Below are 57,671 nucleotides of genomic sequence, written 5' to 3' on the forward strand. Positions count from 1 at the left end.
CGATGCGTTGAGCTGACCGGTACTAATGACCCGTGAGGCTTAACCTTACAACGCCAGAAGCGTTCGGGGTGAGTTGAGAGAATTTTTGGCTTGTTGACGGACAGAGAACAGAGTTGTGTTCTGCGCAGAGAAGAGGCGGGACATGACGTAAAGAATTTGCCTGGCGGCAACAGCGCGGTGGTCCCACCTGACCCCATGCCGAACTCAGAAGTGAAACGCCGTAGCGCCGATGGTAGTGTGGGGTCTCCCCATGCGAGAGTAGGGAACTGCCAGGCATCAAACAGAAGAAGAGACCCCGTGCCTGCGCACGGGGTTTTTTTGTGCATCGAAAACCCCCAGCCAGGCTGGGGGTTCCGTTGAGCTTACAGCTTTGAGTAGTCTTTTAAAGCCCTTTTTGATTTGTTAGAAAAACCTTGCGGTCTGGCAACTGCAAAGTTCATTCAAGGAATCGAAAGGGGGTCCCGATGGGGGACGAAAAGAGCTTAGCGCACACGCGGTGGAACTGTAAATATCATGTTGTTTTTGCATCCAAGTACAGAAGACAAGCGTTCTACGGAGAGAAACGCAGAATAATTGGGAGCATATTAAGAAAACTATGTGAATGGAAGAATGTGAACATTCTTGAGGCCGAATGCTGTGTGGATCACATCCATATGCTTCTGGAAATCCCGCCGAAGATGAGTGTTTCAGGCTTCATGGGGTACCTGAAAGGTAAAAGCAGTCTGATGCTCTACGAGCGGTTCGGGGATCTGAAGTTCAACTATCGTAACCGGGAGTTTTGGTGCCGGGGATATTATGTGGATACGGTTGGGAAAAATACAAGGCGTATCCAGGAGTACATAAGGCATCAACTGGGAGAGGATAAATTGGGCGAGCAGTTGTCCATCCCTTATCCGGGTAGCCCGTTTACGGGCCGTAAGTAGAGAAGTCAAATGCAAATGTCAGATCGTATGCGCCTGTTAGGGCGCGGCTTGTAATAGAGCCTTACAGGCGCATATGAAAAACCTCCGGCTATGCCGGAGGATAGTTATTTATGGGCGTCATCCGGGCATGGGATGGAGAAAAGGCAGCAGCGCGGAATTAGCCATCGGCCCTTTCAAGATCTTGCGGTGTATTCATATTGGCAAAGCAACGCTCCTCATCTTCCAGCGTTACAGCATGACCGCCAGCACCGGAAAGAAATCGACTCAGACGACGCTCCCCCTGAGCAAGACTGAACTGAAGCGCAGGGCGTAGTGTGGTATTTAAAAGCGTCAATGCAGGATGATCACGCTCGTGGCTTTTTACCCAGGCGGCCGGTGCAGCTCCTTTTTGCTGCCAAAGTTTATTTATCCAATCAAACGGCAGCCAGGGCATATCGCAAGGTGCAAATGCTACCCAAGGAGTCGGTGATGCTGCCAGTACCGCCAGCATGCCTGCCAGTGGGCCCGGATGGTCAGGTAAGCTATCTGATATAATCGGCAGCCCACTCTGCGCATAGCTATCAAGATTCCGGTTGGCGTTTATCACTACACTGTCTACCTGAAGTTGCAGATTTTGCTGAACATGCTGATAAAGGGGACGGCCCTGAAACAGCAATAAGCCTTTATCTTTTCCACCCATACGGCTACCCAGACCACCAGCTAAAAGTGCGCCAGTGATAGGCAAAATGTCGCTACGCATATATTCTCTTTACAGGTTGATTGCCCGCATTATTAAACAACATATTCCAGGAAAGTATCATGAAAAATCACCGACTCAATGAATTGATTGAACTGCTACATCCAGCTTGGCAAAGTGAGCCAGATCTCAACCTTGTGCAATTTTTACAAAAACTGGCGCAGGAAGCTGGTTTTGATGCGCCATTGGTTGAGCTGAGTGATGACGTATTGATCTACCATTTGAAAATGCGTAATACCGTGAAAGACAGTGTAATCCCTGGGTTACAAAAAGATTATGAGGATGATTTTAAAACGGCCCTATTGCGCGCGCGCGGTATTCTCAAAGAGTAGCTCGGGCACATCGACACTGCTTTGATGCTATGCTGTGCATCGATCAATTCTCTTGACGCTGAACTTGCAGGATGACTGAACCCGCCTTTAACTTTTCCACGCTGGAACCCGACGCTATTCTCGATGCGTTGTGGGACAGCGGTATCCGCGTTGAATCGGGGCTGACCGCGCTGAACAGCTATGAAAATCGCGTCTATCAATTCAGCGATGAAGATAAGCAGCGCTTTGTCGTTAAATTTTACCGCCCACAGCGTTGGAGTGCGGCACAAATTCTGGAGGAACACAGGTTCGCCTGCGATCTCAACAATGATGAGGTACCGGTTGCTGCTCCACTAACGTTAAACAACAATACGTTGTTAACTCATAATGGTTTTATGTTTGCAGTTTTTCCAAGTATGGGAGGACGTCAATATGAAACTGATAACCTTGACCAACTGGAATGGGTTGGACGTTTTTTAGGGCGGCTGCATCAGAGTGCAGGTAAGTCTGCTTTTCAGGAGCGTCCGAAAATTGGCTTGCAAGAGTATATTTATGAGCCACAGCAGCATCTGAAACAGTGTGAGCTTATTCCCAAAAATCTAAGGTTTTCTTTTACTGCAGCTCTTGAGCGGTTGATCGTAACCTTAGAAAAGTGCTGGCATACTCAGTGGCAGCCGTTGCGTTTGCATGGTGATTGCCATCCAGGCAATATTCTCTGGCGGGACGGACCGTTATTTGTCGATTTAGATGATGCTCGAACGGGGCCCGCTATTCAGGATCTCTGGATGCTGGTCAGCGGTGATAAACAGGAGCAGCGTCTCCAGTGGGAGATAATGCTTGAAGCTTATCAGGAGTTTTGTGAGTTCGATGTTCACGAGTTGACACTGATTGAATCTTTACGCGCAATGCGTATGGTTTATTATCTGGCGTGGGTTGCACGCCGTTGGCAGGATCCTGCTTTTCCCGGGAGCTTTCCCTGGATGACTCAGGAGGATTTTTGGCACCGACAAATTGCACTATTTACCGAACAGGAAAGGCTGCTTCGGGAACCACCTGTACGGATGATACCGTGTTTTTAGCGGCTAAATAGTTATTCGATCGGGATAATATGAGGGGACAGTTTTTCAATGAAAAAGATTTTGTTTGCGCTGGCGGGATTGGTTCTGGCTTTTGGCGTATCTGCGGCACCTTACAGCGAAGGTAAACAGTATGTCGCACTGGATAAGCCAGTTGCCGGTGAACCTCAGGTGTTGGAGTTTTTCTCCTTTTTTTGCCCACACTGCTACCAATTTGAACGTATATGGCATGTGAATAGCGCGATTAAGAAAAACTTACCTGATAACGTGAAACTGACTAAGTATCACGTAGATTTCCTGGGCGGTGATCTTGGCCCGATAGCAACCCATGCATGGGCGGTTGCGATGGCTTTAGGTGTGGAAGATAAGGTAACTGCACCTTTGTTTGATGGCATTCAGAAAGATCAAACCATCACTGATGCTCAAAGTCTGAAAGCAGCCTTTATTAAAGCCGCAGGGATCACTTCGGAAGAGTATGATGCTGCGTGGAATAGCTTTGCGGTTAAAGCCTTGGTTGCTCAGCAACAAAAAGCGGCGGCGGATCTCAATTTACGTGGCGTACCGGCTATATTTGTTAACGGTAAATATATGGTTAATAATGGAGGACTGGATACTTCTTCCCAGGAAAACTATGTACAGGATTATGCCAACGTGATTAACTTCTTGTTAAATAAGAAATAGTTTTAATATAACGAGTGGTAATACCATGCTGCGCTCTGAATGTCTGATTCCTGAAAAGTAAGAGCGCAGTATTTCATCTAAGCTGTCAACGTAGCCGTATAGCTACTGAAAATTCCAGATATTATTCAGTATTCAGATGAATACGCGGTGGGTCAGGCAAAGAAAATAATTTATATCCACAAAGATGTTATGAATTTAGCTTGGATAAAAGGATTGCCTTATAAATATAATTTATTGATTAATATGAATTTATAGATTCTGATCTAATTAACCTTTCTTTAGGTTAAATAGATTAGCAATTTTACGCACAAAGTTATCCACAAAAGGATCTTGCGCAGTTCATAGCAAATATATTATCCCTTCAGGGTTAATTAACGTGGTTACGTCGTCTTTAGCAGCAAGCTGTGGCATCCTTAGTGTTAAATCAGACAACTACGCAAGATGCTATAACAATGGCTAAAATCGCAGAAAACCCGCTTATTCTTGTTGACGGTTCATCTTATCTGTACCGTGCCTTCCATGCTTTTCCACCGTTAACGAACAGCGCCGGTGAACCTACCGGCGCGATGTATGGCGTGCTCAATATGTTACGGAGTCTGCTGCTGCAGTATCAGCCTTCGCACGTGGCCGTAGTCTTTGATGCGAAAGGAAAGACTTTCCGCGATGAACTGTTTGAACATTACAAGTCCCATCGTCCTCCTATGCCTGATGATCTTCGTGCGCAGATTCAGCCTTTGCATGACATGGTCAGAGCGATGGGGCTGCCTTTGCTGATGGTAAGCGGCGTTGAGGCGGATGATGTAATTGGTACTCTGGCGCAGCAGGCGGACAAACAGGGGCGCTCGGTGTTAATCAGTACCGGTGATAAAGACATGGCGCAGCTGGTAACACGCAATATTACGCTGATTAATACGATGAACAATGCCATTCTCGGGCCTGAGGAAGTGGTTGAGAAATATGGTATTCCACCAGAGCTAATCATTGATTTTCTCGCCCTGATGGGAGATTCATCTGACAACATTCCTGGTGTTCCGGGGGTTGGTGAAAAGACCGCTCAGGCCCTGCTCAATGGGCTTGGTGGTCTTAATACGTTATATGCAGCTTTGGACAAAGTCGCTGATCTCGGTTTTCGCGGCGCTAAAACAATGGGCGCAAAACTTGAGCAAAATAAAGACGTTGCCTTTCTATCTTATCAGCTGGCGACGATTAAAACCGACGTTGAACTTGATCTGACGCCGGATGAACTTACGGTTAGCTCACCCGATGTGGAAAAGCTTTTAACATTATTTAATCATTATGAGTTTAAACGTTGGCTGAGTGATATTCAGGAGGGCGTCTGGCTAAAGGACAGGAAAAGCAATACGACCAGACAAAAAAAGGGCGTTGAATCGCAAGACGTAGGGATTCCTGAGGAACCTGCCAGCGTGCTCTTATCCGACGGTTACGTCACTATCCTGGATGAAGAGGTTTTTGCTAGCTGGTTGGAAAAATTAAGCAATAGCGAGCTTTTTTCATTCGATCTGGAAACTGACTCGCTTGATACGCTAAGTGCTAAAATTGTTGGTTTGTCTTTTGCCATTGAGCCCGGGGAAGCTGCCTATCTTCCCGTTGCACATGATTACCTTGATGCGCCGCCACAGCTGGCTCTTGATGAGGTGTTAGCGAAACTCAAACCGCTTCTGGAGGGAAAAAAACCGGGTAAAATTGGCCAGAATCTGAAATATGATCGCGGCGTACTGGATAACTATGGCATTCAGCTCTCCGGTATCGAATACGATACTATGCTGGAGTCCTATTTGCTGAACAGCATTGGTGGCAGGCATGATATGGATAGCCTGGCATCACGCTGGTTGAATCATAAAACGGTAAGCTTTGAAGATATCGCCGGTAAAGGTAAAAATCAGCTTACCTTTAATCAAATAGCACTTGAACAAGCAGCGCACTATGCAGCGGAAGATGCTGACGTTACCCTGCAACTGCATAAAAAAATGTGGCCTGTGTTAAAAGAAGAAGTCGGGCCAAAAAATGTTTTTGAAACCATTGAGATGCCGTTACTTGAGGTTCTTTCGCGTATTGAGCGAAACGGTGTACTTATCGATCAGAAGATATTATCGGAGCATTCAAAAGAGCTGGCTAACCGACTGGCTGAGCTTGAGCTGCAGGCCCATGAACTGGCGGGAGAGCCTTTTAACCTTTCCTCACCCAAACAGCTGCAAGTGATTTTGTTTCAAAAGCAGGGTATCAATCCAACGAAAAAAACCCCTGGCGGTGCGCCTTCGACCAGCGAAGAAGTGCTGGCTGAGCTGGCACTCGATCATCCTTTGCCGAAAGTTATTCTGGAGCATCGTGGACTGTCGAAGTTGAAATCTACCTATACCGATAAGCTACCGCAGATGATCAATCCACGGTCAGGCCGCGTACATACTTCATATCATCAGGCTGTTACTGCAACGGGACGGTTATCCTCGACTGACCCTAATTTGCAAAATATTCCAGTGCGTAATGACGAGGGGCGTCGCATTCGTCAGGCATTTATTGCGCCACAGGGGCATCGCATCCTCGCGGCAGACTATTCCCAAATAGAGCTGAGGATAATGGCTCATCTGTCTCAGGACAAAGGATTGCTCAGTGCGTTTGCTGAAGGACAGGATATTCACAGAGCTACGGCATCGGAAGTGTTTGGCGTTGTGCTGGATAAAGTCAGCTCAGAGCAGCGTCGCAGCGCTAAGGCAATAAATTTCGGCTTGATTTACGGAATGAGTGCTTTTGGTCTTTCACGACAACTGAATATAGGCGCCAAAGAGGCGAAAAAGTATATGGACCGTTATTTCGACCGCTATCCCGGCGTGCTGAACTATATGGAAAATACGCGATCTCTTGCAGCAGAGAGGGGCTATGTAGAGACCCTGGAAGGTCGTCGCCTCTATTTACCAGATATAAAATCGGGTAACGCAATACGGCGTAAGGCAGCTGAGCGCGCAGCTATCAATGCCCCGATGCAGGGTACTGCAGCTGATATCATTAAACGCGCAATGATTGCCGTTGATGGTTGGCTGTTGCAGGACAATCCAGAGGTGAAGATGATTATGCAGGTTCATGATGAGCTGATATTTGAAGTTCAGCAGAGCGAAATTGAAGCCGCTTCTGCACAGATTCGCCGGTTGATGGAGTCCAGCATGAATCTTGATGTGCCGCTTCAGGTGGATATCGGTACCGGAAGCAATTGGGATGAAGCCCATTAGCTGATGTTTGACGGAAATGTACGCGCATTGTCGTTTATCAGCGGGCTATCAGATAGATCAGAGCATCAGGTACACTAATTGATTAGTGTAAAGGCACTTTTTTTATAATTTAGCTAGGGTTTCGTCTTAATATTGTGAGTTGAGTATGGTAATTAACTGGAAATAATGGGAGCTGACTACAAAAAATGCTTTGTCGGTCAGGAGATATCGGGTAAAGTTAAACACGTAGGGTACAGAGGTAAGATGTTCTATCTTCAAGACCTTTTACTTCACGTAATCGGATTTGGCTAAATATTAGCCGCCCCAGTTGCTGGTGTAACTGGGGCGTTTTTTATTGGCTAGCAAGCCATACCTCACTGGTTTTGGCTAATTACTCCGCAGCTTCAAACCAGCTATCAAGTTTAACACGCAGTTGATCTACGCCGATTTTCTTTAACGACGAAAACATCTCGATCTGTACATCTCCCATAAAAGCTAGCGCTGCTTCTCTCACCTTATTCAGCTGACTCTTACGCGCCCCTGATGCCAGCTTATCGGCTTTAGTCAGTAAGACCAGCACGGGTATTTTGCTATCCACGGCCCATTCAATCATCTGCTGATCCAGATCTTTCATTGGATGGCGTATGTCCATCAGAACCACCAGTCCTCGCAGGCAGGCTCGTTTTTCCAGGTACTCCCCTAGCGCGCGCTGCCATTTTAGCTTCATCTCTTCAGGAACTTCGGCATAGCCGTATCCTGGCAGATCGACCAGTCGCTTACCTTCAGTCACTTCAAACAAGTTGATAAGCTGAGTGCGCCCCGGCGTTTTACTTGTGCGAGCAAGACTTTTTTGATTGGTCAGAGTATTTAGTGCGCTTGATTTGCCAGCGTTTGATCGACCGGCAAAAGCCACTTCCGTTCCGGTATCGGGAGGTAAGTGACGAATATCCGGTGCACTGGTGACAAATCGGGTGATGTGATAATTCCAGGCTGACACAAATAATACTCCAGATTAGACTTTGGGGTGATTATACCGGGAAAGCCCAGGAAGGTCTTCTCAACTCACTTTGAATAATTTCTTGTGAGACATTTGCCATAAAAGGTGCAAGCTTAAACGGTATCTTTATTAGAATCAGATACCAAAAAAATCCAAAAAAACAATTAAATATAAAAATTCTTTATGATTGAATGAAAATTTCTCAAGTTACTATCTTGAGACTCCGACTGGTTAGGCTACATTTATTGATGTGGTCGGGAAGAACATCATCATGAAGATGTGCTCAGGGAAGCTTCAGGATGATTAAGAGCAATAAAGGGACAAGTTTTCGGAGCAAAACATAAAGGAAAGGATTAGCTCAGGGAAGTGACTGGCAAACGGAAAACCGGGATGTTGTATGCTAACAGGGATGCTGACAAGGTCAGCCCTTCTGCGGAAGGTGAAAAAAAGGCGACAGGGTGACCTGCCGCCTTTTTTCTTTCAGCACTTTCTGCTAGATTCCGCGACACTCCCTTGAGGAAACTTTCGCTGAGACAACTATCATGAAGCAACCTGCTCGCACTTCTTCCGGCAGTAAAACCAAACGTAAGACGCGTGAAATGCTGAACCAGGAAGCGCGCGACCGTAAGCGCGAGAAGAAGCATCGTGGTAATGCTGCGGGTAGCCGCGGCAATCTGCATGCACAGCCACAGAAAAGAGCAAATGGCGGAAAGCCAGAAGATCCACGTATTGGCAGTAAAAAGCCGGTTCCATTAGGCTCCGGTGTTTCGGCAACAAAGAATCATTTAACTGACAAGTCTGCGTCAGTAGACGCGAAAAGAGTCGCTATACCCCCACAGGAAGAGCTGGCGATGCTGGAAAATGACGAGCGGCTGGATACACTGCTCGACCAGCTGGAAAAGGGTGCATCGCTCAGCGCTGAAGATCAGGCCTGGTTGGATCAGACGTTAGATCGTATTGATGCGCTGATGGAGCTGCTGGGTATCGATCTGAACGATGATGTTAAGGAAGAAAACGCTGAAGAAGATTTGTACAGATTGCTAAAAGGTTGACAAGCGTAGTTGTGAAAAGCTGATCTAACGCAAGATAGCAGCGATGTGATTTACGGTGATATCTGATGATTTTTTGGTCTGGATCAAGTGTCGGTATCATTCTGGCATGTTACTTGGGCTGGCTATTAGTTAGACTTTTACGTCTGATGCGCCTGAAAACGCGCCTGCGGCTTCGAGTCTCATCGCAGTCTCGAAGGCAGTGGACAGGCTCGCATTTACGTGAACCATGCCAGAGGAAGAAACGCAATGAGCTCGCCGCAGATAGAATGGGATCAGGCGCTGATCGAAAAATATAACGCTTCTGGGCCGCGTTATACATCTTACCCGACAGCGCTAGATTTTAACGATAGCTGGCGGGAACCCGCTTTTCGTGCGGCGGTGAATCGTTATCCTGAACGGCCGCTATCCCTCTATCTGCATATCCCCTTCTGCCACCGCCTTTGTTATTTTTGCGGCTGCAATAAGCAGGTTACCCGCCATCAACACAAAGCAGAGGTTTATCTTCAAACGCTCTTTATAGAAATTAAAGCGCGCGCAGCGCTGTTCCGTCAGCGCAAGGTAACACAGATGCATTGGGGCGGCGGCACGCCAACCTTTTTAACCGCAGAGCAGATACAACGACTCATATCACTGCTACGCGCCGAGTTTGATTTTTCCCGTGATGCGGAAATTTCTATTGAAATCGATCCGCGCGAAATTCCCCTTGAGATGATTGACCATCTTCGTGAGCAGGGTTTCAATCGCCTTAGTATGGGCGTTCAGGATTTTAATAAGATCGTGCAGGAGCGGGTTAATCGGGTTCAGGATGAGGATTTTATCTTCTCTTTGGTCGAACGAGCTCGCCAGACTGGGTTTAGCTCGACCAGTATCGACTTAATATACGGGTTGCCGATGCAAACGCCGGAGAGCTTTGCTTTTACTCTGCAACGCGTACTGGCCCTGTGTCCGGATCGGCTAAGCGTATTCAACTATGCTCACCTGCCGTCACTATTTGCTGCCCAACGTAAGATCCGTGAGGAGGAGCTACCGTCTGCCAGAAATAAGCTTCTTATTTTACAGCAAACAATTGAAACTCTCTGTGGGGCGGGTTATCAGTTTATCGGTATGGATCATTTTGCATTGCCTGACGATGAGCTGGCTCAGGCGCAGCGTCGCGGTGAGCTGCATCGCAATTTTCAGGGATATACCACTCAGGGTGACTGTGACCTGTTAGGCATGGGCGTTTCCGCTATTAGCATGGTTGGTGAAAGCTACGGTCAGAATGATAAAGAGCTGCGCCAGTGGGCGGAGCTTATCGGGACGCAAGGTAGCGCCATTTGCCGTGGGTTGGATCTTAACGCCGACGATCGCCTTCGCCGTGAGGTGATTAAATCGCTGATTTGTAATTTTTCCCTGGATTTTACTCAGCTTAACCAGCTTTGGGGGATTGATACCGAAAGCTATTTTGCTGAAGAGCTCGCGAAGCTGGCACCGATGGTGGCTGATGGACTGATTGAGCAGTCAACGCTGGGGCTAACAGTAACGGCGAAAGGACGACTGCTGATCCGCAATATTTGCATGTGTTTTGATGGCTGGCTACAGCGTAAATTGCAGCAGCGGCAGTATTCACGGGTAATCTAATCCTTCAGGCAGAATGTAAACGAAACGACCGGCTAGTGAGCCGGGCGTTTTACTTTACGTTTCAGCTAAAAACGCCGAACATTACCGCGCACAGGAGCGCGATAAAAGCCGTCTGCGGTGTATGGGTATGCAGCAATGCTTGTGATAAAAGATGAAAAATAGTTCCAAACATAGTTATGTTCCCGGGAGCCGTCGGGAATAATACTGAAGGTTCCTACTATGTAAAGCGCGAGCTATTCAATACCAAGCTCTTTTAGTTTACGAGTTAAGGTATTTCTTCCCCAGCCAAGTAGTCTTGCTGCTTCCTGTTTATGCCCCTGAGTATGACGTAGCGCGGTGGTCATCAGCGTACGCTCCATCTCTGGCTGCGCTTCTGACAGCAGATTTTGATGACCGGAACGCAATGCTTGCTCGGCCCACTGGGCCAGCAACGTCGCCCAGCTATCAGGTAATGACTTTACCGGATTATCCGGCGCGGTACTTTCAAACAGCTCACCAGGCAAATCCTGAATTAGCACCTCCTGACCGGCAGCCATCACCGTTAGCCAGCGGCAGGTATTTTCCAGCTGACGCACGTTACCAAACCAGTGCAGTCTCGTCAGCGCTTTTTCGGTTTCCGGATGAAGAATTTTGGCTTCAACGCCTAATTCCTGTGCAGCGATTTGTAAAAAGTAGCGCGCCAGGCGAGGAATATCTTCACGGCGCTCACGCAGCGGCGGTAAGTGGACACGGATGACGTTTAAACGGTGAAACAGATCTTCGCGAAACTGTTTTTCCTGAACACGTCGCTCCAGATTCTGGTGTGTTGCGGCGATGATTCGTACGTCTACTTTAACCGGAGCATAGCCACCAACGCGATAAAATTGACCATCGGCCAGCACGCGTAGCAGCCGGGTTTGTACGTCGAGCGGCATATCACCGATTTCATCGAGAAACAACGTCCCCCCGTCCGCTTGTTCAAACCGTCCCTGGCGCACTTGATTGGCACCGGTGAAGGCCCCTTTTTCATGGCCAAACAGTTCGGATTCAATAAGATCTTTGGGAATAGCAGCCATATTCAGTGCGATAAATGGCGATTTGGCGCGCGGGCTGTGGCGATGAAGTGCATGCGCAACCAGTTCTTTACCGGTACCAGACTCACCGTTGATGAGAACGCTGATTGAAGAGCGCGAAAGTCGTCCAATGATGCGAAATACATCCTGCATTGCCGGTGCTTCACCGATGATGTCGGCCGTCGGACCATAATCCGGTAGGTTACGCGGCTGTTGCTGTTCCTGATTATGGCTGATGGCACGTTCAACCAGCGCGACGGCCTCATCAATATCAAAGGGTTTTGGCAGATAATCGAACGCGCCCTGTTGATAGGCGCTCACTGCGGCATCGAGGTCTGAATGTGCGGTCATAATGATGACCGGTAGCATCGAATGACGCTGTTTTATTTGTTTCAGTAGCGCCAGGCCATCAATGCCTGGCATACGAATATCCGACAGTAATACGTCCGGGGTTTTGTTTACGAGGGCATCAAGCACCTCCTTTGCGCTTTCATAGGTCGCGCAGTTTAAACCTGCTCCTGTGAGCGCACGCTCAAGCACCCAGCGGATGGAGCTATCGTCATCGACGATCCAGACTATCCCTCGTTGCATAGCGACCTCTATTTACGAATCGGTAGATAAATGGAGAATTCGGTGTTGCCTGGCCAGCTGTTGAATTCAATTTTTCCTGAGTGTTGGTCGATAAGGTTACGTGCAATGGACAAGCCAAGCCCGGTTCCCCCCTCGCGCCCGCTTACCATCGGATAGAAGAGCGTATCCTGGAGTTGCGTCGGAATTCCCGGACCATCATCCACGACGTCAATTCGGGCGACCAAACGATAGCGTACGCCGTGTAGTGTTAGTTGAAATGCGGTGCGGGTACGCAGCGTGATGGTGCCGCCCGCTGGCTCCAGAGCCTGCGTTGCATTACGTACAATGTTTAAAATTACTTGCTCGATCTGATCCGGGTCATGGGGTAGCTCCGGCAGGCTGGGATCGTAATCGCGTACCAACGTGATAGTGTTGGACAGTTCCATTGAAACCAGGTTAACCACCCGTTCTGCAACCTGATGGATACTCTGGATAACGTGCATTCCCGGCTGCTGCGGTCCAAGTAATCTGTCGACCAGATTTCTCAGTCGATCTGCTTGTTCAATAATGACCTGGGTATATTCAGTGAGCGTTCGATCCGGTAACGCTTTTGCCAGCAGTTGTGCTGCACCGCGCAGCCCGCCAAGCGGGTTTTTAATTTCATGGGCCAGCCCGCGTACCAGGTCGCGAGCGGCAACCAGTTGGGCTTTCTGAAGTTGTTCCTGACTCAGGCGGCGCTGATTATCCATCGGTGCCATTTCCAACAGGATAAGGCCGTCGGGCAGACGCTGGGCTGTTAACGACATAATATGCGCGCGGCTGTCAACAACCAGCGTAACTTCGCTATCTGTGAAGCCGAGGCCAGCGGCCAGGCTTTCAAGCATTACTTTGATATTCAGAGATAAATAATCCGTTAGCTCTGGCAACGGAGTATCAAAGAGTTTGCGCGAGCTTTGCGCCAGTAATTGCTGCGCAGCCGGATTGGCATAATGGATAACCAAATCGTCGTCGAGCAGCAAAATACTGTTAATGAGAGAGTTGAGAATCTGCCCAGCATCGGGCTGCATGCCAGTTGCCATTCAGTCTTCTCCTGCACTGTTTTAGTGCATTATAGCGTTTTACCCAAATATCATCATGCCTGATAATGATTTCGCAGAGAAAAAAACCCATCCGGAGATGGGCTGAAAGTTTCCACGGCAACAAAAATCTTAGATGACCTTCACATCAGTTCGCCGCTGGCGGCCAGTTTATTAATGTGACGACCAGCGGGCCATTGAGGATGACAAACTTTTAAAATCTAAACCGACCAATCAGACGCTGTAATACAGTTCAAACTCAACCGGGTGCGGCGTCATGCGAATGCGATCATTGTCCGCTTTTCGCAGTTCAATATAAGCATCAATGGCATCATCGGTGAACACGCCGCCACGAGTCAGGAACTCGCGATCCTCGTTCAGGCAGTTCAGCGCCTCTTCCAGAGAGCCTGCAACTTTTGGAATTTCAGCCTCTTCTTCCGGTGGCAGATCGTAAAGATTTTTATCCATAGCATCGCCAGGATGAATTTTATTGATAATGCCATCCAGTCCCGCCATCAGCAGCGCGGCGAATGCCAGGTACGGGTTAGCTGCAGGGTCCGGGAACCGCGCTTCAATACGGCGAGATTTCGGACTGGCAACCACGGGAATACGGATAGAGGCCGAGCGATTACGCGCGGAATAAGCCAGCATTACGGGTGCTTCATAACCAGGAACCAGACGTTTGTAAGAGTTAGTGGTCGGATTGGTCAGCGCATTGATAGCTTTTGCATGTTTAATAATACCGCCGATGTAGAACAGCGCGATTTCTGAAAGGCCACCGTATTTGTCGCCGGAAAAAAGGTTGTTGCCATCTTTTGCCAGAGACATATGGCAGTGCATGCCGGAACCGTTATCACCGAACATCGGCTTAGGCATGAAGGTTGCTGTCTTACCGTAAGCATGCGCAACGTTATGCACCACATATTTGTAGATCTGAATTTCGTCTGCTTTTTTCACCATGGTGTTAAAGCGGGTTGCCACTTCGTTCTGGCCGGCTGTGGCAACTTCATGGTGATGAGCTTCAACGACCAGCCCCATTTGCTCCATAGTCAGAGACATGGCTGAACGAATATCCTGAGCTGAGTCGACCGGCGGGACTGGAAAGTAACCGCCTTTTAGCGACGGGCGGTGGCCTTTGTTACCGCCTTCATACTCTTTACCCGTGTTCCAGGCAGCTTCGATATCATCGATGGTAACGTGTGAGCCAGCGGTGCTGCTGCCGAAACGAACGTCATCAAAAATAAAGAATTCAGGTTCTGGCCCGAAAAGTACGGTATCAGCAATGCCAGAAGAGCGCAGGAAATCCTCAGCGCGTTTAGCGATGGAGCGCGGGTCACGGTCGTAACCCTGCATGGTGCCAGGCTCAAGAATGTCGCAGCGGATGATTAAAGTTGAATCTTCAAAGAAGGGATCCAGAACCGCAGTTGTTGCGTCAGGCATCAGAACCATATCGGACTCATTTATGCCTTTCCAGCCACCAATCGATGAACCGTCAAACATTTTTCCTTCTTCAAAGAAGTCGGCGTTCACCTGGTGAGCAGGAATGGTTACGTGCTGCTCTTTACCTTTGGTATCGGTAAAACGCAGGTCGACAAACTTCACTTCGTGCTCGTTCATCATCGACAGAACGTTTTCAGCGGACATACTTATACTCTCCTGGATTTTTCATTGTCGTGGTAAGAGACCCTTTACAGTTTGCATATCGCGTTTCTGTGCTCAACAAAAGAGAGTAAGGATCTCTGACAAGCTATTAATCGTTGTAGAAAAGACGTTTTTGCTTAAAAAAGATAAAGCGAAATCTGTGCCAACTTTTTTTATTTGGTGCAAAAGGCGCTATTATGCATCCTCCCGCAAGTGGCAGGCTGCACCACGGCACCATAACGGTGCGTAGAGGCAGGCTTTGCACTATATTAGTGCGAAAAATGTTGTGGGGTATCGATTTCTGGCCTGCTCCATGGCGCGTCATGGTGCAGGCAGGAATTGTTAGATGTATTTTTGTGATCTCCGTTCAGTATTTCGCTTAATCCGTGTACAATAACGCGCTATTTCTAATGCCTGAGGCAAAGTTGTGATCGAAAAATTGCGTAACATCGCCATTATTGCGCACGTTGACCATGGAAAAACCACTCTGGTCGATAAGTTACTTCAGCAGTCCGGAACGTTTGATGCCCGTACTGAAGCAACCGAACGCGTAATGGACTCCAACGATTTGGAGAAAGAGCGTGGAATTACCATTCTCGCTAAAAATACTGCCATCAAGTGGAATGACTACCGCATCAACATCGTTGATACCCCCGGGCACGCCGACTTTGGTGGTGAGGTTGAACGCGTAATGTCGATGGTTGACTCCGTATTGCTGGTTGTTGATGCAATGGACGGCCCAATGCCGCAGACCCGTTTCGTTACCAAAAAGGCATTTGCCTACGGCCTGAAGCCGATCGTTGTTATCAACAAAGTTGACCGCCCTGGTGCTCGTCCGGATTGGGTGGTTGATCAGGTCTTCGATCTGTTCGTAAATCTTGATGCTACCGACGAGCAGCTGGATTTCCCGATTATTTATGCTTCTGCTTTGCAGGGCATTGCCGGTGTTGATCATACTGATATGGGCAGCGATATGACCGCGCTTTATCAGGCGATTGTTGACCATGTGCCTGCGCCTGACGTCGATCTGGACGGGTCGCTGCAGATGCAGATCTCCCAGCTGGACTACAACAACTACCTGGGCGTTATCGGCATTGGGCGCATCAAACGTGGTAAAGTGAAGCCTAATCAGCAGGTTACAGTTATTGACCGCGAAGGAAAAACCCGTAATGGGAAGGTGGGTAAAGTGCTGGGCCATCTGGGTCTTGAGCGCATTGATACCGATTTAGCTGAAGCAGGTGACATCGTTGCTATTACCGGCCTGGGTGAGCTGAATATTTCCGATACTGTTTGCGATCCGCAGAAGGTTGAAGCGCTAACTGCGTTGAGCGTCGATGAGCCGACCGTTTCCATGTATTTCTGCGTAAATACCTCACCGTTCTGCGGTAAAGAAGGTAAATATGTCACCTCGCGGCAGATCCTTGAGCGTCTGAATAAAGAGCTGGTGCATAACGTTGCGCTGCGCGTAGAAGAAACTGACGATGCAGATGCATTCCGCGTCTCTGGTCGTGGTGAGCTGCACCTTTCAGTGTTGATTGAAAATATGCGCCGTGAAGGCTTTGAGCTGGCGGTTTCACGTCCTAAGGTTATTTTCCGTGAGGTGGATGGCCATAAACAGGAGCCGTTTGAAAACGTCACGCTGGACGTAGAAGAGCAGCATCAGGGCTCGGTAATGCAGGCGTTAGGCGAACGTAAAGGCGACCTTAAGAACATGAATCCGGATGGTAAAGGACGTGTTCGCCTGGACTACGTTATTCCCAGCCGTGGCTTGATCGGTTTCCGTAATGAATTTATGACCATGACCTCCGGTACCGGTCTGCTGTACTCCACTTTCAGCCATTACGACGATGTGCGCGCCGGTGATGTCGGCCAGCGTCTCAACGGTGTGCTGATCTCTAATGGTCAGGGTAAGGCGGTAGCGTTTGCGCTGTTTAGCCTTCAGGATCGCGGTAAGCTATTCTTGGGTCACGGTGCTGAAGTCTATGAAGGCCAGATTATTGGTATTCACAGCCGTTCCAACGATTTGACGGTTAACTGCCTGACTGGTAAAAAACTGACTAACATGCGTGCTTCTGGTACGGATGAGGCCGTTATTCTGGTTCCGCCAGTGAGAATGAGCCTTGAGCAGGCACTGGAATTTATCGATGATGACGAGCTGGTGGAGGTTACCCCTACCTCGATTCGCATTCGTAAGCGCCATCTGACTGAGAACGATCGCAAGCGTGCAATGCGCGGTAATAAAGACGCCTGATTCATTAAAAATCATGCACAGAGGGCCGGTAAAAACCGGCCCTTTTTACATACATCATATTTAACTTTGCGCTCTGTTCAGCCCTCCATTTTACCGTTAAAGTGAATAGTCACAGAAGCGCAGAAGGGTATGACTATGCTGTATATCTTTGATTTAGGTAATGTCATCGTTGATATTGATTTTAACCGCGTGCTGGGAGTCTGGAGTGATCTCGGTCGGGTGCCGCTGGCCTTGCTGCAAAAGCGTTTCACAATGGAGGAGAGCTTTCACCAGCACGAGCGGGGGGAGATCGATGATGAACAGTTTGCCGCCAAACTGTGTCAGCAATTGGGGCTGGCGCTGAGTTTTAAACAGTTTACTGCGGGTTGGCAGGCTATTTTTGTTGGGGTGCGTCCCGGAGTTATCACGTTAATGAATCAGCTTAGACAGAGAGGCGATAGGGTGGTCGTTCTGTCGAATACTAATCAGTTGCACTGTGATTTCTGGCGTACTGAGTATCCGGAAGTGCAGCAGGCTGCAGATAAAATTTATCTTTCACAAGAAATGGGTATGCGAAAACCAGAGATGCGCATTTATCAGCAACTTATTTATGAGGAAGGATTTAAACCTGAGCAGGCGATTTTTTTTGATGATAATGCTGATAATATTGAAGGTGCGCGTAGGCTTGGGATCAACGCGGTACATGTCACCGATGCCAGCGTCATTCCCGATTATATAGCCAGTCGTCTTTGAGTCTATTTTTGCTGGGCACTGTTTTAGCGGGCAGCAAAAGACGATGTTTCAGACTGCTGCGTGACGATTTTTATCATGTTCAACAATTTCTTCTCCGTCATTTAACGTGGAACTGGTGCTCCCGACGTTTTTGCCGTTGCGTTGGTGTCGCTATTTCCGGGGAATTATCTGCTGACTAAAACGCAATTAGCAGGGAAAGTTAACTATGATTGCATTAATCCAACGTACACGCGGTGCTAGCGTGGCGGTTAGTGGTGAGATCATCGGAAGAATAGAATGCGGTTTGCTGATCCTCCTTGGTGTTGAGAAGGGAGACAGTGAACAGAAGGCCGAGCGCCTGTGTGAGCGCGTTCTGGGTTATCGAATCTTCAGCGATGAAAACGACAAAATGAACCTTAACGTGCAGCAAGCCGGCGGGTCGGTGTTGGTAGTCTCTCAGTTCACACTCGCGGCAGACACTCAAAAGGGTATGCGCCCTGGTTTTTCGGGCAGTGCCGAACCGGGCCATGCGGAGCGATTGTATAACTATTTCGTAGCCTGCTGCCGTCAGCGTAATATCGGTACTGAAACTGGACGCTTTGGCACCGATATGCAGGTTGCATTGGTTAATGACGGGCCGGTCACCTTCTGGTTGCAGGTTTGAGGTAATTAGCCGGTGGCCAGGTAAATGTTCTGGCAGGCTCAGACAGAGAGAAACATTTTATGTACCATCTTCGTGTACCTGAAACGGCGGAAGAACTGGAGGCTTATTACCAGTTTCGCTGGGAAATGTTACGCAAGCCATTGCACCAGCCCAGAGGATCAGAACGTGAGGCCTGGGATGCACTGGCGCATCATCAGATGGTGGTTGATGAACATAATGAGCCGGTTGCTATTGGTCGCCTGTATATAAATGGCGACAACGAAGCATCAATTCGCTTTCTCGCTGTACATCCATCGGTACAGGGAAAGGGGCTTGGAACCCTTGTTGCGATGACGCTGGAATCGGTTGCCCGACAGGAAGGCGTTAAACGGGTAACCTGTAGCGCACGTGAAGATGCCGTCGAGTTTTTTGCCAAACTTGACTATATCAATGAGGGAGAGATTACCGCGCCGCAGACGACACCTGTGCGCCATTATTTGATGGTCAAACCGGTGGTTACGCTGGATGATATTCTGCACCGTGGCGACTGGTGCGGGCAGCTACAGCAAGCCTGGTATGACCATATTCCCTTGAGCGAAAAAATGGGCGTTCGTATTCTGCAATACACCGGGCAGAAATTCGTGACCACCATGCCGGAAACTGGCAATCAGAATCCTCACCATACGCTTTTTGCTGGTAGCCTGTTTTCTTTAGCGACGTTGACCGGCTGGGGGTTGATTTGGCTTCTGCTGCGCGAGCGGCATCTTGGCGGAACCATTATTTTGGCTGATGCGCATATCCGTTACAGTAAACCCATCAGCGGACGTCCTGGCGCAATAGCCGATCTCGGTTCGTTAAGTGGCGATCTTGACCGATTGGCTCGTGGGCGCAAAGCCCGGGTGCAGCTGGAGGTTGAGCTATATGGCAATGAAGAGTGCGGGGCGATTTTCGAAGGTGTTTATCTGGTTCTGCCTGCCGATCCTGACGACCCGCTGGAGCCGCCAATTCAGTAACGGCCGTAAGCTGTTGGCAACCTGCCTGATGTCGGGAGAGGATGATTCCAGCGCATCTGTAAGCGTAAACAGGCTTACCAACCGAAGACAGCCCCGTAACGACTAATGACCGTTTATTACACCGTTGCTCATCGTCTGATTAATCACTTTATCGCCCTGAGTGGCCGTCAGAGTGCCGCTGGCGCTCTGCTTTAATGTCGTATCCGCTGCCAGGCTGGCTTTAAAATCGAGATTCAGATTGCCATTGCCCTGCAAAGGAAGCGCCGGCCAGCCCCAGTTGATCAGTTCATCAAGTGGAACGTTACGACCGTTAAGTTGCAGTGAAATTTCTCGTCGGAGCGTCTGGTTTAAAATGGCTTTAGCCTCAAGCAGGCCGTTTTGTGCGAGGGCGCTCATTTCCGTTACGTCAATCTGACTGCTGTTTGCGGTAAGTGCTATTGAGGGGTGACGTAAGTCAACCCGATTAAACGTGGCCTCCGCAGCATTAAAGCCTATTGTGCCGCCCCAAATACCCCACTGACGATCTTTTGCCAGCAGCAGGTTATGACCATTGCCTGCAAGCGACGTCATTTCAAATGGGAAATCCGGATTGATATCAATAATCAGGTTGTTATTAGCCCTAAAGTGGCTGACCTCAACGCTTTCCAACCATGAGGGCAGCTGTTTAATCCAGATATCACGCCAGTTGCCCGGCAGGGTGTATTCCAGTCCGGCAAAAGCGAGATCATTTAGCGTCAGCTTCTTAGCGCGACGATCCCAGTTTCCCGCTGCGCGAATCAGGCCGTTGACCCAACGAGAGCTGAACTGAGTCAGCTCGATGCCCTGTGGTGAAAAAGTCATATTGATGATCGGGTTGTTAAGCAACAATCCTTGTTTCACAAAGCTGCTGGCGTTAATTGACAGTGAGCCAGCATTGCTCTGCCAGTTGCCATCTTGTAGGGTCAGGTCTTTCAATAAAAAATTCAGGTCGCTGACCGCCCAGTCCGGGCCTTGTATGCTGCTTCCGGTGACGTCAAGGCGGCGAATATGTAATGAAGGCAGAGCGAAAAACGGCGTAAAAAAGGCCGTTAAATTTTTATTGGTCTGAAAACGCAAACGGCTCAGTTGCAGACGGGAAACGTTCCAGTTGCCCTGCGCATCGCGCTCGGCGCTGCCAGTAAGGCTACCGCGCGCAAACTCGACGCCGACGTTGCTGAGTATTAGCTTGTTATCTGCCATCTTGCCCTGCACCAGCAGATGGGTGCCATCAAAGCCCGACAGGTTTAGTGAACCCGCACTAAACTGAAAGTTTGCATTATTGCCGACAAAGTTACCGGCCTCAGGTTTCCACGGTGAAATTGCCCCGGTCACTTTTTCAGCTTTGATCGGTAAAACAAACGTTGGGCTGTTTACCGTCATCTGCGTCAGCTGAAGCGTTCCGGCACTCAGTGGTAATACGGCACTTTTTTCATTGATATTAAGCGTCCCCTGATCGAGATGAATTTTTGTGAAGTGCATAGGAGTACTGAACTGAATCAAGCCCAGTCCAATATCGACTTGCTTTGCAACCAGCAGTGGTGCCTGCCCTTTGCGGCCAAAAGTAACGTCGTCGAGCAACAGATGTGAAGGGGAGGAAAAGTTATGCTCAATCTTACTCAGATGTAGCTGATAACTGGAGTTATTGCTGATGGCCCGGCCGATACAGCTTGCGCCCCAGGGCGTCTGTAGCAGGATATATAGCGTCAGCAATATCAGTAAAACAAGTAGCAGCAATGTAAGTAAGGCTTTACCAATGAATTTCATGCACCCTTCCGTTTGAAACTAACAAAATCGATGGTTATGCCGGTTTTTATTATTGCTCGATGACGAACAGTTTGAATCAGGCCTGAGAAAGCACCCTGCCTCAGCATACCTGAACCTGAGCATGAGACAATCCGAACCTTGCAGGCGTTTGGCTGAGTGTTCAATTTGCGCTGCGATTCGCCTCATCTACAGGGCCCTATTTAACGAGTTGAAAATTACTGGTGCTACCGATACCTTTCACGCACATCCCTGTAGACTTCAACGGTAAAATTTGACAGGGTTATCCGCTGTGCACATCCTTTATGAGGGATAGATTTCAGTGAGTTGACCTTCCAGGGAGATGAACGGATGTCTGGCGAATTTTTCAAAAATGAAGAGATAAATAGCAAGATAAAGGAGCATCTGAATCTAAATTTTGAGGGGGAAAAGTTTGCTTATTTCATAATAAATAAAGCAAACTTAAATGAGATAAGTATTATAAACAATAATCAAGAATGGTTTGACTTATATATAAAACAGAAGCATCAAGTAGCAGATCCGGTGGTGACTAAATCGCTGTCAAGGCTGGGTGATTTTACCTGGGATCAATGGGATGAGAGCATCATTTTCACTGCGTAGAAAACCGCATCAAAAGTTATGGTCCATGCTAAAGAATACGGGATATACAGCGGGAAAACATTCGTTTTACACGACTACAGAAATAATCTTGTTTTACTGTCTGTTTTTAATAACAATCTTTTCAATGATTAATCAAACTTAACTTTGAGCAGAGAAAAGTTACTCTTTTTTCTGACAGATACTCACCAGAAGATCCTTTCGTCCTATGATGCCCTTAGACGGGTATCAGGAAAAAATATTCCTCTTTCTGCCAGGGAAAATGAAGTGCTTTATTGGGCGGGTAAAAGGAAAAACGTATAACGAAGTTTCAGTTATCCTTGCTATTAAGGAGCGAACGGTGAAATTTCATATGGGAAATATTGTCATGAAACTCAATGCATCTAATGCTAAACATGCTATCAAAATAGCCTATGATTTAAATATCGTTAACCTGTCTGTGATTTAATATTTATTAGCACTATCGTCTAACTGCTGAAATTAGAAAAACATCTACTTTTAATGAGACAATTTGCGCATGGATAAAAATGCAGCCTTCTGCTCGTGGAAGCCCGGAGCCGAATATTCAGACGCGCCGGGCCTCATTTATGCACCTATTTTTCCTGAGGAAATACCAAATTAAGCACTATTGCCGTGATGCCTCCGGCAGCGATGCCCGATGAAAGCAGGGTTTTCAACCAGTCTGGAGCAAACTGCAAGATCAGTGGCTGCTGAGATACGCCCATGCCGACAGCCAGGGAGAGCGCAATGATCATTATTGCACGGCGATCAAGCGCCTCGCGCGAAACAATGCGCAGGCCGGAAGCGGCAATGGTTCCGAACATCACGATGGTCGCGCCGCCTAATACCGGCTCAGGGATATGCTGTACAAAGCCTGCAACCGCAGGGAATAGCCCAAGGATTATTAGCATCAGCGCTACCACAAACCCAACGTAGCGGCTGGCGACGCCAGTAAGCTGGATCACGCCATTATTCTGGCCAAAGCAGGAGTTAGGGAAGGTGTTGAATAGCGCCGAAACCAGAGAGTTGAGGCCGTTTGCCAGAACGCCCCCTTTCAGGCGTTTCATATAAAGCGGCCCGCTCACCGGTTGTTCAGAAACATCGCTGGTGGCGGTAATGTCGCCAATGGTTTCCAGTGAAGTTACCATAAACACCAGCATTAAGGGGATTAGCAGGCTCCAGTCAATGCTCAGGCCATAGTAAAAGGGGCGCGGCACGGCGATTAGCGCGAGGTCGGCTGGCGCACTCTGCGGCAGCATATTCAAGGCCCAGGCAAGTAGATATCCCACCGTCATGGCAATCACCAGTGAAGCGACGCGCAAGTAGGGATTGCGCTGGCGGTTGAGCAAAATGATAACCAACAGCACCGCGCCCGCCAGCATCAGGTTTTTCGGCGCGCCGAAGCTATGATCGTGGATCGCCGCAAAACCGCCGCCGATGGATGTCAGGCCTACCTGAATCAACGACAGACCGATGATCATTACCACGATGCCGGAGACCAGCGGCGTGATAATACGGCGGGCCAGATGCAGTACACGCGATAATAGTATTTCAGTACAGGAAGCCAGCATCAGGGTGCCAAATAGTGCGGCCATCATGGTCGGTACGTCTGCGCCGCCGTTTTGTAGCGTCATGCCGCCCATAATCAACGGCGTAACGAAGTTGAAGCTGGTACCCTGAATTGACAATAGCCCTGATCCAACGGGCCCCCAGGTTTTGATCTGTAGAATTGATGCTACTCCCGAAGCAAATAGTGACATGCTGATAATGTGGCGGGTATCTTCTGTCGGCAAGCCCAGTGCCTGGCAAATAAGCAGGGCAGGAGTGATTACCGCGACAAACATCGCCAGCAAATGTTGCAACGCTGCGAACAGGGTTTGTGGCAGCGGCGGGCGATCTTCAAGCCGGTAAATCAGTTCGCTGCGTGACAGTGCCGGCGCGTCCTGCACCCGGCTTTCCTCAAAGGTATTGGCGGACATAAAGAGACTCCCATAACAACAAAGTGGCGATTTTAAACCTATCCCAATCAAAAGCAATCGTTTGCTATGGGCCATCTGCGCTTGACTATTCAGAGCGTAAATCAGCGCGGTAGCGACTGTCATCACTTTGCCACGCCTTCTTAACGGACGCGGTCGGCAAGGCACGCTTAAGGCTGTCTGAGGCATAATATTCAACAGATTGCGACGCTGGTCGTTAGCAGAGCCGGGGGCAGATTGCCAATGGCGCTGTACAATAAGGTTTAATGTTGCGGAATGTAGCCGATAACTGTGCAGCACAGACGTCAGGGATTTTAAGCTCAATTGCAATATCGGCCCAGTTCCTCACAACTGACGATTAGGTCCGGTGACGATAACATTTCCTGTGCCAGAGTGGCACGCCATCGCTAAAGCCTGTGTGCCAGTAGCACCATTGATGGGCAGGGGTGAAAATTGATGACTTATCGCGGCGATGCCGCCCGCACGCGGTTGGTGGAGCTGTTTGCCAGAAATTTCCCCCGGCGTAGAGAAGATCAAGCATTACTATAGCGCACAGTTTCCGGAAGCCAGCGCTCAATCAGCGCCTGGGCCTGTTGTGGATAGCGTTGATGGATGTGTCGGGCGATGCGCTGAACCTCAGGAATCATCTCCTGGTCGCGTACCAGGTCGGCGACACGAAATTCAGCGTTGCCAGTCTGGCGGGTACCGAGAAGTTCACCTGGTCCGCGAATTTCCAGATCTCGTTGAGCGATAACGAACCCGTCATTACTGTCGCGCAGTACTTGCAAGCGTTTTTGTGCGGTTTTGCTGAGGGGCGTTTTATAAAGCAGCACGCAGTGTGAAGCGACCGCCCCCCGACCGACGCGCCCACGCAGCTGGTGTAGCTGAGCCAGACCGAGGCGCTCCGGATTTTCAATTATCATCAGGCTGGCATTCGGCACGTCTACGCCCACTTCAATAACCGTTGTTGCGATCAGCAGCTGTAGCTCTCCCTGCTTAAATGCCTGCATTACCGCCTGCTTTTCCAGCGGTTTCATGCGTCCGTGTACCAATCCGATAGTGAGCGTCGGAATGGCTATCTGTAGTTCCTGCCAGGTGGCTTCCGCAGCCTGAGCTTCCAGCAAATCGGACTCTTCAATCAACGTACAGACCCAGTAGGCTTGACGTCCCTCCTGTTGGCAGGCTTTTTGTACCCGTTCGATAATATCGCTCCGACGGGTATCCGGGATAGCCACGGTAGTCACTGGCGTTCTGCCCGGTGGCAGCTCGTCAATTACCGAGGTATCCAGATCTGCATAAGCCGTCATCGCCAAGGTTCGTGGTATTGGCGTTGCGGTCATGATCAACTGATGGGGATGGAAACCTTGCTCTTCGCCCTTTTCCCACAGCGCCAGGCGCTGATGCACGCCAAACCGGTGCTGCTCATCGATAATCACCAGCGCCAGGCCGTTAAATCGGACCTGCTCCTGAAACAGAGCATGGGTGCCAACCACCATCGCGATCTGGCCACTGGCGATCGCCTCCTGTCCGGCGCTACGGGCTTTACCTTTCTGCTTGCCAGCCAGCCAGCCCACATCGATTCCCAGTGGGGCAAACCACTGGCGGAAATTGTTGGCGTGTTGCTCGGCTAGCAGCTCAGTCGGTGCCATTAACGCAACTTGCTTACCGTGGGCAATCACCGCCAGCGCGGCGAGCGCTGCCACCAACGTTTTTCCTGAGCCGACATCGCCCTGCACCAGACGCATCATCGGATAGTTATGAGCAAGATCTGCGTCAATCTCTTGCACCACGCGGCTTTGTGCGGAGGTAGGCTTGAATGGCAGCGCCGACAGTAGTTTCTCGCGAAGTGCGGGAAGAAGAGTCAATGATAATGCCCGGTGACGCTGTGCGCCGGCGCGTACCGCCAGCATGCTGAGGTTGTGCGCCAGCAGTTCTTCCATAACCAGGCGGCGTTGAGCAGGATGGTTACCGCTATCAAGATCACTTAACACCGTGTTCGGCGGCGGTCGATGAAGCATGCGTAGCGCGTCGGGTAGGCTTATCATACCCTGGCTCAGTTCGGGCGGCAGCAGCTCGGGAATCGGACAGGTGTCCAGCAGCTTAAGCGCCTGATCGGAAAGGTTACGCAGTGTGGCCTGACGTACACCCTCGGTGGTGGAGTAAATCGGCGTCAGCGTTTCCTGAAGTATCATGGCACCTTGTCCGCCCTGTACTTTGTATTGCGGATGAATAATTTCTGCACCGCGCTGACCCCGGCGTATTTCTCCGTAGGCAGTCACCCGACTACCGATCGCCAGGCTGTTTTTCATACCGGCATTGAAGTTGAAGAAGCGTAGCGTTAGCACCCCGCTGCCGTCGCTAATCTGACAGGCCAGCATCCTCCGGCGTCCGAAGGTGACCTCGGTGTGAAGCACCTCGCCTTCTACCGTGGCATATACACCGGGTAGCAGGTCGTTAATGGCGTACAAATGCGTGTGATCTTCATAACGTAGCGGTAGATGTAACAGCAGATCCTGTACGTTATACAGGCCGAGTTTGCTCAGCTTTCCAGCCTGACTGGCACCGACTCCGGAAAGCGTACTTAGTGGTATCGCGTCCAGCAGGTGCCCTTTCATTGTGACACCGAAGACTGCATTATGGCCCACCACTCTGGATCGGCAATGACTTCGCCTTCCACACCAATAACGGGTGTGGCCAACCCCTTTTGCCGTGCTACCCGTGCCAGCACCGGATAGCCGCCTTCAAACAACAGGCGCTGCTGCTCGCTGATCTCGAGGGTACTTTGCTGGCGATGATACATCCCGGCAATCTGACGCTGGCGCTGTGCTTCATAAAGGATCAGCGCGCTAGCGACTGAGACATTGAGTGACTGCACCATACCGACCATAGGGATAATAATCTGTCGGTCAGCCAGCGACAGCGCTGTTTCGGTGATGCCGGTCTTTTCTTGTCCCATCAGAATGCAGGTTGGCAGGGTATAGTCTATTTCGCGAAAATCCACCGCCTCATCGGACAGATGCGTGGCCAGAATCTGCATGCCGCAACCTTTAAGATGCTCAACCGCATCGGTAATGGTGCGATGCGTTTTTACCTGAACCCAGCTGTTGCTCCCTGCGGCAGTTGAAACCATCGTTCGCATGCGATTGCCGGGCCATACGGCATGAACTTCATGCACCCCGACGGCGTCAGCAGTACGGATGACCGCCGATACATTATGAGGCTTATGGACCTGCTCCATGCAGACCGTCAAGTCGTGTTGACGGCTGGCGAGCATGGCACGGATACGGGCATGGCGTTGATTGTTCATGCTAATTACGGTTGCGGTGGACCTTGATCACATCCGGCATAACGCGAATTTTTCGCATGATGTTAGCAAGGTGAATGCGATCGCGAGCGGTAAGGCGGATATAGGCGCTGTAGACGCGGCCGTCTTTCTCTTCGGTATTCAGGCTTTGGATGTTCGAACCAGCGGTGTTAATTGCCGCTGTCAGATTGGCAAGTACGCCCTGATGATTGAACATATCCACTTTGATTTCCGCGACAAACTCCTGGTCGGTCACCGTATCCCACTCGACCGCCATAAACTTTTCCGGCTCTTTTTGATAGCCGCGAATATTTCGGCAAGATTCGTGATGCACCACCAGCCCTTTACCAGGACTGACATGCGCTACTATTGGATCGCCGGGGATGGGACGACAGCATTTAGCAAAGGTTATCAGTACGCCGTCTGCGCCTTTAATTGGCAGCTTACTATGCGCGGCGGTGTTTGGTGCCGGAATGGTCGTCTCCCCCGGTTGCAGATTCTTCGCGACAACCACGCTCATAGCGTTGCCGAGGCCAATTTCAGCCAGCAGATCGTCAAGGCTGCTCAGACGCATGCGTTCCAGCTCTTTTTGAATATGCTCAGGCCTTATTTCAGAAAGCTTGCGGCTGCCGCCGAGGGCGTGATTAAGCAGGCGACGACCAAGGTTGACTGAGTCCTCGCGTTTGAGGCTTTTTAACATCTGGCGAATTTTTGATCGTGCGCGTGAGCTGACCACAAAATTGAGCCAGGCGGCATTAGGACGGGCGCCGGGTGCAGTGATAATCTCGATAGTCTGTCCGCTGGTTAGCGGCTGAGATAGTGGATAGGGTTGACGATCGACACGAGCGCCTACGCAGGCGTGTCCTATGTCGGTATGCACGGCATAAGCAAAATCGACAGGCGTGGCATCGGCAGGTAGCTCTACGATCCGCCCTTCCGGAGTAAAAACGTAAATCTCATCCGGGAACAGATCGGATTTTACGCTTTCAATAAATTCAAATGAACTGCCGGCACTCTGCTGCAGCTCCAGCAAGCTCTGCATCCAACGCTGTGCGCGGATCTGCGCTGTCGTGCTGGTTTCACCCTGTTCTTTATAGGCCCAATGCGCTGCAACCCCCATTTCAGCCATCTGATCCATATCTTCAGTACGAATCTGAACCTCAACGGGCACGCCATGCGGGCCAATCATCGAAGTATGCAGCGATTGATATCCGTTAGCTTTAGGAATGGCAATATAGTCTTTAACCCTACCAGGGCGCGGTTTATACAGGCTATGCATTTGACCCATAACGCGATAACAGGTATCAACATCACGCACGATGACGCGAAAAGCGTAAATGTCCATGATGGAGTGAAAGCGCTGCTCTTTAAGGTGCATTTTGCAGTAAATTGAATAGAGATGCTTTTCCCGCCCCGAGACGCGGCAGGCAATGCCTGCTTCTTGCAGACGCCCATCAATTTCCGAAAGGATTTTTTGAATCATCTCCTTGCGGTTGCCACGGGCTGCTTTTACCACCTCTTTAATTACCCGGTAGCGATTGGGATAAAGTGCTTCAAAACCCAGCTCTTCGAGCTCGGTTTTAAGATGATGAATGCCGAGTCGATGGGCCAGCGGACTGTAAATCTCCAGCGTTTCACGCGCGATGCGACGACGTTTATCCGGACGCAGCGCACCCAGCGTACGCATATTATGCGTTCTGTCGGCGAATTTAATTAAAATGACACGGATATCCTGCACCATCGCCATGATCATTTTACGATAGTTTTCCGCCTGCGCTTCTTTCTTATCGCGGAAATTGAGCTTATCGAGTTTGGAAACCCCCTCTACCAGTTCAGCAACGCTTTTACCAAAAAGTTGCTCTATATCCTGATAGGTTGCCGGAGTATCTTCGATAACATCGTGAAGCAGCGCAGCAATCAGCGTTTCATGATCGAGCTTCATCTCGGCCAAAATGCAGGCTACGGCGACAGGATGGGTGATATAGGGTTCACCACTGGTACGTGTCTGTCCCTCGTGAGCATCACGTGCGACCAGATAGGCCTGCTTGAGGCGCTTAATTTGCTCCTCAGGCAGGTATTTTTCAATCAGCTGATTAAGACTTTCAAACAGATACAAGGGTGACCTGCGAAATAATTAACGACGGCCTTCTGCAATCGCGGTAACAGCCTGCAGTTCAGCAGCCTCTTGCTCTTGCTGCTCCTGACGCTCACGCACATCGAGGATGCGACTGGTGATCAAACCCTCTTCAATTTCACGCAGGGCAATGACGGTTGGTTTGTCGTTTTCTTCCGGGACCAGCGGATCTTTACCATACGTCTGCATCTGGCGTGCGCGACGAGCAGCGACCAAAACTAGGTCAAAGCGGTTACCAATTTTCTCTACTGCGTCCTGTACGGTTACGCGTGCCATATATGTGCTACTCCACGGGTGACGAAAAGACTGGGCATCATACTGAAAGTGGCTTCAGTCTGCCAATAATTTGCTGATTAATCCATCATGGCGCGCTTTCTGACGCCCTATCCGCAAGCGTTCTGCACGGATAATGGTTTTCAGATCGGATAATGCCAGATCGAAATCATCGTTCACAATTAAATAATCATACTCAGCGTAGTGATCCATTTCCGCAACGGCTTGTGCCATACGCCTGGAAATGACTTCTTCACTATCCTGTCCACGGCCACGCAGTCGACGGTCCAGCTCTTCGCGTGACGGCGGCAAGACAAAGATACTGCGCGCGTCAGGTAATTTGTGCCGAATCTGTTGAGCGCCTTGCCAGTCAATATCAAGGAAAATATCGACGCCGGTCGCCAGCACCTGCTCAATAGCTTCGCGCGAAGTACCATAATAGTTGCCAAAAACTTCAGCATGTTCAAGGAACGCATCACGCTCGATCATGGCACGGAATTCATCATGGGAAACAAAAAAATAATGCTCCCCGTGCTGTTCGCCCGGCCGCATACACCGGGTGGTATGAGAAATAGAAACTTGGGTATCGTACAGCGGCTGTGTTTTCAGTAGTGCCTGAATCAGGCTGGATTTTCCTGCTCCACTGGGAGCGGAAACGATATAAAGCGTGCCTTGAGCCATGTGTGTTAGTTATATGTCAATTAGCGAAGTCTATTTCGTGCTCAGTATACACGCCTGACGCACTCGATGCAGCGTTTAACGCCGACCGACAACTATTTTCTCTGCCGCCTGAAGCCTCGCCGCAAAATGAACCTCAATCTTAGGTAGTTGCACAATAAGCGTGAGGCCCAGTACGGCCAATGAATATCCGTATGTCGCCGATAAATGATGGGTTGGCTAGAGTTGCCAGACATCTGACAGGGAGACGTGAAATAATGCAATGGAGAGCTGCGGCAATCATCACCCTGATATTTAGCAGCCCGGTTGCGGCACTGTGTCCGTCCTGGCCTGAAGAGCGCGCAGAGCAGGAAATTAGGGCGCTGAGTCACCAACTCAGCATTTGGGATCGCGCCTACTATCGTGACGGAAAAAGCCCGGTAGAGGATTACGAATACGATGCGTTGCGCGAACGGCTGGGGCGTTGGCGTACCTGTTTTAACTCGTACTATTCGATGTCTGAACCGATTGGTGTCGCCCATGGGCGAACTGCACATCCCATCGCGCACATTGGCGTGCGTAAGCTGCCGGGGGAAGCAGCTCTGGAGCGTTGGATGCAGCAATCACGCGGCCCGTACTGGGTACAACCAAAGGTAGACGGTATTGCGGTAACGCTGGTTTATCATCGCGGGAAGCTACAGCGGCTGATAAGCCGTGGGGATGGTATTTATGGTGAGGACTGGACGGCTCAGGCTCACGCTATTGCAGCCATTCCAGCTTCGTTACCTGAACCGCTTAGCCTGGTACTTCAGGGCGAACTGTTTTTACGAATGAAAAATCATCGGCAGGCTGAGCAGGGCAGTGTAAACGCCAGAGCGAAAGTTGCTGGTGCCCTGAGACGCAAGCAACCGAGCCCGCTACTGGCTGATATCGGACTATTCATCTGGGCCTGGCCGGATGGCCCCGCGACGATGCCCGCGCGGCAGAATCTGCTTTCGTCGTTAGGATTTTCCCTGGCGTCAAAGTGGACATACCCTGTCTCTGAGAGCAAAGAGGTTGCTGCCTGGCGACAACGCTGGTATCGAGCTCCCCTGCCGTTTGCCACTGATGGTGTAGTGGTGCATCGGGAACCGACTCTGATCGGGGCGAGCTGGCGGCCGGGCATTGGTGACTGGGCAGTGGCATGGAAATTTCCGCCGCCGCAAACTATCGCAGAAGTGAAAGCGGTTGAGTTTAAACTCGGTCGGACCGGCAAAATCGCCGTCGTGCTCAGGCTTCAGCCGCAAGCTCTGGATGATAAGCAGTTGCGCCACGTTAGTCTGGGTACGCTTCTTCGCTGGCGTAAAGCCGACATCGTACCTGGCGATCAGATCAGCGTATCGCTGGCCGGGTTAGGGATCCCGCGCTTCGACCGCGTTGTCTGGCGTACCCGAACGCGCGTTTACCCCACGCCACCCTATGAAGGTCGCTATAACTCACTTAGCTGTCTGATGTTAACTGATGGATGCGCATCACAGATGCTGGCGCGCCTCGACTGGTTAGCTAGCCGCGAGGTGTTAGATATGAATGGGTTGAGCCGGGGCTACTGGCAGCAGCTTATTCAGGCAGGTGCAATTAAGCATTTGTTTAGCTGGCTTACGCTTAGTGAAGCACAAATTGCTACGCTGCCAGGTATTTCTCCATCTCGTTCAGCCTGGCTTTTGCATCGCTTTAACGTGACGCGCAGACAGCCGTTACAGCGCTGGGTGAAGGCTCTGGGAATACCAGTGCCGGGACCTGCATTGAACGTGTTGCATGAGAGCAGCTGGTCGGCACTGATGGCAAAAACATCAGCAGAGTGGCGTGAATTGCCCGGTGTTGGTCCTGTGCTTGCCGATCGCATTCGACGTTGGTTTGCCAATGAAACTGTCCGGCAGCTGATTACATTCCTCCAGGCTCAGGGCGTGCCTGATCCGGGTAGTTCTGAAAAGCAAGTCAATGGTCGGGGTGCTGATAGTTAAAAACGGGCAAGCCGAGGCGAAAACGCAAAGCGACCAGGCGGGCCAAAAAGCCTGCAAGCAGGGTTATAACCACGACCCATTCATTAGGCAGTTGGGTTTTCAATAGCAGAATATATAGCCAGCCAGAGGCGAAGGCGATACCTGCGTAGAGCTCCTTTTGAAACACTAACGGTATCTGGTTGCAAAACAGATCGCGCAGTACTCCACCAAATACGCCGGTAATGACTGCACTGATTGCGGAAATGAGCGCGGGGTGGCCCATATCAAGTGCTACCTGAGCGCCAATAATAGAAAAAACGACAAGGCCCAGCGCATCCAGCACCAAAAAAACTTTGCGCAGATGGGGCATCAGCGGCGCGGCAAGGGTTGTAATAACCGCAGCGGCCGCAACGACCAGAATATATTGCGGATGTTTGACCCAACCAAGCGGATAATGGCCCAACAGGATATCGCGCACCGATCCGCCGCCAATGGCGGTAACTGAGGCGATAATAATTACACCAAACATATCCATTTTACGGCGTCCTGCAGCCAGTGCGCCAGTCATGGCCTCAGCGGTTATTCCAATAATATATAAAACGGTCAGTAACATAATAACTCCTGCAAACCGGCGTGCAGCGTACTGATTCAACCTGAGGCCGACTACTGAGATTTTTTAATTTATCGTAAATCAGATAACTTTTCCTTATTTCAGAAGGGTGAGTTTAGTTCTGGTAGGTGGGTTTTCTGCCAGAGAAATGGGCCAGCTTATCCTAACTTTATTTATCACTGTCTTTACGAACTGGCTGGGAATTTCTTCCCAGCACTGTTTGCGTTCAGGCGTTCACAGGAACAGTGAATAGGAGATTGCTGTGATCGCAATCAACCCTATCAGCACCACAAAGATGTTGCTGATGTGACCGCTGTATTTGCGCATTGCCGGCACTTTCGCAATAGCATACATCGGCATCAAAAACAGGATTATAGCGATTACCGGGCCTCCCAGAGTTTCAATGATATTCAGGACGTTGGGATTCAGGGTGGCCACCAGCCAGGCGGTGAACAGCATGAATATAGCGGTCAGGCGATTTAGCTTGTTGTGGTCAACGTTTTTCCCACGGCTGCGCAGCATTTTAACCATCATGCCGTTAAACCCTTCACGCGCCCCCAGATAGTGGCCAAGAAAGGATTTTGAGATAGCTATCATGGCAATAATCGGTGCAGCCCAGGCGATGAAAGGTGCATGGAAATGATTCGCCAGGTAGGAAAGGATTGTAATATTCTGCGCTTTGGCCTGCGCTAAGTCGGCCGTTGACAGGCAGAACACGCAGCTAAAAACAAACAGCATAACGGTGAAAACCATCATGATATGGGCAAACATCAAGATGCGGCTACATTTTTGCTCAGCTTCCTTGCCATACTCATTGCGTTTAGCTACCGAAAAAGAGGATATGATCGGTGAATGGTTAAACGAGAACACCATCACAGGAATAGCCAGCCACAGTGTTTTCCACAGCCCGGCTCCCGCCTGCGGCGTTTCAAACGACATGCCCTGCAATCCGCTCAAATTCCAATGGGGGATCAAATAGAGCGCCAGCAGGGTCAGGGTTATTACAAACGGAAACACCAAAAAGCTCATCGCTTTAACGATCATCTGTTCACCCAAGCGTACGATGCTCATCAGACAAACAATCAGAATTAATGCCAGGAGCGCACGAGGAGGTGGGGACATATGCATCTGATAGGTGATAAAACTTTCTACCGTGTTGGTAATGGCTACGCTGTAAGTCAATAAAATTGGGTAGATTGCAAAGAAGTAAAGCAGAGTAATGAGCTTACCTGCACCGTTGCCAAAGTGTTCCTCGACAACTTCGGTAATATCATCGCCAGGATTTTTTCCTGAAAGTACGAAACGAGTCAGCCCACGATGAGAATAGTAAGTCATCGGAAAGGCGATGATCGTCATGACGATAAGCGGGAGCATTCCCCCCATTCCTGCTTGAATTGGCAGAAAAAGCACGCCTGCACCGATCGCGGTGCCATACAGGCCAAGCATCCAGATGGTATCAGTTTTGCGCCATGCTGCCGGGCCAGTACCAGTCACAACCGAATGCGTTTGCATGGTTTCCATTTATATCTCCTGAAATCTATGATAGCCATCATTTTGGATATAAATAATGTCATAGTTAATTAGTACGAAATAATATTTCATTTATTTATGATTGTTTGAATTTTAATCACAAGTGGGCGCAAGGAAGATATCCTGATGTAGGTCAATTGAAAGTGATCGTGATCGCAATATTTTGCCATTAATCCGCTCAATGCGGATTTAATCGAGACTTATTGTGCGAGATCAGACATCGCCACGCTGAAAAGACAATTTTCCGTTTTGTCACTACATTTAAAATCGTTTTGGGGGTGAAGTAAGGTGCCTAATTGAATGTTAAATCGGTTTATTGAGCACATCTGTTAAGCCTTTTTATTAATTGGTTTGTTGATGGTATGTTTTTATTTTGGCTACAAACTGAAAGGGTATGGTCAAATATTGGTCAGTATGCAAAGAGGGAATCTTAGGCGATTTTTCTGGTTATCCCACTTTCGGGTAGCCATGTGCTGTTCCATTCGCCATCCCTGCAGGTCTCTACTAACGTGATGAGAACCAACACCCTTTGATGACCGTAAGCCTCCAGATAGGCGTGTTTTTGGTGAAAATGGTGTTGTCGCTATGGTCAGGCCTGCTGTTTCCTTTAAAATCTTTACGAACAACCAGGTTACCCACAGGCGAACACTGATAGCAAAAAGAAGTTCAGCTTTGTCGTTTTTTTAATATCCCTACGCCCATCAGTTCATCATATAGTGGCGCGGTACCCGGCACCGCACCTATTCGCTGGCAGTTAACTTTAATCTGGCATCCGGGCCAGTTTTATCGCCCTCTTTTAAAAAGATGATCGCAGGGCACTTACTCACAGTCGCTTTCTTCTACGCCGCTCATTGCCTGGGTTGCGCGTACTGCGGTTTCCTGCGCCCAGGCAAGCAGATCATGAGCAAGTTCTTTGCCGTATTCGTCGTTAAACAGGTATTGTGCCGCTTCCAGTACGGCTGCGATTGGTCTTATAGCTTCAGCGGGAGTTGAGTAGGAATTACGCATGACCGATCCCCTGTTTAATCTGCATGCTATTCAGATAACGGGCAGTGCTAGATACCGATGAAGATAGTAAGTCTGTCAGCGCGTTGGTGTCGGCCACAATCAGATTGCCCGGATGAGGAGACATAAGGCGATGAACGATTGCAGCCTGGTGCTCGCCAGTGGCTTCAAGGATAATCTGGCGGAGTCTCTCCTGCCGATCAGCGCGGGACAATGGCACAGAACGATACTGAAACTTGAACGGAAAATGGGCAGGGTGATTAGCCATAACGATGGCCCTACTGTGCTGATTTAGGGTGCTATTATCAGAGTTTTCCCCTGAAAGTTGTCTCACCAGTGCCACCATTGATACGATATGGTTACGAATCGTTGAATTAAGAGGTGCTGAGGTTGCAACACGTGGGGGGGCAGAATCAAGCATATACACCTCCCGTACGTTTAGCGTAATGCCATATCGTACTGATATGTACGCCGGGATAGAGAGCAACGTGATGGGCGCGGGCATTTCCGCTCGGCGGAATAGTAAATTGCAGATACTTCATACAATTATCTCTATTCAGTAAAAAGGTAATCAAAAGAGTACTGTGCAGAGTTCTGGAATATTCTAATGCGCCAGAATATTACAAATGTTCCTCTGTGGGATTACCTGTTATCACACCCGCTTTCTACGTCTGTTCTCTCAATAGCGGGTAAAATCTCAATAAGAATATCTTTCAGGTGCCCCGCCAACGCTTTCCCTCCGGGTGCTTTTATTTCTTTGTTGGCAAAATCTGTTCGTATCAGGCTGGTAGGATCTTCAAGATGTTTTCTCAGATTTTCCGCAACATCTGCCCCATAGTGAATATAAATAAAGGATTTTAAAGTAACGGCCAAATAGTTGATGGTTTTCGCTGATACAGGCTTACCCTCGGCTAAAACCTCGTCGCCTTCAGGATCTGTCAGAAAATGAAATAGTTTCTCTAGCTCCTTACCGGGAATGCAAAGACCGTCCAGACCGTAGGTAAGTGAAAGTATTGCGCATAGCCATTGGCCGTTATCGTCACAAACGGAATATTCAGGTTTCATACTTACATGCAGTTTACGCTCTGTATAGTTATCCTTAGAGCCGTATCTCTTAACGCTGAGTATTGCGTAATCATCCGAGGGAAGGCCGTAATCTACCGACTCCCAGAATACGTGAAAACTGACCGGAGAAACTGAAAGCAAAACCTCTCTGCCGGTGCCCGGTGCCGGGACGTTTTCGCAGGCTATATGGTCAGGTAGCGAAAAACATAACTCGATATGTTTTTCATTCCAAAGCGTCAGCAAATCCTCACTGGTGCAATCTGCCCCGTGAGCGCATAGCATCTGTGCTGCCCTATCCAGAGAATAGCTGGATAGTGGGGCCAGGAATTTACTCATCTGCTACGTACGCCATCCATGTCATCGCCTAAGTGAAAGAAGAAGACGCAGGCGGTAAAGCTTGCCGCTTCTCTGTTCGTCGGAAAGTCTATTAAGGACAATTTTACAACGTAATGGCTTAGAGTGGAAACGTAAAGCTTCCAGCCCCATATGGCAACTGATATAGTTACCGGGCGAAGAAATACAGATTCTTTTATGAGAATCTAACAATGGAATACAACATGTTAATTCGTAAGTTCCTGGGTTGGGAAGAAGCTTCTTTTGATGAATACAAACGATGTTATTCACAATATGGCGGTAACTTTTCTACTCACCCAGATGTGTTAGCTTATATTCATAGCAATGCCGATTGTAAAGAGAAATACTTCGTTCATCTTACATCAGGTAGGATAAATGGTGGGGTGTACGTATGGCATAAAAACAGGCTAGCTAATGATACATGTACTGATTTAGTGACGTCGCATCTATGCATTCCCGTCGCTAAAGATGAATTGATTTTACCTGTGGCTAAAGAAAAGAAAACTTTCATACCCTTCAAAAGCAAAATAATTTCGCCAATAAATAAAAATATTTTTAATAGAAATGAACTATTTAATGCAAGAAGAGCCATTTGTCTGGCTAAACCTTTAGCATCGTTTTCAAAGAAGACAGTTCAGACACGAAAAAGAGAACTGAGTAAGTTTTTAAATGATGGTGGAGAAATAAAGGAGCAATCTGAATTCCAATCGGATGAGATGGTGGATATATACCACTCCCTTTTTGAAATGCGGTGGGGGAAACGAAACTATGATGGCAGAAATGAACGGAATTTTATTAAAAAATTCAGGAGTAATTTTTTCGGAAAGATTCTTTATTTAAATAATAAGCCTTGTGCTTTTATGTTGATAACACGTTGCGATTCGGGAAACACGATTTTACTGGACTTTATAAATATTGGGATAAATAAGGAAATTAGAAAGCACTCTTTAGGCTCTATCCTGATGTGGATCAATGTAAATGAAGCATATAACAATATTTCTTCTGAAGGTAAGCATATTCGATTCTCCTTTGGGAAGCCAACCTTAGATTACAAACAACGGTGGTGCTTTCAGGAAAAGCTTGGCAGGCTGCTATGAATAAATCGCCTCCACTTTATATAGGGCAATAGGGGATGTGACTGGCATTGTGGACTTCTATAGCAATTCCTCCTTTTAATAAAGTCGTTGATAAACGCCCTATCTGTATTTGCTGCAAAAAATGATAATTCACGTCGATTGCAACGTTGTGAGCGCGTACACCTATCTAATAGGAGCTTAGTAACTCGACGTGAATTACCACGAGTGTATCGGACGCATCAGAATCCGCGATAATTGGTATTATCCAGATAGCGATTGTAATCACTCTCGATATCGTTAAGCACCGCTGCTCGTATCACTTACTGACATCCCTGAGTTAATAGTAGCCGCTCGGGCTGAAATCCTGTGAGGCTCTCTCCCGCAGAACCTGGCGACTAAGGCTGGTCGCAATGGTTTTACATTGAAGCGATGCCTCTGAGTTCGTAACTCAGCCGCCAGACGCAAAAGCGCCACTGACTGAATCGCGGCCGGACATTTATGGTTATACGAGTACGCTACGCATGGGCCTTAATGGTGTCTTTCAATAAAAACATCCTTCATTCAGGCGTTTCTCGAAGTATGTCGCTGCTTTTTGGCGAATGCCCGGCTCCTCATCTCATCCAGCCAACTGACGTTTAAGTCGGGGAGCACCGCCGACCTTTCCTGCCCATGTTCAGAAAAAAGTCCGTTATGACGCGGGCTATAGGGTATCAGGAAGTTGTTGTGAGATTTGAAGAGTTTGATAGTAAATCTACTCGATTGAATCTGCTCATTGAGTAAGCGCGTAAAGGTCTTTTATTGGCTGGTTTTTTGCTAAAGCGTTTTTCGTTTGGTACACCCTATATCCGCGATGTTATGCCATCATATGCGACAGTATGAAAATTAAAAAGCCCGCATTTAGCGGGCTGGGTGGGTTTTCTGCTACTGAGTGCGACGGCATGCAACGTTACTCAATATTTTGAATCTGCTCGCGCATCTGCTCTATCAGCACTTTAAGCTCTATAGCAGAAGTTGTGATATCCGCATTGATTGATTTCGATGCCAGGGTATTCGACTCGCGATTGAATTCTTGCATCATAAAATCAAGGCGGCGACCAACAGCCTCTTTTTTCTTCAGGATGTTATAAGTCTCTTTTACATGGGCATCGAGGCGGTCGAGCTCTTCGGCAACGTCGATACGCTGCGCCATCATTACCAGCTCTTGTTCAAGACGGTTGCTGTCAGTCTGCACTTCTGCGTCTTCCAGCTTATTTATCAGCCTTTCGCGCTGCCATTTCAGAACGTCCGGCATATGCGATCGTACATTACTGACTTCAGCACTGACGCCGACCAGCCGCTGTTCGATCAGACTCTTCAGGGCCGCGCCTTCAGTTTCGCGGGCGGTAATAAAATCATCAATTGTGCCGTCGAGCCCGCCCAGCAGGGTTTCTGCTATAGCGCTCAGATCCTGCTCGCCTGCCGACATGACGCCCGGCCAGCGCAAAATATCCAGCGGATTAATTTCGCCCTCATCGCTCTGCATTTTTACCCAGTTGGCCGCTTTTACCAGCTGGATTGCCAGCGGCTCATTGAGAATTAGTTCGCCCTGAGATTGCAGATCGGCCTCGAAGCGTAGCCCGCATTCGACCTTGCCACGAGTTAATCGACTACGTAGCCTTTCGCGCACTATGGGTTCAAGACTGCGGAACTGCTCAGGCAGACGGATGTAGGTTTCCAGATAGCGTTGGTTTACTGAACGTAGTTCCCAGGCGGCACTGCCCCAGTCGCCTTTAATTTCGCGCCGTGCGTAGGCGGTCATGCTGCGAATCATGTAGATTACCCGTAAAAATGAATGTTCACTGATTATAGCGACGAGCGTTGAGGGTTGACAGGCGCGGGTGCAATAACGGTTAAATCCTTTACCACAGTCCAGTTGAAGCGAGTATACGCAGGATAGGCATCCAGTGGTGAATTTCGTATAATGCGCAACTAAATACTATACCGCCGGAGAGAATTTATGCGTCCAGCAGGCCGTAATGCACAGCAGGTGCGCCCCGTTACCCTCACTCGTCATTATACTAAGCATGCGGAAGGCTCTGTGCTCGTTGAGTTTGGTGAAACAAAAGTGCTCTGCAATGCCACCGTAGAAGAAGGCGTGCCGCGCTTTTTGAAAGGCCAAGGGCAGGGATGGATCACGGCGGAGTACGGCATGTTGCCGCGGGCAACACATAGCCGGAATGCTCGTGAAGCGGCGAAAGGAAAACAAGGCGGTCGCACACTTGAAATCCAAAGGCTGATTGCGCGTTCACTGCGCGCGGCAGTGGATTTGCACAAGCTGGGCGAATATACCATTACCCTTGACTGCGATGTAATTCAGGCTGATGGCGGCACCCGCACGGCCTCCATTACTGGGGCTTGCGTAGCGCTGGCTGATGCGCTTGACGCGATGGTCGCCAATAAGCAGCTGGCCGCAAGTCCAATGAAGGGTATGGTCGCCGCGATTTCTGTTGGTATCGTCAATGGTAATGCGGTATGTGACCTTGAATACGTTGAAGATTCTGCAGCTGAAACCGACATGAATGTTGTCATGATGGAAGATGGACGCATGATTGAAGTACAAGGAACGGCAGAGGGTGAGCCATTCAGTCATGAGGAGCTATTGAACTTGCTCGAGCTGGCACGTAGCGGCATAACGACCCTGGTGGCAGCGCAAAAGGCTGCACTGACAAACTGATGAAGCAGGCGACCTCCGAGTCGTCTTTTTTACACGATGAGGATGCGGATATGAAGGCCTGGCAGCGACAGTTTATTGAGTTTGCACTGAACAAGCAGGTGCTGAAATTTGGCGAGTTTACGCTAAAATCCGGGCGCGTCAGTCCCTATTTTTTTAATGCGGGACTTTTCAATACGGGTCGTGATATCGCCCTATTGGGCCGTTTCTACGCGCAGGCGCTGATTGATTACGGTATTGATTTCGATTTACTGTTTGGGCCGGCATACAAGGGCATCCCGATTGTAACCACTACCGCCGTAGCATTAGCTGATCACCATGACCGCGATGTCCCCTGGTGTTTCAATCGCAAAGAGGCGAAAGATCACGGCGAGGGCGGCCTTCTGGTCGGTAGTCCGTTGCAAGGAAGAGTGATGCTGGTGGATGATGTTATTACCGCCGGAACGGCTATTCGTGAATCAATGGCGATTATACAGGCAAATAAGGCGCATTTGTCAGGCGTACTGATTTCTCTGGATCGACAGGAGCGTGGATTGGCAGATATTTCGGCAATTCAAGAAGTTGAGCGTGATTATAAATGCAGCGTTATCGCGATTATTACTCTTGCTGATTTAATCAGCTATCTGGAAGAAAAACCAGAATTGGCCGATCATCTGGCCAGCGTCCGGTCTTATCGAAATACCTACGGTGTCTGAAACCGACCGCAGGAAGATATCAGGCATGGTACAGGCGCAGTCAGTTTACCAGACTGCGCTTTTTTCTGTCGCTTAAATGAAGTGATGACCACCGCGGTTTATATTAACTGCGCGGCAATCAACGGCCATCGGGTATCAAAATCCTGAGTGGGGCGATAGCGAAACTCCGAACGGACATAGCGTGACAGCAGCCCTTCACAGCTTGCCAGAATTTGGCTGGCAAGCAGGGTTTCATCGTTGCTGAACCCCTCACCTTCGCGTAATTTACGTTCGCGCAGAACCTGGCGCAGCTGTACTTCGATACGTTCAAAAAGCTGGTTGATTCGTCCCTGTAAACGATCCTGTTCAAACATTAACGCATGGCCGGTAAGAATGCGCGTCAGGCCAGGATTACGTTCGCCAAAGCCAAGTATTAACTGCGTGATTAAGCGCAGACGAGGCAGCGTCTCTTTTTCGTCTTGTAAAATCAGATTTATGCGTGTAATCAGGCTGTTTTCAATAAACTCGATTAGGCTGTCGAACATTTTAGTTTTGCTGGGAAAGTGGCGATAAAGTGCCGCCTCTGAAACACCAACCGTTGCCGCCAGCTTGGCTGTGGTTATACGCTGACTACCGTCGCTGGACTCCAGCATTTGTGCTAAAGCCTGAAGTATTTCATCACGGCGGTTTTTTTTAGCGCGTTTTTGTTCTGCCATCTCTGCAAAGACCCCTGAAAATCACCTTCAATGGACATAAGCTCACGTTCCCCTGTCGGATAAATTACCCATCAGGAAACAGGATACGTGAAACGTATTATCAGGCGCCAGGCGCCTCAGATATTGATGGTGAGGTGGCTATTGTCGGCCTGAATGACCGAATCCTCCTTCACCGCGCAAGCTGGCGTCAAAAGATTCAACGATATTAAACTCCGCCTGCACTACCGGTACAAAAACCAACTGAGCGATGCGTTCGCCGGGTTCAATAATAAAAGTATCCTGGCCGCGATTCCAGACGGAAACCATCAGCTGCCCTTGATAATCAGAGTCAATCAGGCCCACCAGATTTCCCAGCACGATACCGTGTTTGTGGCCAAGGCCGGAGCGAGGAAGGATAACGGCTGCCAGTTGCGGATCGGCGATGTGTATCGCCAGCCCGGTTGGCACCAGAGTTGTTTGTCCCGGTAGTAGCTCAATCGCTGCGTCCAGGCAGGCGCGCAAATCCAGCCCGGCTGAACCAGAAGTTGCATAGGACGGTAGAGGAAAAGTGTTTCCGACACGGGGATCGAGGATTTTAATGTCTATTTTTTTCATCATAACGAAGAATAATCTCGTCTAATAATTGTTGGGCAAGGCGTGTTTTGTCGCTGAGTTGCAGGACTTTCTCTCCTTGCTGCCAAAAAAGATGCAGCGCATTATTATTGCTGTTGAAACCTTGTCCCGCTCGGGACACATCATTGGCGCAGATCAAATCGAGCTTTTTCCGCAACAGCTTTTGCCGGGCGTATTCTTCCACATTCTGGGTTTCAGCGGCAAATCCGACAACGTAAGGTCGTTCGCTGGTCATCTCCGCAACCCCTGCCACAATATCAGGATTCTTTACCATTCTCAGCGTCATTTCTTCGCCCTGCTTTTTAATTTTTTCCGTGGCGATTTCACCGGCGCGGTAATCAGCTACCGCCGCACAGCCAATAAAAATATGCTGCTGCCTGACGTAGCGCATTACCGCTTCCTGCATGTCCAGTGCGCTGATGACGTCAATACGTTGCACGTTGGCGGGAGTAGGTTGGTTTACTGGCCCAGCAATCAGCGTGACCTGGGCTCCACGACGCACTGCGGCTTGAGCGATGGCGAAGCCCATTTTTCCCGAGCTATGGTTAGAGATAAACCTCACCGGGTCGACCGCCTCACGCGTAGGACCTGCGGTTATCATAATCTTCAGGTGTTGCAGATTGTTGACGGGAACAGCCCATTTCACGGCTTCGGTGACAATAGCAAGCGGGTCAATCATACGCCCTGGGCCTATGTCACCACAGGCCTGGCTACCGCTATCTGGCCCCCATATCATCATTCCCCTGCTTGCCAGCTTTGTCAGATTCTCTTGCATGACTGCTGCCCGAAACATCTGTTGATTCATTGCTGGCACAACGGCAACAGGTGCAGCTGTCGCCAGGCAGACAGTAGTGACCAGATCATTTGCCATGCCACAGGCAAGGCGAGCAATGAGATCGGCGGTCGCCGGGGCAAGAATGACCAGGTCGGCCCATTTACCTAGCTCGATGTGGCCCATTGCAGCTTCTGCGGCGGGATCGAGCAGGCTGTCAGAGACAGGATAACCAGAAACGGCTTGCAGGCTAAGCGGCGTAATAAAGGCTTTGGCAGCCACCGTCATTACAACCCTGACTTCAGCACCTCTGTCGCGCAGGCGGCGCACTATCTCTGGCGCTTTATAGGCAGCAATGCCCCCACTGACGCCCAGCACGATTTTTTTACCGTGTAATTCCATCATGATGTTTTGCCCCACCTAAGCTAGCGGTACGTGTTGCACGCCGTACTTTATCCGTATCTTATCACACTAAGATTAACCGGGATTAGCGCAGGTGGTGGTCCCGTTAATTTTGCGAACATCGCCGAAAAATTGAGCCAGAAGAGTAGGCTCGAGAAACAACTGGTTGCATGATCAGCATAAAGAGAATGTTTCGGGAAAAGATGATGGCTAAAGCATGGGTGACACTTCCTCCACGGGAAAAAATGATCAAGTACGGTGCCGAAATGCTCAGTGATGCCGAGCTGCTGGCTTTATTTTTGCGCACCGGTACCCGGAATCTGCATGTCATTGAGGTCGCGGAGAGCCTGCTGTCAACCTTTGGTTCACTGCGGCGTATTTTGCAGGCTGATAGCAGTGAGCTTAATCAGATTAGTGGTATTGGCGTCTCGAAATTTACCCAGTTACACGCTATAGCAGAGCTGGCAGATCGCTTTTATGATAGCCAGACCCTGCGTGACGAGAGTCTGAACAGTCCGCATTCTACACGGCGTTTTCTGCAGCGTCGGCTGATGCGCCAGCAGCGAGAAATATTTATGGTCATCTTTCTGGATAATCAGCATCAGGTTCTCAGTGCAGAGGAGATGTTTGCCGGAACGTTTAATTCGGTTGAGGTGCATCCTCGGGAAATTATTCGCCGGGCTTTGAAGCTTAACGCGGCGGCGCTGATCGTCGCTCACAACCATCCCTCCGGGGTTCCAGAGCCTAGCCGTGCTGACCGCCAGCTTACCGAGCAGCTCAGACAAGCCAGCTCTTTTTTTTCAATTCAACTACTCGACCATCTGGTGATCGGGCACGGTTGTAGCGTCTCTTTTGCCGAAAGAGGGTGGTTATAGCCCGATCATCGGGGGTCATAGCGTCTTTTTTGCAACTGAAAAAGAGATTTCAGTCGATCCGATGGGATCTTTTTTGTCCGGGACTTGAGCGCCCGGGCTACAGGGCGTATACTACGCCACCTTTGAGAATCTCGGGTTTGGCGTTTGGGCCTGCTCAGCGGGTTCGCATTGAACCAGTCTGGACAGGCTAAGAGCCTGACGAGGCGGCCAAAAACCCTATTTTTAAAGCTCGAGCTGATTTGATTTTTGGAGAATTGACATGTCACGAGTCTGCCAAGTAACTGGCAAGCGTCCGGTGACCGGTAACAACCGTTCACACGCGCTGAACGCGACGAAGCGCCGTTTCCTGCCCAACCTGCATTCACACCGTTTCTGGGTTGAAAGCGAGAAGCGTTTTGTTACTCTGCGCGTATCTGCTAAAGGTATGCGTGTTATTGATAAAAAGGGCATCGACATCGTTCTGTCTGAACTGCGTGCCCGTGGTGAGAAGTACTAAGGAATAAATCATGGCTAAAGGTATTCGTGAGAAGATCAAGCTGGTTTCCTCTGCTGGTACAGGTCACTTCTATACCACCACGAAAAACAAGCGTACTAAGCCGGAAAAACTTGAGCTTAGAAAGTTCGATCCGGTTGTGCGCCAGCATGTGATCTACAAAGAAGCTAAAATCAAGTAATCGGTTTAGTGATAAGTAGAATAAAAACCTCGCTCCGGCGGGGTTTTTTTATTTTGCCTGCTTGTCAGGGTTTTATGGAGATATGAGATGCCTGAACTACCAGAGGTCGAAACCAGTCGGCGAGGGATTGAGCCTCACCTGGTCGGCGAAACGATACTGCATGCTATTGTCCGTAATCCACGCCTGCGCTGGCCGGTATCGCAGGAAATTCAAGCTCTGAGCGACCAGCCGGTACTGAGCTTGCAGCGGCGCGCGAAATATTTGCTACTTGAACTGCCGATAGGCTGGATAATCATTCATCTTGGTATGTCAGGCAGTTTACGTGTTTTGCCGGAAGAGCAGCCTGCGGCAAAGCATGACCACGTTGATTTAGTGCTGAGCAACGGCAAGGTATTGCGCTATACCGACCCGCGTCGGTTTGGCGCCTGGCTTTGGAGCGCTGACCCCGAAGCCAGCAGCGTGCTGGCCCATCTGGGACCAGAGCCGCTCAGTGAAGCGTTCGATGGCAAATATCTGTTTACGAAATCACGCACTAAGCGCACGGCGATAAAACCCTGGCTGATGGATAACAAACTGGTGGTTGGCGTGGGAAATATCTATGCCAGCGAATCGCTGTTTGCCGCTGGCATTTTACCTGATCGTCCGGCTATGACGCTAAGTTCTGATGAAGCCGACATACTGGTACAGTCGATTAAAGCGGTGTTGCTGCGTTCGATTGAGCAGGGGGGAACCACTCTGCGTGATTTTTTACAAAGTGATGGCAAGCCCGGTTACTTTGCCCAGGAATTGCAGGTTTACGGACGTTCAGGCAAGTCGTGTCGGATGTGTGGAACACCATTGCTAAGCGGCAAGCACGGACAGCGCAGCACTTACTGGTGCCCGCACTGCCAGAAATAAGCGCTACAGCTTAGCCATCAGAGCTTGCCAGACGACATCGGGCAGAAACGCTTGCACATCACCGCCGTGGCGGGCCACTTCTTTAACCAGCGATGATGAAATAAAAGAAAACTCTCTGGATGGCATCATGAATATGCTTTCCAGACCCGGCAGAAGATGATGATTCATCTGCGCTAATTGTAATTCATACTCAAAATCGGACACCGCACGCAATCCGCGGATTAATACGTTTGCCTGCTGCTGCTGAGCAAAGTTAGCCATTAAATCGCTAAAACCCACCGTTTCAACGTTTGACAGGTGCTGTACCGCCTTACGCGCGAGATTAACGCGTTCGTCCAGGCTAAACATCGGATTCTTGCCGGGGCTGGCGGCAATTGCCAGAACGATTTGGTCAAACATGCGTGATGCGCGCTTGAGTATGTCGAGATGCCCGTTGGTCAGCGGATCAAAGGTGCCTGGATAAATCGCTTTGGTACTCATCATTATCCTTTTTTGGCGGCGTGACTCAGCGCCCAGAGCGTGGTGTACTTATTAAAAGTATAGTGTGCGTTAACCATCGCCAGTAGCCATCCCTGCTTACCGTCCAAAAAACCGGCACGGATTATTAGTGTCTTAACAAAGGCGCCAAGCGTGTGGCTGAAGATGGAAAAGAAACCGCAGCGCTGGCCCTGATGAAAACGCTGTTTTGCCCAGGCTTCCGCATAGGCAAACTGTTTCCACTGAAAGTTGGCGAAATCGCGACAGGTCAGATGCAGCAAATCGCCTTGCAACGGCTGAATACGAGCGTTACCGCTCTCCAGTGATTCGTGAACCTGGCTGCTGTTATACTGATAATGCCTGGGATAAAGCCGGGTTACTCGATCAGGATACCAGCCACTGTGGCGCATAAAACGCCCGAGAAACAGGTTCCGGCGGGCAATGCTCCAGACGACATCCTGTTGCAGCGGCGCATTCAGCACTTGCTTAATGGCAAGGTGTAGTTCAGGGGTAACCCGCTCATCGGCATCAATCATTAAAATCATCTCGCCTGAGGCACGCTGTTGTGCCAGCTGGCGCTGTTTGCCGTAGCCGTACCAGACATCAGTACTGAAAACTAACGCGCCGTGACGGGCTGCAATTTCTCTGGTGGTATCCTGACTGCCAGAATCTAGCAAGATGATCTCATCAGCCCAACTGACCGATTCGAGGCATTCCGGTAATAGTTCAGCCTCATCTTTAACGATCATGACCACGGAAAGATGCAGAGGCTCAGTCATTTAATGATTCCGCTGTGGTAGGTTAGGTTCCAGTAACTGTAGCAAACGTTGCAGAGCGCCCTGGTTCTGATGCAGCACTTCCACGGCGTGTCTGCCGTAATAAAGACGATAATCCTCATCATTGAGTAAATTAGCGATCTCATGTGCCAGGTTGTTCGCATCGGTTACCGTTATCAGCCCGTCAGCAGCCTGCAGTCGGGCGCAGATATCTTTGAAGTTAAAGGTGTGAGGGCCCATCAGTACCGGTATGGCGTGTGCAGCCGGCTCAAGTGGGTTGTGGCCACCTCGTTCAACCAAACTTCCACCGACGAAAGCCAGATCGGCGATGCCATACAGCAGCATCAGTTCACCCATAGTATCGCCGATGACAACCTGGGTACTACTGGATGGGATCTCACCGCTGCTGCGAGTGAGATAGCAAAAGCCCCCTTTTTGTGCCATTGCGCTGGCCGCTGCAAAACGTTCTGGATGACGCGGCACCAAAATCAATAATAGCTGAGGGAAATGTTCGAGTAGATTACGATGTGCCTCAAGAACAATGCGTTCTTCGCCCTCATGAGTGCTGGTGGCAATCCATACCTGACGGTGCGGTGCCCACTGACGTCTCAGCGTCACTGCGCGGGCCGCCAGTTCCGGTGTGACAGAAATGTCAAATTTCAGGCTGCCAGTCACCGCCAGCTGTGTGCGTTTAAGACCGAGCTCGATAAAACGATTGCCATCATCTTCATTCTGAGCAGCAATCAGGGTAATACGCGATAGCAGTTGGCGCATGAACTTACCGATTTTCTTATAGCCACGGGCGGAGCGCTCCGACAGGCGCGCGTTAGCAATAACCAGTGGAATATTACGCTGGTGCAGCAGCGTAATCAGATTTGGCCACAGCTCCGTTTCCATGATAATCATCAGTTTGGGTTTCGTATTATCAAGGAAGCGATTAATCGCGCCGGGCAGATCGTAAGGTAAATAGACATGCTGAACGTCTTTACCAAATGCAGATTGCGCCCGCTCAGAACCCGTTGGCGTCATGGTTGTCACGGTAATCGGGAGTGTTGGGTAACAGTGACGTAACGCGCGAACCAGCGGTATTGCAGCCAACGTTTCTCCGACAGAAACTGAGTGCAGAACGATACCGTGAGGCAATACTTTACCGTCGCAGTAACCATAGCGTTCTGCCCAGCGTTTACGATAAGCAGGCGCTCTGCGTCCTCGTAACCAAAGACGAAGCCAAATCAGGGGCTGAATCAGATACAGCAGAGCAGTGTAAAATGTTCTCATGCAATATAAACAGATGCGCGTGACGAGGCGCCGAAAAACGAAATAATGCGGCATGTTAGCAGATTAATACGCCCGTTCCATACAACTTCATCGGGGTTGTTGTAGCACCTGCCGGTAAAGGTCGTTCAATTGCCGGGCCAGCGCCTGTGGTGTGTAAGGTAAAATACGCTGACGTGCAGCCTCGGACATACGATTATCTTCATTCAGACAGGGAATACTTTGCATGGCGCGTGCAATTGCTGGCACGTCGAGCGCATCGGTAACATAGCCTTCAATACCATGTTGAATAAACTCAGCGCCACCGCAGGTCGTGCTGGTAATTACGGGTAAGCCGCAGGCCATAGCTTCCAGTATGACGTTCGGAAAAGGATCGTAAAGGGTTGGCAGGAGCAGCGCGTCGGCGGCATAGTAAAACGGCATAACCTGCTGCTGCATGCCGACAAAATGTACCCGCTTATCACAGCCCCGCTGACTGGCAAGTGCCTGATAACGCGCCTGCTGCTTATCCTGACCAACAACAATTAAGTGTGCTGAGCTTTGCGCCAGAGCGCAGATTGCCGCACGTAGTCCTTTACGCTCAAATCCCGAGCCGACGTAAATGAACACTTTGTCGTCATCGGCAATGGCCAGAGTGCGACGCGAGGCCTGACGTTGCTGCGATGTTGCCGGAATAAATTTATCGTGATCGATTGCATTATAAATAATCGCGAACTTCTCTTCCGGTACCTGGAAACAACGCATGATGTCTCGCTTTATCATGCTGGAGTTACAGATGATTTTTTTAAGCGCCGGTGAACGAAACAGGGTTTCCTCAGCCTGCATCACATAGCGGTGATAGGGGCTAAAAGAGGTGAGCAGTCGCTGCAAAGGCGAAAGGATGCGGGATCGTTGTTCAAGCCAGACGCGATGTACGCCGTCGCCGGCGCGAAAGATATCGCAACCGGCAATGCGTTCATGGCTCTGAACAATGTCGAACTTTTCTTGCTGCCAGCACTCCCGCGCAGCGCGGGCAAAGCCACGTTCGCGTGAGATTCGTCCCCATTTGGGTGGGTTGCAGATATGCAGATGCCAGTCAGGATTGGGGGAGCCTTGCCAGCTGCGGGTTATAATATTCAACTCCAGCGTCTCGTCATCCAAGGCCTCCAGCGCACGGGCGATGAAACGTTCTGCCCCGCCGTCCGGGCGGTATTTCTGCCTGACGATTGCAAGGCGGGTTTTAGTCATTGAGATAACTCCTTGCTGCGTCAGCAACGATTTCAAGAGGAATTGATGAGAGGTAACGTGTCTCACTATGCGTGTTGATGCTGTCAGGATCGGGCAATTCGCCAAAGTCACCCGCCCATATAACGCGGTTATTACTTCCCCAGGGACGCCATTGCGTTAGCTTGGTGGGGCCAAATAGCGCAATGCATGGCGTATTAAGTGCGGCCGCCATATGCATAGGCGCAGAGTCCACGCCGATAAACAGGCGGGAATGATCTATCAGGGCTGCTAGCTGAGGAAGGGAAAATTCTCCAGCGAGAGAGATAACTTGTTTATTTTTACTCAGCGCCATGATGTTCGCGATCATCTGCAACTCATATTTATCCGGCGCGCTGGTAAGTATCAGCTGATAGTCCGTGCTAGCCAATGTTTCCAACAGCGCGGCGAACTTTTCATCTGTCCAGCACTTAAATACCCAACGAGAGGTTGGTTGAATCACCACCCAGGATTTACTGACGCCTTTTGCTTGTAGCGTGCTTTGGACATACTGCCAGTCTTCATCGTGGTAATGCATCGAAGCCTGAACGTTGGTGGTTGTTATGCCCAGTGGGGAAAGCGCACTAAGATTTTGCTCGGCAGTGTGGAGCTTGTCAAAATGTGTGGTAGCAACTCGCGTGGGATGAGCCATGCGCCAGAAAAAGCTTTGCCGTTTGTCGTAATCAAAGCCGATACGCACGGTGGCTGAACTGAACAGCGTCAGGAAGGCGCTGCGCCACTGATCGGCGAGGTTTATTATCAGATCGTATTTTTGGCGGCGAATTTGTCTGAGCAGTCGCCACTCGTGCTTGATGTGCTGCCATGTCCCTTCTTTTTTCCACTGGCGGTCAATGATAAAAATCTGGTTGATTGCCGGATGTGCTTCCAGCATCGGACGTGTTTCTTTATATAAGAGGACGTCGATTTTCGCTTGCGGATAACGCTGATGCAGCGCATTTATCGGTGGCGTAGTCAGTAACATATCACCATGGTGACGCAGTTTTATGACTAACACTCGCTGCGGGGTAAAATGGGCGGGTACGCTCATCAATGATCGCTCTCAAAGCAAAGTAAAATGTATTAAAGTGAATCAGTTTTGCCGCCAGTGTCATCGCTGACATCACTGCTTCAGCCCGTGAGCATTGGACAGCATAATTTTGTGCCTGCACCCGGTAAACAGATCTGAAATCGCCGCCTTTTATGCGTCAGGCTTCGGCTCCAGGCGAGTAGCATGACATATGCCCAGCGTTTCGCGTGTTACCTGAAGATAAAAAGAAGAATAGAGTTTAACCTGTTGACGTTATCGTTGGTTAATCCCATCCACCTGGTGAGCAATTTTAAGATAGTAGCACTGATATTCAACCTGACTTTGATCGGAACGCTTTTGATTGCTGATAGATTGGTCATGTACAACATGATGATAAAGCGTTGGCCGATGAGTACTGATAACGTGTGAGATACCCTCCGATATTTTAAGCATGCCCGGAGTGACGTGCTTTAGCGAAGGCTCGGCATGTCAATTCTCCCAGGCGATGAGGTTACTCAGGCGCCTACGGTACTTTCATTTCAGCAGCCTCCGGCGTTGGGGCTTCCGGCAGGCTCTGCGAGCTGCAAATATTTCTGGCATATCACCGGCAGGCTGTAGATTTCCAAATTAATCGCCGCCAGATCGGGGGGATTAAAGTAAATTTCCTGCATTTTTTCAGCTAAAGATTGTGCACTAAGGTCGGCAAGACCGCGTGCCAGATCGCCTGTCAAAATGCTGGCCGGGCCACCCGGACAACGCGTGCTAACGACCGGCGTATTGCAGCTGAGCGCCTCAATCAATACGTTGCCGAAGCCTTCACTATCGGAGCTGACTACCAGTTGACGTGCATGTTTAATCCAGGGATAGGGATTGCTCTGAAATCCCTCGAAACGAACCCGTTCGCTGATACCCAGGGTTTTCGTTAGTTGACGGAGTCGTTCCTCTGCATCCTGGCTCCCCTTGCCCAGTAATACCAGGGGGGCTTGAATACCGCTCAGGGCATAGGCCTCAAGCAATCGGTCGTGGCGTTTTGTCTGATGGAAACGTCCGACATGAAGCAGATAATCCGAGCCGGCTAGCTCACAGGGCGCGCTGGCTAGTTGATGAATGTGCTGGAAATCGAAAGGGTTGGCAATAACACGGGTATGGCGTGGCATAACGCCAAGACATTGTACAAGGTCATCGACAACATACTGAGAAACTCCGATTATCTGGCGTCCCTGATAAGTCTGACGGATTTTCCAACGTTTTAACCAAAGTGAAAGGCCAGTTTTACCCGCCAGATAAGAGGCAGAAAAAACGCCGTGCAGGCAATACCAAGTTTTGTTGATGGGGATCGCCCGGCAACGGCTCACGATGCGATCGGTTTTATGCAAGTTGGAAATAATGAGATCAAATGTGCCATGCTGTGATTCGTATCGTCGTACAGATTGTTCCAGCCGCGTTGCTCGACGACGTAATTCAGTCAGTTTACGCCAGGGTCGACGGCAGCTGTCTTCTATCACCTGATGATCTACGCCGGTGGGAAGAGGATATTCGCAGACGTCACGCAAGGAAAAAATGGCGACCCGATGCCCCGCATTGACTAATCCTTCCGCCAGGGTCAGCACAACTTTCTCCGCGCCGCCGCCGGGCAGGCCATCAATGATCAATAAAACGCTTCTGGACAATATAAACACCTTAAATCGCCTGCCTGATAGGGTATCTTAAGCTTACGGCGCGAGTGCTGCACACTGGTTTTCGCCAGGTGGTGATTTTCATCAGCAGTTAACTGTGTACAACAGCGCCATGTCATCGGGTTATGCTTTACTGCTAGTGTAAAATATTCTGCTGAGATGAGATATCTGTCATTAGGTAAAATGGTCGTGCAAATTTTTTGCCTCACACTGGCTGGGTGCGTAACATTAGAGTAACTTTTTTTGCTGGTATGAGTTCGTAATGGAAAAACCTGCGTTTCTTATCACGCTCGATACTGAAGGGGATAACCTCTGGCGCAATCGCCACGGTAAGGTGACGACCCGCAACACTGGCTTTTTACCGCGTTTTCAGGCTTTATGTGAAAAATATCATTTCAAACCCACCTGGCTGACTAACTATGAGATGGCAAGCGATCCTGCTTACGTTGAATTCGGTCGCGATCTTCTGGCGCGCCAACAGGGTGAAATCGGTATGCACCTTCACGCCTGGCACAGTCCGCCTGAACATCGGCTCACCGATGATGACTGGCGTTATCAACCCTATCTGATTGAGTATCCTGAGCCGGTATTGCGGGCAAAAGTCGCTTTTATGACGGAGCTGCTGGAAAACAATTTCGGTGTAAAGATGCGTAGTCATCGCGCTGGTCGCTGGGCATTTAATTCGGTTTACGCGCGGGCATTGCTGGATCTTGATTACTGGGTAGATTGTTCAGTAACGCCGAGAGTTGACTGGCGTAATTCTTCTGGTGCACCGCAGGGCCAGGGCGGAACAGATTATCGCCATTTTCCCGACAGCGCCTATTATATTGATCTTAATGATATTGCTCGACCGGCACAGTCGGGCTTGCTTGAGCTGCCTATGTCCATTCAATATCGCTACGGTGCGCTGACAACCCAAATCAAACAAATCTGGAATCAGCTTCGTGGAAAAAGACGCGGTCCTTCCGTCAACTGGCTGCGGCCCTGTGGCGGGAATCTTGCGCAGATGAAGCAGGTTGTCGGTCAAACGCTGGCGCAGGGCAACGACTATGTGGAGTTTATGCTCCATTCATCGGAGTTCATGCCGGATGGCAGCCCGACGTTTAAAAACGAGTCTGACATTGAGCGGCTTTATGAGGATTTGGAGCAGCTGTTCAGTTGGCTACAGCCGCGTACTCAGGGAATGACGCTGAGCGAATATGCCACGCGTAAGCGGCTCAAACAGACGAAGTAGCCGGTCTGGGTTTGGTTTTTTTTAACGCCCGGCGTAGTGCTGACAGGCGAGTATCCACTTCGGGAAAGCGCATTTGCATCACTTTTTTGGCCGGGATGTCGCTTCCCTGACAGATCCTGGCTGCTATTTTAATATCGCGCTTTAGCGCCGGTCCGTAGTGATAAAATCCGTGTACGGCCTTAGTCATATTTTTAATTTCATTAAAGCAGTTGAGCAGCATCCCGGCGGCCAGCTGGCGTAACAGCGGATCTTCGTCATGAGTCTGCGTGTAGGAAATCATCTTATTCAGCGCGAAGTGCAGATCATCAATGTCGCTTTTTTTTATGTTGCGAGTGATGCCCAATGCGTTATCGCGATAGTAATAAAGCGAGTTATTCAGATGCGCGATTTTTTGTGTCTTTAGATACTGGAAGGGCGCAAAAATAACATCTTCGTAACGACGACCCGCCTCGAAGCTATCGCCGTCGAGTAGCGTCTGGCGATATACACGACTCCACAGATGCCACATGGAGTGCTTAAATAGCGGCTTGAGACAAGAGAGCCCTTCAGCCTCAAAGTTATAAGGTACCCTGTCAGCTATTTCATTGATCGCCGCCACGGGTGGCGTATCGGTGAAGCGCTGATAGTTGAAATCAATCAAATCATCTTCATCAGCGCTTAGTAGCGGTTTTATTACCGCGTAATAGTTTTTGCTCAGGATGTCGTCGGCATCCAGAAAGGCAATGAATTTTCCCGTTGCCTGCTGTAGACCAACGTTTCGTGCTATTGAGATCCCCTGATTATGCTGGTGGATAATTTTAACCTGAACATCAGAATTGGCGTTCAGAAAACCGCTGATGAGATGATTGGTATTATCGTTGGAGCCGTCATCTACCAGCACCACCTGTACATCCTGATCTATCTGACAAAAGAGCGACCCCAGGCAATCGATGATAAAGCGTTCATCATTGTAAAAAGGAATGATGATGCTGAGTAAATGTGAATAATCTTTCATCAGCTGCTCTTCCTGCTGACACGCGGATCCTGAATCATCAGAATGCTAAGCACGATCCCAAGGCAGTACATTAGCGTGCCTTGGGCACTGAAGAAAATGACGTCGCTCAGTCCGTAAACAATCAGCGACAGCGAAATAACCAGCAGAACGGGATTACGCTGTGGCCAAAAGCTGTGAGTAATCAGACACAGATACAATGCAAGCAATACCAGTACGCCAGGTATTCCTTTAAGCGAAAAGGCTTCCAGCACTTCATTATGCATATGCACGGTGAGGTAGGGCAGTACGCCGTAGAGTTCAGGATGCTTTTTAACCATCTGTTTGATGCTTTCACCTCGCTGCTCTGCTGATTGCCCCATCAATGCTTCCAGGCCTGTATGCAAGGCAGCATACTGCATACTCATCCGGGAGATGATCGAGTTGTCGCCGGTTTTTTCGTGCCGCATGGCAATATTTTCCTGAAAATCTTTCACGCGGTCTTCAACCCTGGTTTTGAATATTACGCCACAGGAACCGATTAGCAGGGGAATTAATATCAGCGTAATTACTTTATGCTTATTCGACAGCATGTGCTTTGATGCCAAAATGGTAACGAATGCCAGCACGGGGAAAGTGAGCATGGCTGCGCGGGTGCCTGTTAAAACCAGGGTGGTAAAAGTAATAAAAAATATTATTAGAAAAAGGGGTATACGGAGCCGCTTTTTTAATAGTAATACAGCGTTGAGGAACAGTAGGTTAACTACGGTAATAATATAAGCGGCAATAGTTGCCCGGTCGTAATTCAGCTCAACGCGAGCGATATGCATCACTATTCCCTGATACAGTGCATAAGCGTTAACCGCGATGCCCGCGACAATTGCCAGCACGGTAGTCTGTTTTTGCCAGGATCGCGGATCGTTGAGACTGAACGCCAGCAAAAAAGCGGTGGCAATCTGCAGCCTGCCAGTAGATTGATATTGGCGGTATAACACCACGTAGTCATCAGGCTGTTTGTAAATCGCAGTCCAGATGATACAAACGATACCTGTCAGCAGCATTGCGGCTGGCAATAGTAACTTTCTTTTATCTTTTATGTAGTATTCAAAATGCAGAATAAATGCCAGTAGTGAAATATAGGTGGCTAAATAATAAAACTTAGCTCCGGTTTGAAAGTCAAAGGGCACGATAAGTAGTGCTATCGCACAGCTAAAATATATTAAGATGCTGAAAAAGAGATGAGGTGCCTCATCTTTGATAGTAACAAACTTTCGTATATTCATATTAATTACCAATAATACTCAGCAAAGCGTTATCAAAGTCTGTTTTAAACAGCAGATAATCAAAGTGTGTTACCGCGCGGTGTCTGGCATTATGACTCATACTCTGGTAAATCGCCGGGTCAGACAGGCGTTCTACGGCATCCGCGCACGACTGGTGAGAAAGCAATTTGGGGGGAGTCATGGTGTCAGTCAGCGGATCGTAAACTTCAAAGGGGAAGTCGACACGAATTCCACTCAGTTTTTCGTGTTCCTCAATTGATATGTCCGGAATAAGACCTATGCCGCATTGATCGTGTTTAATAACTTCAGGCTGACCATCAATCATCGGGAATATAATGGGAATACCATAGTAAAGTGCTTCCATACATGATAGCCCAAAAGGTTCCGTAACGGGAGTGCTTACGTACAAGTCTGTGCGGTTATAAAAAACGGACATATCCTGTTGGAAACCGCTGAAAGTGACATGCTTGTCTATTTTCAATCGCCGGGCCAGCGCGATAAAGGCGTCAAGGTCCGGGCCCTTACCGGCAATTTCCAGAGTGACGTCACATCCGCGATCGAGCAGTTCTTTCATCATCAGCAGCGTGACGCTAATGCCCTTAAGGCTGACCTGACGTGAGGCCGTTCCAAGCCTGAGTGGTTTGCCCGGTCGCTGCGAATGGTCGCCGGTATGAGCCGGCGTCATGATGCGATTAATCACCACATAATGAGGGCAGGGCAAATTAAACCTTTGCTGCATAACCCGGCTGGAAGCGTGAGATGCTGAAATTACTCCATCCAGCTTAGTCATAAAGCCCAATGTTTTCTCGTTTTTAGGATAGCGCCATGAACAGCCATGATCGTAATACACTAATTTTGCGCGTTTGGGTTTATGAGTAAGTCCGGGGACGAGATCCCAGACAATAGCTACCTCGGCCTGGCTACGATTAATACGATGCTGAAGCAGGTATTTACGCAGAAACTGAGGTGCTTTCAGTTTGAAATGATTAAACAGACGATTAGCAAAGATGATCTTTTGCTGCGGAATTTGCTGCAAAATAGACGGATCGACTTTATTGCTGATGCAGATAACCTCGTCGTTGCCAGCAGAAAAGTCGTTAATATATTGAATAAATAAGCGCTCAACGCCGCCCATTTTCGCCAGATTGATAATATGCAGCTTCTTCATTCCATCACCTGCATTAACTTTTCGGCAACAGATTTCGCGGTGATACTGTTCATGTTATTTCCATGCGGAGAGCGGATGATATATTGATTTTTACCATAGCCGCCAATCAGTCCCGGATCGGTCGGGCCATAGAGTGTAATATTAAGACGATCAAGCGCCGCGGTAAGGTGGCTCAGTCCAGTATCAACGGAGACGACCGCTTTGGCGCCAGCAAGATTTAGTGCAACCTGCTCAAGGGGCATTTTGGGCAATACTTCGGTGTAATCGAAACCTTCTG

The 57,671-nt window shown here is 49.5% G+C and carries 54 protein-coding genes and 1 rRNA gene (1 of these 55 running past the window's edge); 24 read left to right on the plus strand and 31 right to left on the minus strand.

Annotated elements, in window-relative coordinates:
• Positions 1-159 precede the first annotated feature (159 nt).
• Positions 160-275: ribosomal RNA gene (gene rrf, locus BM191_RS13510) — 5S ribosomal RNA — on the plus strand.
• A gap of 189 nt (positions 276-464) precedes the next feature.
• Entirely contained in the window at positions 465-923 is a 459-nt protein-coding gene (tnpA, locus tag BM191_RS13515) for an IS200/IS605 family transposase (RefSeq protein ID WP_143088834.1), read from the plus strand.
• A gap of 157 nt (positions 924-1,080) precedes the next feature.
• On the opposite strand, the gene mobA is transcribed toward tnpA, so the two are convergent.
• A complete protein-coding gene (gene mobA / locus BM191_RS13520) occupies positions 1,081-1,662 on the minus strand; it encodes a molybdenum cofactor guanylyltransferase MobA (RefSeq protein WP_092879060.1) in 582 nt (193 codons plus the stop codon).
• Between the two features lie 59 nt (positions 1,663-1,721).
• On the opposite strand from mobA, the gene BM191_RS13525 reads away from it, so the two are divergent.
• From BM191_RS13525 to BM191_RS17665, 5 genes are all read left to right on the plus strand, one after another.
• Entirely contained in the window at positions 1,722-1,991 is a 270-nt protein-coding gene (locus tag BM191_RS13525) for a YihD family protein (RefSeq protein ID WP_092879062.1), read from the plus strand.
• A 71-nt stretch (positions 1,992-2,062) separates the two neighbouring features.
• On the plus strand, positions 2,063-3,049 hold the full coding sequence (locus BM191_RS13530) for a serine/threonine protein kinase (protein ID WP_092879064.1): 987 nt from the start codon (positions 2,063-2,065) through the stop codon (positions 3,047-3,049).
• A 48-nt stretch (positions 3,050-3,097) separates the two neighbouring features.
• Positions 3,098-3,727 carry a thiol:disulfide interchange protein DsbA gene (gene dsbA, locus BM191_RS13535; protein ID WP_092879066.1) on the plus strand — a complete coding sequence of 210 codons (630 nt, stop codon included), beginning with the start codon at positions 3,098-3,100 and terminating at the stop codon, positions 3,725-3,727.
• A 452-nt stretch (positions 3,728-4,179) separates the two neighbouring features.
• The gene (polA, locus tag BM191_RS13540; RefSeq protein WP_092879068.1) at positions 4,180-6,969 is read left to right on the plus strand and encodes a DNA polymerase I; all 2,790 of its coding nucleotides are present in this window, start codon (positions 4,180-4,182) and stop codon (positions 6,967-6,969) included.
• 243 nt (positions 6,970-7,212) lie between these two features.
• Positions 7,213-7,260 carry a hypothetical protein gene (locus BM191_RS17665; RefSeq protein ID WP_456236155.1) on the plus strand — a complete coding sequence of 16 codons (48 nt, stop codon included), beginning with the start codon at positions 7,213-7,215 and terminating at the stop codon, positions 7,258-7,260.
• Positions 7,261-7,339: 79 nt separating this feature from the next.
• On the opposite strand, the gene yihA is transcribed toward BM191_RS17665, so the two are convergent.
• Entirely contained in the window at positions 7,340-7,945 is a 606-nt protein-coding gene (yihA, locus tag BM191_RS13545) for a ribosome biogenesis GTP-binding protein YihA/YsxC (protein ID WP_092879070.1), read from the minus strand.
• 542 nt (positions 7,946-8,487) lie between these two features.
• Here yihA and yihI point away from each other — a divergent pair.
• On the plus strand, positions 8,488-8,997 hold the full coding sequence (yihI, locus tag BM191_RS13550) for a Der GTPase-activating protein YihI (RefSeq protein WP_092879073.1): 510 nt from the start codon (positions 8,488-8,490) through the stop codon (positions 8,995-8,997).
• Positions 8,998-9,243: 246 nt separating this feature from the next.
• On the plus strand, positions 9,244-10,617 hold the full coding sequence (gene hemN / locus BM191_RS13555) for an oxygen-independent coproporphyrinogen III oxidase (RefSeq protein WP_092879075.1): 1,374 nt from the start codon (positions 9,244-9,246) through the stop codon (positions 10,615-10,617).
• Between the two features lie 233 nt (positions 10,618-10,850).
• Here hemN and glnG read toward each other — a convergent pair whose 3' ends face one another.
• From glnG to glnA, 3 genes are all read right to left on the minus strand, one after another.
• Positions 10,851-12,260 (minus strand): nitrogen regulation protein NR(I), encoded by a 1,410-nt coding sequence (gene glnG / locus BM191_RS13565; RefSeq protein ID WP_092879079.1) that lies wholly within the window; start codon positions 12,258-12,260, stop codon positions 10,851-10,853.
• Positions 12,261-12,268: 8 nt separating this feature from the next.
• Positions 12,269-13,318: a nitrogen regulation protein NR(II) gene (glnL, locus tag BM191_RS13570; RefSeq protein ID WP_092879081.1), complete on the minus strand. Its 1,050-nt coding sequence runs from the start codon at positions 13,316-13,318 to the stop codon at positions 12,269-12,271.
• A 231-nt stretch (positions 13,319-13,549) separates the two neighbouring features.
• Complete coding sequence (glnA, locus tag BM191_RS13575; RefSeq protein WP_092879083.1) at positions 13,550-14,959, minus strand: glutamate--ammonia ligase; 1,410 nt, start codon at positions 14,957-14,959, stop codon at positions 13,550-13,552.
• Between the two features lie 424 nt (positions 14,960-15,383).
• Here glnA and typA point away from each other — a divergent pair, with 424 nt between their 5' ends.
• The 4 genes from typA to fabY all read left to right on the plus strand — a co-directional run bounded on the left by typA (position 15,384) and on the right by fabY (position 19,574).
• Positions 15,384-17,207, plus strand: coding sequence for a ribosome-dependent GTPase TypA (typA, locus tag BM191_RS13580; protein ID WP_092879085.1), 1,824 nt, complete (start codon positions 15,384-15,386; stop codon positions 17,205-17,207).
• Positions 17,208-17,342: 135 nt separating this feature from the next.
• Positions 17,343-17,939 carry a glucose-1-phosphatase gene (yihX, locus tag BM191_RS13585; RefSeq protein ID WP_092879087.1) on the plus strand — a complete coding sequence of 199 codons (597 nt, stop codon included), beginning with the start codon at positions 17,343-17,345 and terminating at the stop codon, positions 17,937-17,939.
• Positions 17,940-18,144: 205 nt separating this feature from the next.
• Positions 18,145-18,582, plus strand: coding sequence for a D-aminoacyl-tRNA deacylase (gene dtd, locus BM191_RS13590; RefSeq protein WP_092879089.1), 438 nt, complete (start codon positions 18,145-18,147; stop codon positions 18,580-18,582).
• 59 nt (positions 18,583-18,641) lie between these two features.
• Positions 18,642-19,574: a fatty acid biosynthesis protein FabY gene (fabY, locus tag BM191_RS13595; protein ID WP_092879091.1), complete on the plus strand. Its 933-nt coding sequence runs from the start codon at positions 18,642-18,644 to the stop codon at positions 19,572-19,574.
• A gap of 102 nt (positions 19,575-19,676) precedes the next feature.
• Here the strand turns inward: fabY and BM191_RS13600 are convergent, their stop codons facing one another.
• Entirely contained in the window at positions 19,677-21,356 is a 1,680-nt protein-coding gene (locus BM191_RS13600; protein ID WP_092879093.1) for an AsmA family protein, read from the minus strand.
• Positions 21,357-21,704: 348 nt separating this feature from the next.
• On the opposite strand from BM191_RS13600, the gene BM191_RS13605 reads away from it, so the two are divergent.
• Together BM191_RS13605 and BM191_RS13610 are read left to right on the plus strand one after the other, a co-directional pair.
• Positions 21,705-21,974 (plus strand): autoinducer binding domain-containing protein, encoded by a 270-nt coding sequence (locus BM191_RS13605; protein ID WP_092879096.1) that lies wholly within the window; start codon positions 21,705-21,707, stop codon positions 21,972-21,974.
• Positions 21,975-22,179: 205 nt separating this feature from the next.
• Positions 22,180-22,419, plus strand: coding sequence for a helix-turn-helix domain-containing protein (locus BM191_RS13610; protein WP_092879098.1), 240 nt, complete (start codon positions 22,180-22,182; stop codon positions 22,417-22,419).
• Between the two features lie 145 nt (positions 22,420-22,564).
• Here BM191_RS13610 and BM191_RS13615 read toward each other — a convergent pair whose 3' ends face one another.
• The 6 genes from BM191_RS13615 to gmk all read right to left on the minus strand — a co-directional run bounded on the left by BM191_RS13615 (position 22,565) and on the right by gmk (position 30,339).
• Positions 22,565-23,950: a nucleobase:cation symporter-2 family protein gene (locus tag BM191_RS13615; protein ID WP_092879100.1), complete on the minus strand. Its 1,386-nt coding sequence runs from the start codon at positions 23,948-23,950 to the stop codon at positions 22,565-22,567.
• A gap of 530 nt (positions 23,951-24,480) precedes the next feature.
• Positions 24,481-26,562 carry an ATP-dependent DNA helicase RecG gene (recG, locus tag BM191_RS13620; RefSeq protein ID WP_092879102.1) on the minus strand — a complete coding sequence of 694 codons (2,082 nt, stop codon included), beginning with the start codon at positions 26,560-26,562 and terminating at the stop codon, positions 24,481-24,483.
• The gene (gene trmH / locus BM191_RS13625; protein ID WP_092879104.1) at positions 26,559-27,254 is read right to left on the minus strand and encodes a tRNA (guanosine(18)-2'-O)-methyltransferase TrmH; all 696 of its coding nucleotides are present in this window, start codon (positions 27,252-27,254) and stop codon (positions 26,559-26,561) included. The genes recG and trmH overlap by 4 nt, the downstream gene beginning before the upstream one ends.
• 1 nt (position 27,255) lies before the next feature.
• Complete coding sequence (gene spoT, locus BM191_RS13630; protein ID WP_092879106.1) at positions 27,256-29,367, minus strand: bifunctional GTP diphosphokinase/guanosine-3',5'-bis pyrophosphate 3'-pyrophosphohydrolase; 2,112 nt, start codon at positions 29,365-29,367, stop codon at positions 27,256-27,258.
• 18 nt (positions 29,368-29,385) lie between these two features.
• Positions 29,386-29,661: a DNA-directed RNA polymerase subunit omega gene (gene rpoZ, locus BM191_RS13635; protein ID WP_078004700.1), complete on the minus strand. Its 276-nt coding sequence runs from the start codon at positions 29,659-29,661 to the stop codon at positions 29,386-29,388.
• A gap of 54 nt (positions 29,662-29,715) precedes the next feature.
• Entirely contained in the window at positions 29,716-30,339 is a 624-nt protein-coding gene (gmk, locus tag BM191_RS13640; protein WP_092879108.1) for a guanylate kinase, read from the minus strand.
• Between the two features lie 254 nt (positions 30,340-30,593).
• Between gmk and ligB the strand changes: the two genes are divergently transcribed.
• Positions 30,594-32,315, plus strand: coding sequence for an NAD-dependent DNA ligase LigB (gene ligB / locus BM191_RS13645; protein ID WP_230479597.1), 1,722 nt, complete (start codon positions 30,594-30,596; stop codon positions 32,313-32,315).
• Here ligB and BM191_RS17245 read toward each other — a convergent pair.
• From BM191_RS17245 to BM191_RS17250, 5 genes are all read right to left on the minus strand, one after another.
• Positions 32,290-32,907 carry a trimeric intracellular cation channel family protein gene (locus BM191_RS17245; RefSeq protein WP_092879110.1) on the minus strand — a complete coding sequence of 206 codons (618 nt, stop codon included), beginning with the start codon at positions 32,905-32,907 and terminating at the stop codon, positions 32,290-32,292. The genes ligB and BM191_RS17245 overlap by 26 nt on opposite strands.
• Positions 32,908-33,138: 231 nt before the next feature.
• Entirely contained in the window at positions 33,139-34,425 is a 1,287-nt protein-coding gene (locus BM191_RS13655; protein ID WP_092879112.1) for an HAAAP family serine/threonine permease, read from the minus strand.
• 828 nt (positions 34,426-35,253) lie between these two features.
• Positions 35,254-35,442 carry a hypothetical protein gene (locus BM191_RS13660; RefSeq protein ID WP_092879114.1) on the minus strand — a complete coding sequence of 63 codons (189 nt, stop codon included), beginning with the start codon at positions 35,440-35,442 and terminating at the stop codon, positions 35,254-35,256.
• Positions 35,435-35,860 carry a hypothetical protein gene (locus BM191_RS13665; protein WP_092879116.1) on the minus strand — a complete coding sequence of 142 codons (426 nt, stop codon included), beginning with the start codon at positions 35,858-35,860 and terminating at the stop codon, positions 35,435-35,437. The genes BM191_RS13660 and BM191_RS13665 overlap by 8 nt, the downstream gene beginning before the upstream one ends.
• A gap of 221 nt (positions 35,861-36,081) precedes the next feature.
• Positions 36,082-36,840: a hypothetical protein gene (locus BM191_RS17250; RefSeq protein WP_230479598.1), complete on the minus strand. Its 759-nt coding sequence runs from the start codon at positions 36,838-36,840 to the stop codon at positions 36,082-36,084.
• 221 nt (positions 36,841-37,061) lie between these two features.
• On the opposite strand from BM191_RS17250, the gene BM191_RS13675 reads away from it, so the two are divergent.
• Positions 37,062-37,955, plus strand: coding sequence for a GNAT family protein (locus BM191_RS13675; RefSeq protein WP_177203345.1), 894 nt, complete (start codon positions 37,062-37,064; stop codon positions 37,953-37,955).
• Positions 37,956-38,880: 925 nt separating this feature from the next.
• Here the strand turns inward: BM191_RS13675 and BM191_RS13680 are convergent.
• Positions 38,881-39,744, minus strand: coding sequence for a YicC/YloC family endoribonuclease (locus BM191_RS13680; protein WP_092879120.1), 864 nt, complete (start codon positions 39,742-39,744; stop codon positions 38,881-38,883).
• A gap of 186 nt (positions 39,745-39,930) precedes the next feature.
• Here BM191_RS13680 and rph point away from each other — a divergent pair, with 186 nt between their 5' ends.
• Together rph and pyrE are read left to right on the plus strand one after the other, a co-directional pair.
• Complete coding sequence (gene rph / locus BM191_RS13685) at positions 39,931-40,647, plus strand: ribonuclease PH (protein WP_092879122.1); 717 nt, start codon at positions 39,931-39,933, stop codon at positions 40,645-40,647.
• 50 nt (positions 40,648-40,697) lie between these two features.
• Complete coding sequence (gene pyrE / locus BM191_RS13690; protein ID WP_092879264.1) at positions 40,698-41,339, plus strand: orotate phosphoribosyltransferase; 642 nt, start codon at positions 40,698-40,700, stop codon at positions 41,337-41,339.
• 98 nt (positions 41,340-41,437) lie between these two features.
• On the opposite strand, the gene slmA is transcribed toward pyrE, so the two are convergent.
• The 3 genes from slmA to coaBC all read right to left on the minus strand — a co-directional run bounded on the left by slmA (position 41,438) and on the right by coaBC (position 43,823).
• Entirely contained in the window at positions 41,438-42,034 is a 597-nt protein-coding gene (gene slmA, locus BM191_RS13695) for a nucleoid occlusion factor SlmA (RefSeq protein WP_092879124.1), read from the minus strand.
• A gap of 138 nt (positions 42,035-42,172) precedes the next feature.
• Positions 42,173-42,631, minus strand: coding sequence for a dUTP diphosphatase (gene dut, locus BM191_RS13700; protein WP_177203346.1), 459 nt, complete (start codon positions 42,629-42,631; stop codon positions 42,173-42,175).
• Positions 42,609-43,823: a bifunctional phosphopantothenoylcysteine decarboxylase/phosphopantothenate--cysteine ligase CoaBC gene (gene coaBC, locus BM191_RS13705; protein WP_092879126.1), complete on the minus strand. Its 1,215-nt coding sequence runs from the start codon at positions 43,821-43,823 to the stop codon at positions 42,609-42,611. The genes dut and coaBC overlap by 23 nt, the downstream gene beginning before the upstream one ends.
• Before the next feature lie 203 nt (positions 43,824-44,026).
• On the opposite strand from coaBC, the gene radC reads away from it, so the two are divergent.
• From radC to mutM, 4 genes are all read left to right on the plus strand, one after another.
• On the plus strand, positions 44,027-44,695 hold the full coding sequence (gene radC, locus BM191_RS13710) for a RadC family protein (protein WP_092879268.1): 669 nt from the start codon (positions 44,027-44,029) through the stop codon (positions 44,693-44,695).
• 259 nt (positions 44,696-44,954) lie between these two features.
• The gene (gene rpmB / locus BM191_RS13715) at positions 44,955-45,191 is read left to right on the plus strand and encodes a 50S ribosomal protein L28 (protein ID WP_092879128.1); all 237 of its coding nucleotides are present in this window, start codon (positions 44,955-44,957) and stop codon (positions 45,189-45,191) included.
• Between the two features lie 10 nt (positions 45,192-45,201).
• A complete protein-coding gene (gene rpmG, locus BM191_RS13720) occupies positions 45,202-45,369 on the plus strand; it encodes a 50S ribosomal protein L33 (RefSeq protein ID WP_092879130.1) in 168 nt (55 codons plus the stop codon).
• 87 nt (positions 45,370-45,456) lie between these two features.
• Positions 45,457-46,266 (plus strand): bifunctional DNA-formamidopyrimidine glycosylase/DNA-(apurinic or apyrimidinic site) lyase, encoded by an 810-nt coding sequence (mutM, locus tag BM191_RS13725; RefSeq protein WP_092879132.1) that lies wholly within the window; start codon positions 45,457-45,459, stop codon positions 46,264-46,266.
• Positions 46,267-46,269: 3 nt separating this feature from the next.
• Here the strand turns inward: mutM and coaD are convergent, their stop codons facing one another.
• The 6 genes from coaD to BM191_RS13760 all read right to left on the minus strand — a co-directional run bounded on the left by coaD (position 46,270) and on the right by BM191_RS13760 (position 52,733).
• Positions 46,270-46,746, minus strand: coding sequence for a pantetheine-phosphate adenylyltransferase (gene coaD, locus BM191_RS13730; protein ID WP_092879134.1), 477 nt, complete (start codon positions 46,744-46,746; stop codon positions 46,270-46,272).
• A 2-nt stretch (positions 46,747-46,748) separates the two neighbouring features.
• Positions 46,749-47,522, minus strand: a complete 774-nt coding sequence (locus tag BM191_RS13735) for a glycosyltransferase family 2 protein (protein WP_092879136.1) — start codon at positions 47,520-47,522, stop codon at positions 46,749-46,751.
• Positions 47,523-48,797 carry a lipid IV(A) 3-deoxy-D-manno-octulosonic acid transferase gene (gene waaA / locus BM191_RS13740; protein ID WP_092879270.1) on the minus strand — a complete coding sequence of 425 codons (1,275 nt, stop codon included), beginning with the start codon at positions 48,795-48,797 and terminating at the stop codon, positions 47,523-47,525.
• Positions 48,798-48,884: 87 nt separating this feature from the next.
• Positions 48,885-50,021, minus strand: a complete 1,137-nt coding sequence (locus BM191_RS13745; protein WP_092879138.1) for a glycosyltransferase family 4 protein — start codon at positions 50,019-50,021, stop codon at positions 48,885-48,887.
• Complete coding sequence (rfaQ, locus tag BM191_RS13750) at positions 50,014-51,084, minus strand: putative lipopolysaccharide heptosyltransferase III (protein WP_092879140.1); 1,071 nt, start codon at positions 51,082-51,084, stop codon at positions 50,014-50,016. The genes BM191_RS13745 and rfaQ overlap by 8 nt, the downstream gene beginning before the upstream one ends.
• Positions 51,085-51,602: 518 nt before the next feature.
• Positions 51,603-52,733, minus strand: coding sequence for a glycosyltransferase (locus BM191_RS13760; protein WP_177203347.1), 1,131 nt, complete (start codon positions 52,731-52,733; stop codon positions 51,603-51,605).
• 268 nt (positions 52,734-53,001) lie between these two features.
• On the opposite strand from BM191_RS13760, the gene BM191_RS13765 reads away from it, so the two are divergent.
• On the plus strand, positions 53,002-53,973 hold the full coding sequence (locus tag BM191_RS13765) for a polysaccharide deacetylase family protein (RefSeq protein WP_092879144.1): 972 nt from the start codon (positions 53,002-53,004) through the stop codon (positions 53,971-53,973).
• Here the strand turns inward: BM191_RS13765 and BM191_RS13770 are convergent.
• The 4 genes in view from BM191_RS13770 to rfaC are tightly spaced (at most 1 nt apart) and all read right to left on the minus strand, a layout consistent with a single transcriptional unit that may run on beyond the window.
• Positions 53,957-54,967 (minus strand): glycosyltransferase family 2 protein, encoded by a 1,011-nt coding sequence (locus BM191_RS13770; protein WP_092879146.1) that lies wholly within the window; start codon positions 54,965-54,967, stop codon positions 53,957-53,959. The genes BM191_RS13765 and BM191_RS13770 overlap by 17 nt on opposite strands.
• Positions 54,967-56,226, minus strand: coding sequence for an O-antigen ligase family protein (locus BM191_RS13775; protein WP_092879148.1), 1,260 nt, complete (start codon positions 56,224-56,226; stop codon positions 54,967-54,969). The genes BM191_RS13770 and BM191_RS13775 overlap by 1 nt, the downstream gene beginning before the upstream one ends.
• 1 nt (position 56,227) lies before the next feature.
• Positions 56,228-57,394 carry a glycosyltransferase family 4 protein gene (locus BM191_RS13780; protein ID WP_092879151.1) on the minus strand — a complete coding sequence of 389 codons (1,167 nt, stop codon included), beginning with the start codon at positions 57,392-57,394 and terminating at the stop codon, positions 56,228-56,230.
• Positions 57,391-57,671 carry the final stretch of a lipopolysaccharide heptosyltransferase RfaC gene (rfaC, locus tag BM191_RS13785; protein ID WP_092879153.1) on the minus strand. Its footprint extends 688 nt past the window's final position, so 281 of the gene's 969 nt are visible here — the last part of the coding sequence; the start codon falls outside the window, past its right edge; the stop codon is at positions 57,391-57,393. Before rfaC ends, BM191_RS13780 begins: the two co-directional genes overlap by 4 nt.

The organism is Izhakiella capsodis, from assembly GCF_900115045.1.
GTDB lineage: Bacteria > Pseudomonadota > Gammaproteobacteria > Enterobacterales > Enterobacteriaceae > Izhakiella > Izhakiella capsodis.

What these genes read in the sequence shown, in the direction of transcription:
- BM191_RS13770 (WP_092879146.1), bottom strand. Translation starts at nt 54,967, where the DNA reads ATGAAAGATTATTCACATTTACTCAGCATCATCATTCCTTTTTACAAT.
- yihI (WP_092879073.1), top strand. Translation starts at nt 8,488, where the DNA reads ATGAAGCAACCTGCTCGCACTTCTTCCGGCAGTAAAACCAAACGTAAG.
- coaD (WP_092879134.1), bottom strand. Translation starts at nt 46,746, where the DNA reads ATGAGTACCAAAGCGATTTATCCAGGCACCTTTGATCCGCTGACCAAC.
- tnpA (WP_143088834.1), top strand. Translation starts at nt 465, where the DNA reads ATGGGGGACGAAAAGAGCTTAGCGCACACGCGGTGGAACTGTAAATAT.
- polA (WP_092879068.1), top strand. Translation starts at nt 4,180, where the DNA reads ATGGCTAAAATCGCAGAAAACCCGCTTATTCTTGTTGACGGTTCATCT.
- hemN (WP_092879075.1), top strand. Translation starts at nt 9,244, where the DNA reads ATGAGCTCGCCGCAGATAGAATGGGATCAGGCGCTGATCGAAAAATAT.
- rpmB (WP_092879128.1), top strand. Translation starts at nt 44,955, where the DNA reads ATGTCACGAGTCTGCCAAGTAACTGGCAAGCGTCCGGTGACCGGTAAC.
- BM191_RS13605 (WP_092879096.1), top strand. Translation starts at nt 21,705, where the DNA reads ATGTCTGGCGAATTTTTCAAAAATGAAGAGATAAATAGCAAGATAAAG.
- slmA (WP_092879124.1), bottom strand. Translation starts at nt 42,034, where the DNA reads ATGGCAGAACAAAAACGCGCTAAAAAAAACCGCCGTGATGAAATACTT.
- yihX (WP_092879087.1), top strand. Translation starts at nt 17,343, where the DNA reads ATGCTGTATATCTTTGATTTAGGTAATGTCATCGTTGATATTGATTTT.
- BM191_RS13765 (WP_092879144.1), top strand. Translation starts at nt 53,002, where the DNA reads ATGGAAAAACCTGCGTTTCTTATCACGCTCGATACTGAAGGGGATAAC.
- dtd (WP_092879089.1), top strand. Translation starts at nt 18,145, where the DNA reads ATGATTGCATTAATCCAACGTACACGCGGTGCTAGCGTGGCGGTTAGT.
- BM191_RS13665 (WP_092879116.1), bottom strand. Translation starts at nt 35,860, where the DNA reads ATGCTTGATTCTGCCCCCCCACGTGTTGCAACCTCAGCACCTCTTAAT.
- dut (WP_177203346.1), bottom strand. Translation starts at nt 42,631, where the DNA reads ATGATGAAAAAAATAGACATTAAAATCCTCGATCCCCGTGTCGGAAAC.
- dsbA (WP_092879066.1), top strand. Translation starts at nt 3,098, where the DNA reads ATGAAAAAGATTTTGTTTGCGCTGGCGGGATTGGTTCTGGCTTTTGGC.
- BM191_RS17245 (WP_092879110.1), bottom strand. Translation starts at nt 32,907, where the DNA reads ATGTTACTGACCGTTTTATATATTATTGGAATAACCGCTGAGGCCATG.
- BM191_RS17250 (WP_230479598.1), bottom strand. Translation starts at nt 36,840, where the DNA reads ATGAGTAAATTCCTGGCCCCACTATCCAGCTATTCTCTGGATAGGGCA.
- BM191_RS13660 (WP_092879114.1), bottom strand. Translation starts at nt 35,442, where the DNA reads ATGCGTAATTCCTACTCAACTCCCGCTGAAGCTATAAGACCAATCGCA.
- glnA (WP_092879083.1), bottom strand. Translation starts at nt 14,959, where the DNA reads ATGTCCGCTGAAAACGTTCTGTCGATGATGAACGAGCACGAAGTGAAG.
- rpmG (WP_092879130.1), top strand. Translation starts at nt 45,202, where the DNA reads ATGGCTAAAGGTATTCGTGAGAAGATCAAGCTGGTTTCCTCTGCTGGT.
- BM191_RS13600 (WP_092879093.1), bottom strand. Translation starts at nt 21,356, where the DNA reads ATGAAATTCATTGGTAAAGCCTTACTTACATTGCTGCTACTTGTTTTA.
- waaA (WP_092879270.1), bottom strand. Translation starts at nt 48,797, where the DNA reads ATGAGAACATTTTACACTGCTCTGCTGTATCTGATTCAGCCCCTGATT.
- BM191_RS13775 (WP_092879148.1), bottom strand. Translation starts at nt 56,226, where the DNA reads ATGAATATACGAAAGTTTGTTACTATCAAAGATGAGGCACCTCATCTC.
- gmk (WP_092879108.1), bottom strand. Translation starts at nt 30,339, where the DNA reads ATGGCTCAAGGCACGCTTTATATCGTTTCCGCTCCCAGTGGAGCAGGA.
- rph (WP_092879122.1), top strand. Translation starts at nt 39,931, where the DNA reads ATGCGTCCAGCAGGCCGTAATGCACAGCAGGTGCGCCCCGTTACCCTC.
- BM191_RS13675 (WP_177203345.1), top strand. Translation starts at nt 37,062, where the DNA reads ATGTTAATTCGTAAGTTCCTGGGTTGGGAAGAAGCTTCTTTTGATGAA.
- recG (WP_092879102.1), bottom strand. Translation starts at nt 26,562, where the DNA reads ATGAAAGGGCACCTGCTGGACGCGATACCACTAAGTACGCTTTCCGGA.
- radC (WP_092879268.1), top strand. Translation starts at nt 44,027, where the DNA reads ATGGCTAAAGCATGGGTGACACTTCCTCCACGGGAAAAAATGATCAAG.
- BM191_RS13780 (WP_092879151.1), bottom strand. Translation starts at nt 57,394, where the DNA reads ATGAAGAAGCTGCATATTATCAATCTGGCGAAAATGGGCGGCGTTGAG.
- BM191_RS13745 (WP_092879138.1), bottom strand. Translation starts at nt 50,021, where the DNA reads ATGACTAAAACCCGCCTTGCAATCGTCAGGCAGAAATACCGCCCGGAC.
- BM191_RS13610 (WP_092879098.1), top strand. Translation starts at nt 22,180, where the DNA reads ATGATGCCCTTAGACGGGTATCAGGAAAAAATATTCCTCTTTCTGCCA.
- BM191_RS13615 (WP_092879100.1), bottom strand. Translation starts at nt 23,950, where the DNA reads ATGTCCGCCAATACCTTTGAGGAAAGCCGGGTGCAGGACGCGCCGGCA.
- glnG (WP_092879079.1), bottom strand. Translation starts at nt 12,260, where the DNA reads ATGCAACGAGGGATAGTCTGGATCGTCGATGACGATAGCTCCATCCGC.
- BM191_RS13655 (WP_092879112.1), bottom strand. Translation starts at nt 34,425, where the DNA reads ATGGAAACCATGCAAACGCATTCGGTTGTGACTGGTACTGGCCCGGCA.
- mutM (WP_092879132.1), top strand. Translation starts at nt 45,457, where the DNA reads ATGCCTGAACTACCAGAGGTCGAAACCAGTCGGCGAGGGATTGAGCCT.
- mobA (WP_092879060.1), bottom strand. Translation starts at nt 1,662, where the DNA reads ATGCGTAGCGACATTTTGCCTATCACTGGCGCACTTTTAGCTGGTGGT.
- BM191_RS13525 (WP_092879062.1), top strand. Translation starts at nt 1,722, where the DNA reads ATGAAAAATCACCGACTCAATGAATTGATTGAACTGCTACATCCAGCT.
- BM191_RS13530 (WP_092879064.1), top strand. Translation starts at nt 2,063, where the DNA reads ATGACTGAACCCGCCTTTAACTTTTCCACGCTGGAACCCGACGCTATT.
- glnL (WP_092879081.1), bottom strand. Translation starts at nt 13,318, where the DNA reads ATGGCAACTGGCATGCAGCCCGATGCTGGGCAGATTCTCAACTCTCTC.
- trmH (WP_092879104.1), bottom strand. Translation starts at nt 27,254, where the DNA reads ATGAACAATCAACGCCATGCCCGTATCCGTGCCATGCTCGCCAGCCGT.
- rpoZ (WP_078004700.1), bottom strand. Translation starts at nt 29,661, where the DNA reads ATGGCACGCGTAACCGTACAGGACGCAGTAGAGAAAATTGGTAACCGC.
- BM191_RS13735 (WP_092879136.1), bottom strand. Translation starts at nt 47,522, where the DNA reads ATGACTGAGCCTCTGCATCTTTCCGTGGTCATGATCGTTAAAGATGAG.
- pyrE (WP_092879264.1), top strand. Translation starts at nt 40,698, where the DNA reads ATGAAGGCCTGGCAGCGACAGTTTATTGAGTTTGCACTGAACAAGCAG.
- rfaQ (WP_092879140.1), bottom strand. Translation starts at nt 51,084, where the DNA reads ATGAGCGTACCCGCCCATTTTACCCCGCAGCGAGTGTTAGTCATAAAA.
- ligB (WP_230479597.1), top strand. Translation starts at nt 30,594, where the DNA reads ATGCAATGGAGAGCTGCGGCAATCATCACCCTGATATTTAGCAGCCCG.
- fabY (WP_092879091.1), top strand. Translation starts at nt 18,642, where the DNA reads ATGTACCATCTTCGTGTACCTGAAACGGCGGAAGAACTGGAGGCTTAT.
- coaBC (WP_092879126.1), bottom strand. Translation starts at nt 43,823, where the DNA reads ATGATGGAATTACACGGTAAAAAAATCGTGCTGGGCGTCAGTGGGGGC.
- BM191_RS13680 (WP_092879120.1), bottom strand. Translation starts at nt 39,744, where the DNA reads ATGATTCGCAGCATGACCGCCTACGCACGGCGCGAAATTAAAGGCGAC.